The sequence below is a fragment of the Leptotrichia hongkongensis genome, assembly GCF_007990635.1.
GTDB classification, from domain to species: domain Bacteria; phylum Fusobacteriota; class Fusobacteriia; order Fusobacteriales; family Leptotrichiaceae; genus Leptotrichia; species Leptotrichia hongkongensis.
This window is the reverse complement of sequence record NZ_AP019846.1, coordinates 1557129-1614799: the sequence shown is the minus strand read 5'-3', so window position 1 is coordinate 1614799 and position 57671 is coordinate 1557129. Positions and strand designations below refer to the sequence as shown.

64 protein-coding genes (2 of these 64 cut by a window edge) are annotated in these 57671 nt (G+C 28.6%); 51 read left to right on the top strand and 13 right to left on the bottom strand.

Annotation, left to right across the window (positions count from 1 at the left end; genetic code table 11):
• The 6 genes from FVE75_RS07610 to FVE75_RS07580 form a co-directional block, all read left to right on the top strand.
• On the top strand, positions 1–881 hold the 3' portion of the coding sequence (locus FVE75_RS07610) for a Fic family protein (RefSeq protein WP_232052498.1). Its footprint begins 154 nt before the window's first position; only the last 881 of its 1035 coding nucleotides appear in the window; its start codon lies beyond the left edge, outside the window; its stop codon occupies positions 879–881.
• A gap of 26 nt (positions 882–907) precedes the next feature.
• On the top strand, positions 908–1618 hold the full coding sequence (locus FVE75_RS07605; RefSeq protein WP_232052497.1) for an MFS transporter: 711 nt from the start codon (positions 908–910) through the stop codon (positions 1616–1618).
• Positions 1619–2213: 595 nt separating this feature from the next.
• On the top strand, positions 2214–2402 hold the full coding sequence (locus FVE75_RS07595) for a hypothetical protein (protein WP_147005934.1): 189 nt from the start codon (positions 2214–2216) through the stop codon (positions 2400–2402).
• Positions 2403–2415: 13 nt separating this feature from the next.
• Positions 2416–3093 (top strand): hypothetical protein, encoded by a 678-nt coding sequence (locus FVE75_RS07590; protein WP_147005933.1) that lies wholly within the window; start codon positions 2416–2418, stop codon positions 3091–3093.
• 95 nt (positions 3094–3188) lie between these two features.
• The gene (locus FVE75_RS07585) at positions 3189–3419 is read left to right on the top strand and encodes a hypothetical protein (RefSeq protein WP_147005932.1); all 231 of its coding nucleotides are present in this window, start codon (positions 3189–3191) and stop codon (positions 3417–3419) included.
• The gene (locus FVE75_RS07580; protein ID WP_147005931.1) at positions 3409–3687 is read left to right on the top strand and encodes a hypothetical protein; all 279 of its coding nucleotides are present in this window, start codon (positions 3409–3411) and stop codon (positions 3685–3687) included. The genes FVE75_RS07585 and FVE75_RS07580 overlap by 11 nt, the downstream gene beginning before the upstream one ends.
• Positions 3688–4289: 602 nt before the next feature.
• On the opposite strand, the gene FVE75_RS07575 is transcribed toward FVE75_RS07580, so the two are convergent.
• From FVE75_RS07575 to FVE75_RS07565, 3 genes are read right to left on the bottom strand one after another with little or no spacing between them, the layout of a single operon-like run.
• The gene (locus tag FVE75_RS07575; RefSeq protein WP_147005930.1) at positions 4290–5306 is read right to left on the bottom strand and encodes an ATP-binding cassette domain-containing protein; all 1017 of its coding nucleotides are present in this window, start codon (positions 5304–5306) and stop codon (positions 4290–4292) included.
• A 34-nt stretch (positions 5307–5340) separates the two neighbouring features.
• Positions 5341–6033, bottom strand: a complete 693-nt coding sequence (locus FVE75_RS07570) for a GTP-binding protein (protein ID WP_006805894.1) — start codon at positions 6031–6033, stop codon at positions 5341–5343.
• A 30-nt stretch (positions 6034–6063) separates the two neighbouring features.
• Positions 6064–7290: an ABC transporter substrate-binding protein gene (locus FVE75_RS07565; protein ID WP_147005929.1), complete on the bottom strand. Its 1227-nt coding sequence runs from the start codon at positions 7288–7290 to the stop codon at positions 6064–6066.
• A 499-nt stretch (positions 7291–7789) separates the two neighbouring features.
• Here FVE75_RS07565 and FVE75_RS07560 point away from each other — a divergent pair, with 499 nt between their 5' ends.
• From FVE75_RS07560 to FVE75_RS07510, 12 genes are all read left to right on the top strand, one after another.
• On the top strand, positions 7790–8452 hold the full coding sequence (locus tag FVE75_RS07560) for a TraX family protein (protein WP_147005928.1): 663 nt from the start codon (positions 7790–7792) through the stop codon (positions 8450–8452).
• Between the two features lie 46 nt (positions 8453–8498).
• Positions 8499–9152 carry an endonuclease III gene (nth, locus tag FVE75_RS07555; protein WP_147005927.1) on the top strand — a complete coding sequence of 218 codons (654 nt, stop codon included), beginning with the start codon at positions 8499–8501 and terminating at the stop codon, positions 9150–9152.
• A 30-nt stretch (positions 9153–9182) separates the two neighbouring features.
• Complete coding sequence (locus tag FVE75_RS07550) at positions 9183–10640, top strand: D-alanyl-D-alanine carboxypeptidase family protein (RefSeq protein ID WP_147005926.1); 1458 nt, start codon at positions 9183–9185, stop codon at positions 10638–10640.
• A gap of 319 nt (positions 10641–10959) precedes the next feature.
• Positions 10960–11712 (top strand): 3-deoxy-manno-octulosonate cytidylyltransferase, encoded by a 753-nt coding sequence (gene kdsB / locus FVE75_RS07545; RefSeq protein WP_147005925.1) that lies wholly within the window; start codon positions 10960–10962, stop codon positions 11710–11712.
• 27 nt (positions 11713–11739) lie between these two features.
• Positions 11740–13182 (top strand): alpha-amylase, encoded by a 1443-nt coding sequence (locus FVE75_RS07540; RefSeq protein ID WP_147005924.1) that lies wholly within the window; start codon positions 11740–11742, stop codon positions 13180–13182.
• A gap of 104 nt (positions 13183–13286) precedes the next feature.
• On the top strand, positions 13287–13430 hold the full coding sequence (locus tag FVE75_RS10960; RefSeq protein WP_172618799.1) for a hypothetical protein: 144 nt from the start codon (positions 13287–13289) through the stop codon (positions 13428–13430).
• Between the two features lie 89 nt (positions 13431–13519).
• Entirely contained in the window at positions 13520–14662 is a 1143-nt protein-coding gene (gene proB, locus FVE75_RS07535) for a glutamate 5-kinase (protein ID WP_147005923.1), read from the top strand.
• 521 nt (positions 14663–15183) lie between these two features.
• Entirely contained in the window at positions 15184–15603 is a 420-nt protein-coding gene (locus FVE75_RS07530; protein ID WP_147005922.1) for a hypothetical protein, read from the top strand.
• 65 nt (positions 15604–15668) lie between these two features.
• Entirely contained in the window at positions 15669–16925 is a 1257-nt protein-coding gene (locus tag FVE75_RS07525) for a glutamate-5-semialdehyde dehydrogenase (protein ID WP_147005921.1), read from the top strand.
• A gap of 212 nt (positions 16926–17137) precedes the next feature.
• A complete protein-coding gene (locus tag FVE75_RS07520; RefSeq protein WP_026747755.1) occupies positions 17138–17389 on the top strand; it encodes a hypothetical protein in 252 nt (83 codons plus the stop codon).
• Between the two features lie 36 nt (positions 17390–17425).
• The gene (locus FVE75_RS07515) at positions 17426–18169 is read left to right on the top strand and encodes a hypothetical protein (protein WP_147005920.1); all 744 of its coding nucleotides are present in this window, start codon (positions 17426–17428) and stop codon (positions 18167–18169) included.
• Positions 18170–18207: 38 nt separating this feature from the next.
• Positions 18208–18660, top strand: coding sequence for a hypothetical protein (locus tag FVE75_RS07510; protein ID WP_147005919.1), 453 nt, complete (start codon positions 18208–18210; stop codon positions 18658–18660).
• A 399-nt stretch (positions 18661–19059) separates the two neighbouring features.
• Here the strand turns inward: FVE75_RS07510 and FVE75_RS07505 are convergent, their stop codons facing one another.
• Entirely contained in the window at positions 19060–19284 is a 225-nt protein-coding gene (locus FVE75_RS07505; RefSeq protein WP_147005918.1) for a heavy-metal-associated domain-containing protein, read from the bottom strand.
• Between the two features lie 324 nt (positions 19285–19608).
• Between FVE75_RS07505 and FVE75_RS07500 the strand changes: the two genes are divergently transcribed.
• The 14 genes from FVE75_RS07500 to FVE75_RS07435 all read left to right on the top strand — a co-directional run bounded on the left by FVE75_RS07500 (position 19609) and on the right by FVE75_RS07435 (position 29260).
• Positions 19609–20235, top strand: a complete 627-nt coding sequence (locus FVE75_RS07500; protein WP_147005917.1) for a class I SAM-dependent methyltransferase — start codon at positions 19609–19611, stop codon at positions 20233–20235.
• 184 nt (positions 20236–20419) lie between these two features.
• Entirely contained in the window at positions 20420–20638 is a 219-nt protein-coding gene (gene infA, locus FVE75_RS07495) for a translation initiation factor IF-1 (protein WP_006805851.1), read from the top strand.
• A 21-nt stretch (positions 20639–20659) separates the two neighbouring features.
• On the top strand, positions 20660–20773 hold the full coding sequence (gene rpmJ / locus FVE75_RS07490) for a 50S ribosomal protein L36 (RefSeq protein ID WP_015770204.1): 114 nt from the start codon (positions 20660–20662) through the stop codon (positions 20771–20773).
• A gap of 209 nt (positions 20774–20982) precedes the next feature.
• Positions 20983–21348, top strand: coding sequence for a 30S ribosomal protein S13 (gene rpsM / locus FVE75_RS07485; protein ID WP_021744138.1), 366 nt, complete (start codon positions 20983–20985; stop codon positions 21346–21348).
• Between the two features lie 30 nt (positions 21349–21378).
• Positions 21379–21768 (top strand): 30S ribosomal protein S11, encoded by a 390-nt coding sequence (gene rpsK / locus FVE75_RS07480; RefSeq protein WP_026747748.1) that lies wholly within the window; start codon positions 21379–21381, stop codon positions 21766–21768.
• A gap of 28 nt (positions 21769–21796) precedes the next feature.
• A complete protein-coding gene (gene rpsD / locus FVE75_RS07475) occupies positions 21797–22384 on the top strand; it encodes a 30S ribosomal protein S4 (protein WP_147005916.1) in 588 nt (195 codons plus the stop codon).
• 30 nt (positions 22385–22414) lie between these two features.
• On the top strand, positions 22415–23389 hold the full coding sequence (locus FVE75_RS07470; RefSeq protein ID WP_147005915.1) for a DNA-directed RNA polymerase subunit alpha: 975 nt from the start codon (positions 22415–22417) through the stop codon (positions 23387–23389).
• Between the two features lie 42 nt (positions 23390–23431).
• Positions 23432–23806 (top strand): 50S ribosomal protein L17, encoded by a 375-nt coding sequence (gene rplQ / locus FVE75_RS07465; protein WP_026747746.1) that lies wholly within the window; start codon positions 23432–23434, stop codon positions 23804–23806.
• A gap of 244 nt (positions 23807–24050) precedes the next feature.
• Positions 24051–25601 carry a subtype B tannase gene (locus FVE75_RS07460; protein ID WP_147006459.1) on the top strand — a complete coding sequence of 517 codons (1551 nt, stop codon included), beginning with the start codon at positions 24051–24053 and terminating at the stop codon, positions 25599–25601.
• Between the two features lies 1 nt (position 25602).
• Positions 25603–27360: a sensor histidine kinase gene (locus FVE75_RS07455; protein ID WP_147005914.1), complete on the top strand. Its 1758-nt coding sequence runs from the start codon at positions 25603–25605 to the stop codon at positions 27358–27360.
• 190 nt (positions 27361–27550) lie between these two features.
• Positions 27551–27967 carry a Fur family transcriptional regulator gene (locus FVE75_RS07450; protein WP_147005913.1) on the top strand — a complete coding sequence of 139 codons (417 nt, stop codon included), beginning with the start codon at positions 27551–27553 and terminating at the stop codon, positions 27965–27967.
• A 36-nt stretch (positions 27968–28003) separates the two neighbouring features.
• On the top strand, positions 28004–28501 hold the full coding sequence (locus FVE75_RS07445; protein ID WP_021744146.1) for a ferritin: 498 nt from the start codon (positions 28004–28006) through the stop codon (positions 28499–28501).
• Between the two features lie 36 nt (positions 28502–28537).
• Positions 28538–28753 carry a transcriptional repressor gene (locus FVE75_RS07440; RefSeq protein ID WP_332069807.1) on the top strand — a complete coding sequence of 72 codons (216 nt, stop codon included), beginning with the start codon at positions 28538–28540 and terminating at the stop codon, positions 28751–28753.
• A gap of 36 nt (positions 28754–28789) precedes the next feature.
• Positions 28790–29260 carry a ferritin gene (locus FVE75_RS07435; RefSeq protein ID WP_232052496.1) on the top strand — a complete coding sequence of 157 codons (471 nt, stop codon included), beginning with the start codon at positions 28790–28792 and terminating at the stop codon, positions 29258–29260.
• Between the two features lie 211 nt (positions 29261–29471).
• On the opposite strand, the gene nadR is transcribed toward FVE75_RS07435, so the two are convergent.
• The 6 genes from nadR to FVE75_RS07405 all read right to left on the bottom strand — a co-directional run bounded on the left by nadR (position 29472) and on the right by FVE75_RS07405 (position 34331).
• Entirely contained in the window at positions 29472–30584 is a 1113-nt protein-coding gene (gene nadR, locus FVE75_RS07430; protein ID WP_147005912.1) for a multifunctional transcriptional regulator/nicotinamide-nucleotide adenylyltransferase/ribosylnicotinamide kinase NadR, read from the bottom strand.
• A gap of 213 nt (positions 30585–30797) precedes the next feature.
• Positions 30798–31121 carry a transcription antitermination factor NusB gene (locus FVE75_RS07425; protein ID WP_408610446.1) on the bottom strand — a complete coding sequence of 108 codons (324 nt, stop codon included), beginning with the start codon at positions 31119–31121 and terminating at the stop codon, positions 30798–30800.
• Between the two features lie 175 nt (positions 31122–31296).
• Positions 31297–31869, bottom strand: coding sequence for an alkaline shock response membrane anchor protein AmaP (gene amaP / locus FVE75_RS07420; protein ID WP_232052495.1), 573 nt, complete (start codon positions 31867–31869; stop codon positions 31297–31299).
• Between the two features lie 154 nt (positions 31870–32023).
• Positions 32024–32419 (bottom strand): Asp23/Gls24 family envelope stress response protein, encoded by a 396-nt coding sequence (locus FVE75_RS07415; protein ID WP_147005911.1) that lies wholly within the window; start codon positions 32417–32419, stop codon positions 32024–32026.
• Between the two features lie 106 nt (positions 32420–32525).
• Complete coding sequence (accC, locus tag FVE75_RS07410) at positions 32526–33881, bottom strand: acetyl-CoA carboxylase biotin carboxylase subunit (protein WP_147005910.1); 1356 nt, start codon at positions 33879–33881, stop codon at positions 32526–32528.
• A gap of 45 nt (positions 33882–33926) precedes the next feature.
• On the bottom strand, positions 33927–34331 hold the full coding sequence (locus tag FVE75_RS07405; RefSeq protein WP_147005909.1) for an acetyl-CoA carboxylase biotin carboxyl carrier protein: 405 nt from the start codon (positions 34329–34331) through the stop codon (positions 33927–33929).
• 351 nt (positions 34332–34682) lie between these two features.
• Between FVE75_RS07405 and FVE75_RS11725 the strand changes: the two genes are divergently transcribed.
• The 4 genes from FVE75_RS11725 (at position 34683) to yihA (ending at position 37176) form a co-directional block, all read left to right on the top strand.
• Positions 34683–34781 carry a dephospho-CoA kinase gene (locus tag FVE75_RS11725; protein ID WP_269472151.1) on the top strand — a complete coding sequence of 33 codons (99 nt, stop codon included), beginning with the start codon at positions 34683–34685 and terminating at the stop codon, positions 34779–34781.
• A gap of 46 nt (positions 34782–34827) precedes the next feature.
• Positions 34828–35313 carry a dephospho-CoA kinase gene (gene coaE / locus FVE75_RS07400; protein WP_332069806.1) on the top strand — a complete coding sequence of 162 codons (486 nt, stop codon included), beginning with the start codon at positions 34828–34830 and terminating at the stop codon, positions 35311–35313.
• Positions 35314–35725: 412 nt separating this feature from the next.
• Positions 35726–36523: an LCP family protein gene (locus FVE75_RS07395; RefSeq protein WP_021742969.1), complete on the top strand. Its 798-nt coding sequence runs from the start codon at positions 35726–35728 to the stop codon at positions 36521–36523.
• 35 nt (positions 36524–36558) lie between these two features.
• Positions 36559–37176: a ribosome biogenesis GTP-binding protein YihA/YsxC gene (gene yihA, locus FVE75_RS07390; protein WP_147005908.1), complete on the top strand. Its 618-nt coding sequence runs from the start codon at positions 36559–36561 to the stop codon at positions 37174–37176.
• Between the two features lie 308 nt (positions 37177–37484).
• Here yihA and FVE75_RS07385 read toward each other — a convergent pair whose 3' ends face one another.
• Positions 37485–39005, bottom strand: coding sequence for a YifB family Mg chelatase-like AAA ATPase (locus FVE75_RS07385; protein WP_147005907.1), 1521 nt, complete (start codon positions 39003–39005; stop codon positions 37485–37487).
• Positions 39006–39156: 151 nt separating this feature from the next.
• Positions 39157–39594 carry a Dps family protein gene (locus FVE75_RS07380; protein WP_147005906.1) on the bottom strand — a complete coding sequence of 146 codons (438 nt, stop codon included), beginning with the start codon at positions 39592–39594 and terminating at the stop codon, positions 39157–39159.
• A 285-nt stretch (positions 39595–39879) separates the two neighbouring features.
• Between FVE75_RS07380 and FVE75_RS07375 the strand changes: the two genes are divergently transcribed.
• The 12 genes from FVE75_RS07375 (at position 39880) to queA (ending at position 54869) form a co-directional block, all read left to right on the top strand.
• Complete coding sequence (locus FVE75_RS07375; protein WP_147005905.1) at positions 39880–40731, top strand: patatin-like phospholipase family protein; 852 nt, start codon at positions 39880–39882, stop codon at positions 40729–40731.
• 129 nt (positions 40732–40860) lie between these two features.
• Positions 40861–42270 carry an alcohol acetyltransferase gene (locus FVE75_RS07370; RefSeq protein ID WP_147005904.1) on the top strand — a complete coding sequence of 470 codons (1410 nt, stop codon included), beginning with the start codon at positions 40861–40863 and terminating at the stop codon, positions 42268–42270.
• 102 nt (positions 42271–42372) lie between these two features.
• Positions 42373–43056, top strand: a complete 684-nt coding sequence (locus FVE75_RS07365) for a DUF6320 domain-containing protein (RefSeq protein ID WP_147005903.1) — start codon at positions 42373–42375, stop codon at positions 43054–43056.
• A 263-nt stretch (positions 43057–43319) separates the two neighbouring features.
• Positions 43320–43943 carry an MliC family protein gene (locus tag FVE75_RS07360; protein ID WP_147005902.1) on the top strand — a complete coding sequence of 208 codons (624 nt, stop codon included), beginning with the start codon at positions 43320–43322 and terminating at the stop codon, positions 43941–43943.
• A gap of 154 nt (positions 43944–44097) precedes the next feature.
• Positions 44098–46566, top strand: a complete 2469-nt coding sequence (locus tag FVE75_RS07355; protein WP_147005901.1) for an ATP-dependent DNA helicase — start codon at positions 44098–44100, stop codon at positions 46564–46566.
• A 57-nt stretch (positions 46567–46623) separates the two neighbouring features.
• The gene (locus FVE75_RS07350) at positions 46624–48678 is read left to right on the top strand and encodes an HD family phosphohydrolase (RefSeq protein WP_147005900.1); all 2055 of its coding nucleotides are present in this window, start codon (positions 46624–46626) and stop codon (positions 48676–48678) included.
• A gap of 21 nt (positions 48679–48699) precedes the next feature.
• Positions 48700–49161 carry an rRNA maturation RNase YbeY gene (gene ybeY / locus FVE75_RS07345; protein WP_408610427.1) on the top strand — a complete coding sequence of 154 codons (462 nt, stop codon included), beginning with the start codon at positions 48700–48702 and terminating at the stop codon, positions 49159–49161.
• Positions 49162–49345: 184 nt separating this feature from the next.
• The gene (locus FVE75_RS07340) at positions 49346–50161 is read left to right on the top strand and encodes a diacylglycerol kinase (protein ID WP_021743321.1); all 816 of its coding nucleotides are present in this window, start codon (positions 49346–49348) and stop codon (positions 50159–50161) included.
• A gap of 219 nt (positions 50162–50380) precedes the next feature.
• Positions 50381–51463: a peptide chain release factor 1 gene (gene prfA, locus FVE75_RS07335; protein WP_021743320.1), complete on the top strand. Its 1083-nt coding sequence runs from the start codon at positions 50381–50383 to the stop codon at positions 51461–51463.
• Entirely contained in the window at positions 51456–52598 is a 1143-nt protein-coding gene (gene prmC / locus FVE75_RS07330; RefSeq protein WP_147005898.1) for a peptide chain release factor N(5)-glutamine methyltransferase, read from the top strand. Before prfA ends, prmC begins: the two co-directional genes overlap by 8 nt.
• An 86-nt stretch (positions 52599–52684) precedes the next feature.
• Positions 52685–53761 carry a hypothetical protein gene (locus FVE75_RS07325; RefSeq protein WP_147005897.1) on the top strand — a complete coding sequence of 359 codons (1077 nt, stop codon included), beginning with the start codon at positions 52685–52687 and terminating at the stop codon, positions 53759–53761.
• Between the two features lie 85 nt (positions 53762–53846).
• Positions 53847–54869, top strand: coding sequence for a tRNA preQ1(34) S-adenosylmethionine ribosyltransferase-isomerase QueA (queA, locus tag FVE75_RS07320; protein WP_147005896.1), 1023 nt, complete (start codon positions 53847–53849; stop codon positions 54867–54869).
• Between the two features lie 76 nt (positions 54870–54945).
• Here the strand turns inward: queA and FVE75_RS07315 are convergent, their stop codons facing one another.
• Positions 54946–55446 (bottom strand): TlpA family protein disulfide reductase, encoded by a 501-nt coding sequence (locus FVE75_RS07315; RefSeq protein WP_147005895.1) that lies wholly within the window; start codon positions 55444–55446, stop codon positions 54946–54948.
• Positions 55447–55675: 229 nt separating this feature from the next.
• On the opposite strand from FVE75_RS07315, the gene FVE75_RS07310 reads away from it, so the two are divergent.
• The 3 genes from FVE75_RS07310 to FVE75_RS07300 form a co-directional block, all read left to right on the top strand.
• Entirely contained in the window at positions 55676–56686 is a 1011-nt protein-coding gene (locus tag FVE75_RS07310) for a YiiG family protein (protein ID WP_147005894.1), read from the top strand.
• A 108-nt stretch (positions 56687–56794) separates the two neighbouring features.
• A complete protein-coding gene (locus tag FVE75_RS07305) occupies positions 56795–57253 on the top strand; it encodes an OmpA family protein (RefSeq protein WP_147005893.1) in 459 nt (152 codons plus the stop codon).
• Positions 57254–57274: 21 nt separating this feature from the next.
• Positions 57275–57671: the 5' portion of an OmpA family protein gene (locus FVE75_RS07300; protein ID WP_147005892.1), read on the top strand. Its footprint extends 146 nt past the window's final position; only the first 397 of its 543 coding nucleotides appear in the window; its start codon is at positions 57275–57277; its stop codon lies off the right edge, out of view.

The following is a 57671-nucleotide window of genomic DNA, read 5'->3' as shown; positions in this document are numbered from 1 at the left end:
CGCTTGCTATTGAACATAATTCTCTCTCGCTGGAACAAGTTACAGCCATATTGGATGGAAAAAGAGTTTTAGGAAATCCTAATGAAATAAAAGAAGTAAAGAATGCCTATGAAGCGTATGAATTATTAACTAAGTTAAATCCATTTTCAGTAAAGGATTTATTGGATGCTCACAGATTGATGATGAATGGGCTGGTTAAGGAAAACGGTAAATTTCGTTCTCAAGGGGTTGGTATTTTTGCTGGAAGAAAAGTTGTACATATTGCTCCGTCAGCAGATTTAGTGCCTAAACATATAAGCAGTTTAATTTCATGGTATAAGACTTCTTCTGTACATCCATTGATTAAAAGTGCTGTTTTTCATTATGAATTTGAATTTATCCATCCATTTTCAGATGGAAATGGTCGTATTGGAAGAATGTGGCATACTTTACTGCTTGGAAAATGGAAAAAAATATTTTTTTGGCTTCCAATAGAGGAATTGATAAAAAAAGAACAGAAAGAATATTATGATACTCTTGCAATAGCTGATAAAGAAGGTGAGAGTACAATATTTGTAGAGTTCATGCTTAAAATTATAAACGATAGTTTAAAAGAAATTAAAACTTCTGAAAGAATAACCGACCAAGATAACGACCAAGTAATCGTACAAGATAGTCATCAGGATAAAAATCCAGTTGAAAAATTACTTAGTGTCCTTGGAGATAATGTTTTATCAGCAACAGAAATTATGAAAAAATTAAACTTAGTACATAGACCTACTTTCAGAAAAAATTATTTAAATCCTGCCTTAGAGGCAAAATTGATTGAAAGGACAATTCCTGACAAACCTAACAGTAAAAATCAGAAATACAGGAAATTGGAAAGAATTATTAAAAGATAAAAGGGATTGGAAAGGTGGTAAAAATAATGAATCTTATAGATAAAAATACCAAAGTTTACTATATAAGCACTTTTTTACTATTTTTAGCTTCCACAATGCCACATTCCATTCTGACTGTACTTTTTTTGAAAAAAGGTTTGTTAATATCTCAAATTGTATTAATGCAGTCGCTTTTTAATCTTTCTATGATTATTTTTGAAATTCCGAGCGGAGTAATGTCAGATTTGTATTCGCGAAAAAAAGTTTATATTTTATCATTACTTACATTGATTATAACGTTTTTTCTGATTATTTTTTTCAAAAGCCTGTTTTGGTTGTCAGTGGCATATATAATATATGGATTGGCAAATGCACTGGAAACAGGAACAATTGATGTGGCTTTAATAAATGATTTAAAAAATGATGAAACTGGATTGCAAAAATTTTTAAAATATCAAAAGCAAATTTCGACTTTTTCCTCCATTTTAGGTTCAGGAATAGGGTTTTTACTTTATTTTAAGATAGGTGTAAATATTTATTTTATTTCTATTACTTTGATACTTCTCAATATATTGCTAACAACTTTATTTTTTTCCGATGAGAATAAAAAAGCAAATGAAAATATAAACTTTCAAATTTTTAAAAGGCATATAATTGAGTGCATTTCTGAATTGAAGGGAAAAAGAATAATGAAGTATTATAGTAAAACTAGTTTAAAACAGAACTCAAAAATTATGACTATTTTACTCAAACCCTAAATTATATAATTTCTATCAGTTCAATTTTAAATGGGTTCGAGTATATTTTATATTTTTTGGAATTATACAAATTTTTATTCAAAGCCATTTTCAGTTATGGCAAAAATTTTTTTTAGACAAAGGAATTGGCGAAAAGAATTTTTTGTTATGTATGTACTGTTTCAAATAATTGTGACTATCGCATATAATACGAATATTTTAATGATAACTGCAAAAAGTTATATTTACTCCTAATTTTAATATTTTTATTGACAATAAATATAATAATTTTAAAAATAACCTTATATTTACAGGAATATATTTAATATTGTGTACAATTTTTTTATAATTAACTATTATTTTGAATTTCATTTTAACAAAATATTATCAAAAGAAAAAATAAGTGCAATAACTTCTATGAAGTCTTTTTTTTCAAGGATTTTCTCATTCGGAACATTATTTATTTCCAGTTTATTATTAAGAAAAATTAGTGTTGTTAATTTATTTGCGATAAATATTACAGTTGTTATTTTTGTGGTTATGTATTTAATTTTTAGAATTAATAAATCTGTTAAACAATCTTGAACAAAGAATAATATCAGGGTATAAAAATAATATGACTAAAACTATAGTAGAGCAATATGAAAAAAGAAAAAATGAATTATCTATTGGAACAAGACAAAATATTGTAATTGATGCTAGAGGACAAGGAATCACTTATTCACAAGAACAAGAAATAATCCAGAAAATAATTGAAAAATCTAATGGAACAATAAAAAAATCAGATATAACAATATGGAAATAGAAAGGAAGAAAAAATGGAAGAATTATCAACAAAAGAATATAATGAACTTTATAAGAAATACTTTAAAGAAATTTTTAATAAACCAATGAAAGATTTTGGATATAGAAAGAAAGGAACAGGACGATTTTGCAAATTAAATAAAATAGGATTATTTGAATATATAGGTTTTTTTAGATATTATCATGAATTAAGAATAGAGTATGCAATAATACCAATATATAGTTACATAATGAAAGATTCTATAGGAAATGGTGCAAAAACGGAATTTGTAGATTTGGACGGAGAAGAAAAGATGGAAAAAGGGATGAAAAGTATTTTAGAAGAAATAAAAAACAAAATAATCCCTTGGTTTAAAAAATATGAAGATTTAGATGCTTTTTTTGAAGAAATAGTAGGAAATGATAAATTATATATAGGAGCAGAAATTTATAGATATTTATTTAGAGCGGCTACTTTTGCAAAGTTTAAAAAATATTCAAAAATACAGGAAAATATTGATAAAGTAAGAGAAGAATATAATAAATATTCAAAGAGATATGACTTTTATAACGATATATTAAAAGAAGCAGTTACATTAGAAGAAAAATTAAAAGAAGGAGAAGAAAGCGTAGAAAAATATATTGAAGAAATGGAATATAAATCACTACTGGACTGGAAAATGGAGAAATTATTAAAAAATGAATCTAAATGAATTTGTGGAAATGAAAAATCATCCACTCCAAACTCTACTGAAGTTAAAATTATGATAAATCATGGTAAAGAAAATTTAAAAAGAGGTGTATACTAATGAACTATTTAAAAAAAATAATTATTTTTTTTCTGATTGGTATCAGTGTAAATTGTGAAGAAATAACTAGAATAAATAATAATGTAAGAGATGATAAAAATTGGTTAAGTATGGAAATAGAGAAAGATGAAAAAATAAAAATATTAAAAACAAAACAAAAATTATCTTTATGTCTTAAAAATATAATTTATCAAATTTTTGGTTTCAAATTGCTCCCTTTTGATAGATAAAGATAAAATAAAAGAATTTACTATAAAAGAAGATGAATTAAAAAATTATAGTGATGAAATTAAAAATTTAGTAAAACAATTAGATAAAAAAATGTATTTATCAAAGGGTATATCAGTTATTCCAATTAGAAATACTTATCTTCCTGAAACAACATTTTTTAATAAGATAATTGATTCAGAAGTAATAATATATTTATCAAAAGATTTTAATTATTATTTAGATTTGCATGAATATGAAAAAATGAAAAAAGATGGAAAAAATAGATGATTTTCAAGATAAATTAAAAAAATAGAAAAAGTAGCAGAATATATTTATTCTAAGAAAGAAGAATATAAAACTATAATTAATTTCAATTCTAATTTTAGTATTTATTCAGATTTAAGCGAATATTTAAATTTTTCTAAAGAAGTATATTTTGAAGATTGGTTTCTAGATACTTATTACTATTCTTTGAACGAGGATTTAATAAAATTGTATAATTTACTTGAAAATAATAAAAAATAGAAAAAGTTAATACAGAAAAATTTTAAATTAGAAATTGAAAGTGAGAGTTGAATTATAAAATTTCAAATAATCGTTGTTGTAAAAGACAGCGGTTATTTTTTGTTTTGAAATAGGATCATATTAGCCCTATAACAAAAAAATTTTGCATCAGGTACGATATTTTTTGTACCCGAAAACGATTTAACAAACGCTATGGCTTAATATTGTGTAATATGAACTTTATCTTCATTTTCAATCAATTTCTCAAATTCTCCAGTTGTTTCAGTTCTTTTTATTCTCTATTTAAAAAGGGAGAAAATAAACAAATTCTGAATATTTCTCCCTAATTTATTTTTATTATTAATTTTTAAAAACAAATTTCTTGATTAAAAATCATTTTTCAAAATTTCCCCTTTTCTTAAATCACTTCTCATTTTTTGAATAATATCATCCATTTCATCCAGTTTTTTCAAAATTTTCTTTTCCTCCGCACTTGTCGTAATAATTTTACTAATTCCACCATTTTTTATTATAATTCGTTTATCTGCTATTAGTGCCAATGTTGGGTCGTGTGTTGCCATTAATACGATTTTGTCAGATGAAACAAGTAATTCCAAGGCTTTTTTCCTGTCAATTCCTGCATTTTCAATTTCGTCAATTAGGACAATTGGAGATGAACTTAAAATAGCTGTGTCGGCAATCATTAAAGCACGGGATTGTCCACCACTTAGGGCTGTGATTGCAGTAGTTAAGTCAAATTGCTCTCCAGCCAGATTGTTTGCAGCGGTAATGATTTTTTCCACAGTTTCGTCAATATTTTCAATCATTCGGCTTTGAGCGTGCAGTTCTAGAAATTCCTTTACTGATAAATCCATAACGAAATTCATGTTTTGTGATAGTTGTGCAACTAGTTTGTTGTTTGAGGAATAACGCCATTTTTTGTCTGGAAGTTCACCGTTTATAAGGATTTGACGCTGTGTTGGAGTATCTTTCTGGGCAGTCCATTCGATGTCGGCAAGAAGTCTTGATTTTCCAGAGCCTGTAGGCCCTACAATGGAAATAATTTCTGATTTATGAATATCAAGCTGCTCAAATCCCTCTTTATTCCCAGATTTGTCTTGCCCAGCGACAATTGTAAGCATATCAATCGAATTTTCCTCTTCCATTCCCAAAAAAAGTTTCATCTGCTCAATGTAGTCAACAAGACTTTCCTCAATTTTTTCCACATCCAGTGCAAAGTCCTCAATTTTATCTTCTGCAAAAGTTACGATGAACTCGTGAAATGTCTTATCTTGAAAAGTTTCCACAGGTAAGTTATTTTCTGTAAAAAAGTTTTCTGCAAAGGGATATTTCTTGCTAAGTTCACTAATAGTCAATTTATTTATTAAATCGTTATTTTTCATATTTTTTCCTTTTTTATTATTTTTATCTATTTTTTTATTGCTGTAAATTCATTTTTCGGACATTACCCATCTGATATTTTTCACCGATTCTCTTTTCTCCTAAGCAGTAAGAGCAAAGTGCCGATGGCATTGGAAATCTAAGTTCCATTCCTTGCACGCTGTCTATCTCCAGCTCTTTTTCGTAAAGAAGTGTGCTTAATTCATACGCTCCCTGCCCAGTAAGCCCGTTAACGTGCATTGTTACAGCTTTTGGGTTTACAGAGTTCACACGTGAGGCAAAAACTTCACGTTCAGCTTGTGAAACAATATCTCCTTTTGTAATAATCACAATATCAGCGGCTTTTAATAATGGTCCAATCTTTTTAGGTGTATTAATTCCTGATAAATTGTCAATTACACAGACTCCCTTGATGTCCTTGATATATGGAGAACATCTGTTGCAAAGTCCTGCCGATTCTGTAATTAATATTGAAAGCCCAAGGCTGTTTCCCCATTGCACGACTTCCTCGATATTTGATACGAAGAAATGGTCTGGGCATAAAGCTCCTGAAATTCCTTTTTTTACTGGAATTCCTGCTTTTGCGTATAATTTGTCATCATCTGTGTAAAGGCAGTCGAATTTTACTACTCCAACTGACATTCCTTGTGATTTTAAGGCTTCTACTGTTTTTAGAATAACGCTTGTTTTTCCTGATGATGGTGGGCCTGAAAATATTATTAAATTCATAGTTATCTCTCCTTTTTTATTTTTTAAATTTTATTGTGCAAGGCTTTTTTGCACATCATTATTAAATTCATCTTCACATTCACGAATAATTTTTCCAATATCATGGCTATAGATGTAATCCCAGCCAATCCATTTAAAATTCTGATGTTCTTCTAAATGGTTATCCACATTTGGATTTGTTGACGGGAATTTTCCATTTGCAGAAAAAATTGTTCCAATTTCATTTGACATAAATAAGTCCATAAATGGCTTGATTTTATCTGCCTTAGATTTTTTTGTAATCATAAATATTGGGCTTAGCAAAGCTCCATCTTTTGGCCATACAGCCTCCAAATCTCCTGTTCCGTCAATCATTTGTGAAAAGAAGTATGGAATAATGCTGACAGCAGGGGCTTCTGGTGTTCGAGTTCTAGCTTTTACCATTTGAGCGGGGTGCAAGCTCTTTTTGTATGAACGTGCCAATTTATGTATCCCATCCATTCCGAAATCTTTGTAAAGATTTGCAAGAAGGGCATTAAACAAGTCTAAATCAGCCATTGGCAATGCAACTGAGTCTTCAAATTCGTCATTTAACAAGTCTGCCCAAGTTTCTGGTGCTTTTCTATCTCCTAAAGAAGTCTTGTTTATCAAAAATATTGCTGGTACGACTCCCATTATTGCATAACGCTTTTTAGGATCCCGCAAGTCAATAGTTTCGTTGCAGAAATCTTTATTCATATTTTCAAGGTATGTTTCAAAAATACCATTTTCCATATATTGCCCCATCAAATTTTTATCAAAAAACAGCTCAAATCCAGCTGAAAGCAATATATCCGAAACTTTGTCAGGATTACCTGTCTTAACTTTTTCTACAACCCAGTCAAGTCCTAAATTTGCTGATTTTAAGGTATATGAAATAGTATAATCATTTTTCTCGTTCTGTTCGTTTACCCAGTCTTTTATACCTTCTAAAAGTGGTATTCTGATAGGACAAGGCAGAACTCCTTCAATTATCAAGTCACTATTTTCATCAGCTTTGCTTTCATCCAGTGAAACATCAATATCTGCATCTTTTTGCAAAAATGTTTCCAGCTTTTCAACAAACAGTTCCTGATTAATTTTTTTTGACATAAGTGCCATTTTCAACTTAATATTTTTCCCCATAACCTCAAGCATCTGTTTATTTTTCAATTGCTCAAACCCATTAGCAATAAAAAAGTCAAGAGCTTCAGGATACTTGTCTATAATCTCATAAAGTGTATCGTCTAAACTAAACATTTCAATCTCCTCTTATAACATTAATATTTTTATTCAAAAAGAGCTGAATCTCAAAAAGTTGCAAGTGAATTTTGGCTCTAATTATAAAAATGTAAAGTTATGATTATAAAAATTATACCATAAAATAGGAATATAAAAGTGTAATATACATTACGAAAAGTATGGAAAATAAATATTCAATTACTTTTGAATGTAAAATAAATTAGTGCTATTTAATTTATTTATTTAAGGCAATTTATTTTTTATCAGCTTGACATTAAGGAAGTTTGAATATACTTTGTATTTTCCAAAAAAAGTCTTGAAATTAGATTCAAAAAATGATATGATTAAATGTAATAGATAATTTAAAAATTGTTTTAAATAAAGACTTTGTAGAGTTAAAAATAAATTTTTTTGAAGAATTTACGTTATTAATAATAAAAAAATAGAATAAAAAATGAATTTTAAAAAACGGCACATAATTTAATGAATAATTAATAATGTAGATGTAGGAGATAAGTTGAGTTTATTTATTTTAAAGATAATTGGCATAATAACAATGTTTTTGGATCATTATCATTATATAGTTGGAGGAAGTGAGATTTTGAATATTGTTGGAAGGATTGCTTTTCCAATATTTGCATTTACACTTAGTGAAGGATATACACATACTCGGAATTTAAAAAAATATCTGTTAAGGTTGTTTATTTTTGCTGTGGGTATTCAGCTTCCGTCGATTTTATTTAGTTATAATTATCCAATGAATGTATTTTTTACTTTATTTTTTGGGTTATTGGCCATTTATGTTTTTAATTTTAAAAGTATAAGAATAAAGCCCAAATTTTTGTGGCTTATTAAAATTAGCCTAATTGGTTTTGTTTTGTTTATTTCTCAAAAATATGAGTTCGATTATGGGATTTATGGAATTTTACTTATTATGAACTTTAATATTTTTAGAAATGATAAGTTTAAAATTTTAATGAATTTTCTAATATTAAATACTTTTAATAAGATTTTTCCAAATGTTTTTGGATTAACTGATACTCAGTTTTTTTCATTGATTTCATTAATATTTATTTTTATGTATAATGGAAAAAAAGGAAGAAGTATGAAGTATTTTTTTTATTTATTTTATCCAATACATTTTTTTATTTTGGAAATGGTAAAGAAAATTTCAATATGAGTTAATAAATATAATAATTAATTTTAGTACATTTTTGGAGAGAGAAATGACAAAAAAGGAAAGATTGAAAAAAATATTCCCGATATTAGAAGAAAAGTTTGGCAGCCCAAAGGCTGCACTAGAGTTTGAAACACCTTACCAGCTGATGATAGCAGTAATTTTATCGGCTCAATGTACTGACGCTCGTGTAAATATTGTTACAAAAGAGCTTTTCAAAGTAGTAAGAGAGCCGAAAGATATTAGAAAAATGGACTTAAAGACATTAGAAAAATATGTAAAATCAACAGGCTTCTATAAAAATAAAGCTAAAAATATAAAGTTAAATGCTGAAATGATGTTAGACAAGTATAATGATATAATTCCAAAGGAACTTGAAAAATTAATAGAACTGCCAGGTGTTGGAAGAAAAACTGCAAATGTTGTCCTTGGGGAGCTGTGGAATATTAGGGAAGGAATTGTTGTCGATACACATGTTAAAAGGCTCTCAAACCGTATAGGATTTGTGAAAAATGATAATCCTGAAATCATAGAAAGGGAACTTATGAAACTTGTTCCCAAAAGAGACTGGTTTGTATATTCGCATTACATGATTTTACATGGAAGAGATAAGTGCATTGCAAGAAAGCCGAAGTGTGATATATGCGAAATTAGAGAATATTGTAAGTATAATTTAGATAATTTAAAAAATAATAATAAATAATTTTATAATATGAATGGAGAAAGGAAAAGAATGGTTAAAAGGGTAAAAAGAGTTTTGATATTTGGAGTAATTGCATTATTTGCAGTTTTAGCCTATGCAGAAGGAGAGCAGGAAAACGGCGGGACAGTTTCTAAGGAAAGTAATCCTGTCATTAAGGAAGAAAAGAAAAATGTTTCGACTGATAATAAGTATGATGAGGTTGAAGAGGCAACAAAAAGAGGGAAAGAAAAGCATTTAGGACATAACAAAAAAAGAAAACACGAATATTTTAATGAAAACCTTTCAAATTCAAAGAAAAATAGTGATCAAGAAAAAGATAAAGAAACGGATGAAAATAAATCAGCAAAAAATGTTAAAAAGGCTGTTCAGAAGAAAAAAGTCGTAAAAGCTATAGAACATGAGCATGAAGGGGTTTCTCATTATTATGGCGAAGTAATAAAATTTATTGCAACTGAAGATGGAAAAATTTTAAAGGATAAAATGTCAAGAAAAAAACATCCGATAGCATCACTTACAAAAGTCATGAATATTTTGGTTACACTTGAACAAATTGATAGAGGAAATGCAAAACTTGATGATAAAGTTTGCTTTACTCCTGAAATAGTAAATATGGGTGGAAGTTGGCTAAATGCTAAAGCAGGAGATTGTTATACTTTAAAAGATTTACTTCGTGCAGAGATAATATATTCAGCCAATAATGCGGCATATTTAGTAGCATATCACATAGGAAAAGGGAACTTTGATAATTTTGTAAAATTGATGAATGATAAAGCAAAAGAACTTGGAATGAATGATACTCGTTATTATACTCCAGCTGGTCTTCCAACTTCAATGACAAAAAAGAATATGGATATTTCAACGGCTTATGACATGTATTTACTTGGAAAAAGAGCTATAAGAGATGAAAGATTACGTGCTTGGATGAAGGAATCAGAATTGGTGCTGCAAAATTCAGAAGGGGAAGATGTTGTTTATAATAATAGAAATCATCTTTTGGACAAGTTTGGAATTTATGGTCTGAAGACAGGATTTCATGCACAAGCTGGATACAATATGATAGTATCAAGTAAAATAGGAAATCTTGAAATTATTTCAGTCACATTGGGAAATAAGAGTGACGATGCTAGAACGGAAGATCAGAAGCAGGAATTTACACAGTTGGAAAAACGTATGATACCAGTTTACAAGGCAGGACAGGAAATTAATAAAAAGTTTAAGATAAAAAATGCTGAAGCAAAAGAAATAAAAGGTGTTTTAACAACAAATGTTTACCAGATTGATAATACAAATTATAAATTTGAAGTAAAAGATTTACAAGTCTCAGCTGAAAAAGAAGGAATTTCTAAAGGAGATGTAATAGGTAAACTTGAAGTTCTGTCAAATGATAACAAGGTTGTAGAAACTGTTGATATTGTGGCACAGAATGATTACAAGCAGTTGTCTTTATTTAGACGTATTTTGAGATTTATAACACTTGGACTTGCATAAAAAAATCGAGCTGTTTAGAAATTAAATGGCTCTTTTTTTATTTATCTGATATAAATATAATGTAATTTAGATGAAAATGTGGTAAAATACATTCAAGCTTATTTGAGATTTAATTCTATTTTTTATTTTAATAGTAAAAATAAAAAACCCTTGAATTAAAGCGTTTTTTAAAAGATTGTGCTGTTAATTTGTATAAATATAAAATTTATTGTTATTTTTTAAAAGAGCTTAATATAAAATAGTATAGTTTATAAGTTTTGTTTTAAAAGAGGATTATGGTTATTTTATAAAATTGTTGAAAAAGAGGAGAAAAATAGTTATGAAAATATTGGGAGTTATACCAGCAAGATATGCATCCAGCAGGTTTGAGGGAAAGCCACTTAAGGATATTTGCGGACATGCTATGATCGAATGGGTTTATAAAAGAGCAAAAAATGCTGATATTGATGAGATTGTTGTGGCTACTGATGATGAGAGAATTTTTGAGGCGGTGAAAAAATTTGGAGGGAATGTGGTTATGACAGCTCAAAATCATCAGAATGGAACTTCCAGAATAATAGAAGTTATTAATAAAAATGAATATCAAAATTACGATTTTATTATAAATATTCAAGGGGATGAGCCATTAATTGACATTGAATCGATTAATATTCTGGCAAATAATTATAGGGATGAAAAATCTGAAATTGTTACATTGAAGCAGGAAATGAAATCTCAAAATGAAATTGAAAATCCAAATAATGTAAAAGTTATTACAGACTTTGATGATAATGCCATTTATTTTAGCCGTTCAGTAATTCCTTATGAACGTGATAAGAATAATAGCCAAAATATTAAATATTTTAAACATGTTGGAATTTATGGATATACAGCGAAATTTTTAAATGAACTGAAAAATTTAAAGGAAGGTGTTTTGGAAAAGATAGAATCGCTTGAACAGCTTAGATTTATTGAAAATGGATACAAAATAAAAGTTTTAGAAACTAAGTCGCAGGTAATAGGAGTGGATACACAAGAGGATTTGAAAGAAGCTGTTAAATTTATAACTGAAAATGGAATAATATTAAAATAAATAAAATATTGTAAAAAGGAGGAAATTATGGAAAACGGAGTAATGATACAGTACTTTGAGTGGAATTTGCCGAATGATGGGAAACATTGGCAAAGATTAAAGGATGATGCAAAGCATCTAAGTGAAATAGGAGTAAGTGGAGTGTGGATTCCGCCAGCATATAAAGGAACTTCACAATTTGATGTGGGATATGGTGCCTATGATTTATGGGACTTAGGTGAATTTGACCAGAAAGGAACTGTCAGAACGAAATACGGGACAAAGCAGGAACTGATTGAAGCAATAGAAGAACTTCATAAATACAATATAAATGTATATTTGGACGCTGTTTTGAATCATAAGGGCGGAGCTGATGAAACAGAGAATTTTTTGGCGATAGAAGTTGATCCTGAAGACAGAACTGTAGAAATATCAGATCCTTTTGAAATAGAAGGATGGACAAAATTTACTTTTCCCGGAAGAAATGATAAATACTCTGCATTCAAGTGGAATTATAATCTTTTCGATGGAATAGATTTTGATAATAAAACTGGTAAAACTGCAATTTATAAAATTGTTGGCGAAAATAAGGACTGGGATGAAGGAGTTGACTCTGAACTTGGAAATTATGATTATTTGATGAATGCCGATATTGATTTTTCACATCCTGAAGTGCGTGAGGAAGTAATCCGATGGGGTAAATGGGTTGTAAATGAGTTAAAAATTGATGGATTCAGAATGGATGCCGTAAAACATATAAAAGATGAGTTTATAGCTGAATTTTTGACACAAGTAAGAGCAGCTTATGGCGAAGAATTTTATTCTGTTGGAGAATACTGGCGAAATGATTTGGAAAAGTTGAAGGAATATCTGAATAATGTTGGGTATAAGACTGATTTATTCGATGTTGGGCTTCATTTTAATATGTATGATGCATCTAAAAAGAAAAAGGATTATGATTTAAGAGAAATTTTTGAACATACAATAGTTGAAACAAATCCTATGGCAGCGGTAACATTTGTGGATAATCACGATTCTCAAAAAGGAAGTGCTTTAGAATCACAAGTGGAAGACTGGTTTATTCCTCATTCGTATGCTATAATATTATTATCAAAAGATGGCTATCCATGCTTGTTTTATGGTGATTACTACGGAGTGGGAGGAGAAAAAAGCCCGCACCAATGGATAATTGACAAACTTCTGGAAGTACGAAGAATACATGCTTATGGAGAACAAATAAATCATCTGGATAATCCAAATGTAATTGCAATTCAAAGAACAGGAAGAGATGAATGGACTGGATGTGTAGCCGTACTTTCAAATTCTGAAGAGGAAGAAGAAATACAGATTGAGTTTGGAAAAGAACGGGCAGGAGAAGTTTGGCACGAAGTTACAGGTAGTGGATATGAAGACATTACAATAGATGAAGAAGGAAATGCCGATTTTAAAGTTGAACCTGAAAAAATTTCTGTATGGATACGTAAAAGTTAAGATAAAAATATTGAAATTATCTATGGTTGTAAAGAAATAAATGTTAAAATAATATGAACCTTTCTAGGTTATTTTAAGAAAAACCAAAATTGGAGGTAAGAAAAATGAGAAAAATTAAAATCATAGGAGTAGTAATTGCATTGGTTATGAGCTTGAGTTCTTGTACCGCTGTAGCATTGGGAGCAGGAGCTGTTGCTGGAGGATATACTTGTTTAAATACCAATCTTTGTAATAAATTGAAAAAATAGTTAAGTAATCTTTAAGGGCATAGAATTTTATGCCCTTATGTTAAAAATTCAAAACACATAAAAATGTTAAACAGGAGAATAGTAAAAATATGAAAAATAGTAACACAAGAGAAAAAATTTTGGAAAATATACAGAGGATAGTTGTAAAAGTTGGAACGTCTACACTTACAACTGAAAATGGGCATCTAGATATTGAAAAAATAAAGAAAATTGTGCTGGAACTGAGTAATTTACAGGATAAAGGGTATGATGTAATACTTGTAACTTCTGGTGCAGTTGGAGCTGGAATGGGGCTGCTTAATATAAGTGAAAAGCCTAAAACTTTGGCGGAAAAGCAGATGCTGTCAGCAGTTGGACAAGTTTCACTTATGCAAATTTATCAAACATTATTTAAAGAACATAACAAAATAATTGGACAGCTTTTATTAACAAAAGAGGAATTTTCGAACAGAAAAAGATATTTGAACATGAGAAATGTCTGTAATGCTTTTCTAAAAAGAAAAATTATTCCGATTATAAATGAAAATGATGCAATTGTATCTAATGCTTTGAAAATTAAGGTTGGAGATAATGATACAATGTCAGCGCTTGTTTCTGGATTAATTGATGCTGATTTATTAATTATTTTATCAGATATTGACGGACTTTATAATAAAAATCCACGTAAATATGATGATGCTAATCTGATTAATATGGTTGGGGATATTAATGAGGACATAAAGCAGATGGCAGGAGCGGAAGGATCAAAATTTGGAACTGGTGGAATGATAACAAAAATTATTGCTGCAGAAATGGTAACCAAAATTGGAACAAGTCTTGTAATTGCTAGTGGTGATGATCCTCACAATATAACTAGAATCGTTGAAAAAGAAAATATAGGAACACTTTTTGTGAAAAAAAATAAAAAAATCAGCTTACGAAAATATTGGCTTGCATATGGGCCTAATAAGGAAGGTGTATTAACAATCGATAATGGTGCAAAAGCAGCATTAAAAAATGGAAATAGCCTATTACCTGTGGGAATAAAATCTATTGAAGGAAACTTTGATAAAGGGGCAGTCATTGAAATAGAAGATTTGGAAGGTAAAGTTGTTGCAACAGGAATTTCAAATTATTCATCAGAGGAAATTAACCTTATAAAAGGTGTAAAAAGTGAAAATATAGAAGAAATACTGGGTTATAAATACGATGATGCTATTATTCACATTGACAATGTAGTTATGAAAAAATAAAAATAATAAATTCAATTTTGTTGATTGAGAGAAATTTTATTTAAAAGTTTAGTACAAAAGTGTCTAAAAAATTAATAAAAGAGAAATAGGAACGATTTATGAATTACGAACAACCAAAAAAATAGTAGGAATCAAATTTTATCTTAAAATACTTACAATGGCAATTTTTTGGCTATTTAACCTTAGAAGCCTTGGCTCTAGATAATGAAGTTTATAACTGGAATGACTACGATATAAGCACAATAGCTGAAAGAATAAATATAATAGATAAAGATGGGAATAAAATATTGGATTTATCTGACAAAACACTAATTCATAATACGAATTTATGAGAAGCAATCATTAATATTTTCGGAGCGAATGAATAAAAAAATGGAAAGGAGGAAGTAAGTGAAGAGCGAAAATATTTTTAATAAAAATGAAAATAAATTATACACATTTCTTGGTGGATTTTTAGGCTTTATAATTGCAACTGTACTTTATTTTTTGCGGCTCAAAATAATATAAGACATATTGTAGTGATGTTTTTAGGTGTGGGAATTATAGAAATTGGAGTTATATTTGGAAATTTTTTTGGTAAAAAAAGAAAAGAAAAAGTTAAAGAAATTACTGACTCGAATGAAGGAGAAAAAATAAGAAAAGTAAAAAAAAATAAATTTAAGAATCTGTATGATGAATTAGAAATAACTATTTTTAGTGTAGTTATTATATATATTTTTTCATATTTGGCAATATATTTGTCAGAAGTGTTAAACTTAGCATCAATTTTTAAAAGGCAATATCTAGATAAAAAATTTTTTGATATTTTAATGGAAGTTATGACAAATATTTTTAATATTGACTGGGCTAGGCGATATTTAATAATTTACTGGATTTTTTTAACTATTTCTATGGTTATGTTTATGATAGCTATATTTAGAACGAGAAAAATAAAAAAATGAAGGATGGGAATAGAAAAGCTGGAAATCTTTTTTAGAAATTAGATAAATTAAGAAATGAGGGAGATATGAATTATATAGAAGAACTTGGAAAAAAAGCAAAAGCCGCTTCAAGGGAACTTTTGAAAATTGGAACAAAAACTAAAAATGATGTGTTGTTTGCAATTGCAGATGAATTGATAAATAAAAAAGAGGAAATAAAGGCTGCAAACAAAATAGATATGGAAAATGGTAAGAAAAATGGAATGGCATTTTCCTTGCTTGATAGAATGGAGCTTACAGACAGCAGAATAGAAGGAATGGCTCAAAGTCTACGTGAAATGGCTATGTTTCCAGATCCAATTGGAGAAGTTATTACAGGATGGAATCATAAAAATGGAATGAATATTGTAAAAAAAAGAGTTCCTCTTGGAGTAATCGGAATGATTTACGAATCTCGTCCAAATGTTACAGTAGATGCAGCAGGACTTGCAATAAAATCTTCAAATGCAATAATTTTACGTGGATCAGAAGATGCACTAAATTCGAATATTTATTTGAATAATTTATTAAATAGGGTTGCAGATGCTCACGGATTGCCCAAAAATACAGTTCAACTTGTAGAAAAGCCAGAAAGAGAACTTGTGATGGACTTAATCCGTGCAGACAAATATATTGATGTAATTATCCCGAGAGGAGGAAAAGGACTAAAAAGATTCATCATAGAAAACGCAACAATTCCAATGATAGAAACAGGTGCAGGAATCTGTCATATATTTGTAGACGAAACAGCCGATATAAAGCAGGCATTACCAATTATCGAAAATGCCAAAGTACAGCGTCCAAGTGTATGTAATGCCATCGAAACAACACTTGTTCACGAGAACATTGCAAAAGCAATCTTGCCAGAATTAACAGAAATGCTTTTAAAAGATGGTGTAGAGCTAAGGTACAGCAAAGAAGCATTAGAAATTGTTGGAAACAGAAAAGATGTAAAATTGGCAACAGAAGAAGATTTTGGGGCTGAATATCTAGATTTAATAATGTCACTAAAATTAGTTAAAAACATAGATGAAGCAATTGAATATATAAATAATCATGGAACGCACCATTCCGACTCAATCTTGACAAAATCTATAGAAAATGCTGAAAAATTCCTAAACGAAGTAGATTCAGCCAACGTTTACTTAAACGCTTCGACAAGATTTTCCGACGGAGGAGAATTTGGCTTTGGTGGAGAAATCGGAATTTCCACGCAAAAACTTCACGCTCGTGGGCCTATGGGAATAAGAGAGCTGACTACGACGAAATATGTGATTAGAGGAGAAGGGCAGATAAGGGAATAGTAAGAAAAATAATATAAATTTATGAAAAAGTCTGATAGAAAGAAATCTATTGGACTTTTTTGTTTTAAATAGATATATTTTTGTGAAAAATATTAAACATAATTAAAAAAAAAGACAAAATAAGGTTAATCTAAAGGTTTAATTATAGTATTCTTTGTTATACTGAATAAGTTATTTAGAATTATAAATATTAACAGATTGGAGGAAACTACATGAAAATAGTGAAAAAAAATACTGAAGAAAAACGAAGACATGAAATAGAAAATGAAATAAGAGAGCAAGTAAAAAAATTTTTTATAGCGATGATAATAATTATTATAGGTTTTGGTATTTATGTTTTGATAGATAAATCGGAACAGCCAACAGAAAGAATGGACATGAGAGAATGCATAAAAAAATTAAGAAGTGAAGGAGTTCCAGATGAAGTAATAAGTAGCAGTCAAGTGTGCATTCCAGAAAATTAAAATAGTTTGATATATAAATTAGGAGGATGATAAATTATGGGATTTATAATTGCGATTATTGCTATTCTTTTTTTTCCAGGACTATTTTTTTTGATAGTTTCATTTGGAATTTCAGGAATATTTGTTTTAATACCAGTAGTATGTCTATTAATGCTGTATTATCATTATTTTGCAGGTACAATACAAGATACAATAAAATTGTATTATGTATATTGTGTAGCTGTTAATAATTGGAAAATATCTAAATTAGTTAGTAATAAAAAAATAAAATTATATCTTGAAAATGAAAAAATAATACTTGAAAATTCTGAATGTAGTTATGTAATGGATAAATTAACTTATGTTAATAAAAAAGAAACAAGTAATGGAAATAGGTTGTTACAATTATATTTTCAAGATAAAGAAAGTTATAAAGTAGTAAAAGTAACTCTTGAAGTTTATGGAAATTCACTTAGTACAAAAATTTATAATAGATTAAAAACAATACAAAAAGATACTTCTTATGAAAAAATAGAAATATTAGAATTGATAAACCAATGTAAAAAAAGCAGTTTTCTATGTGTTGATAAATGTATAGAGACCTCTGGTATAATAAAAGATGTTAATGTTAATGGTGATGTTAGTTTAATAGCAAATGAATTTGAAAATTTTCAAGTAGTTTTTTTGTCAAAACAAAAAGAAAATACAAATTTATTAGTAGGAGAAGAATTAACAATAAAAGGAATAATAGATCAGATAGGTAAAAATAGTGTTCTTATTAGAGAAAATATTTTTATATAACATATAAAGTCGAAATTTTTAAGATTTAGGAGGAATTTATGAAAAAATATGATTTGAATTTAAAATTAGTACATTCAAACGAATTAAAATATATCAAAATTACATTTGAATCAAAAGGCAATAATGAGTGGAGAGTTGAAACTCAAAATATTAAAGGAAAGTTTGAAAAAAATTTTAATTTGGGAGATATATTTGATTTAAAAGATTACAAGGCTAAAGAAAATTTTTTAAATGAACTTTTTGAGTATATCCATTCAGATAATTATCCTGATTTTGATTATGAATATTTATACAATACTAAAAAATTATTGATAAAGTTTTTCGAGAGAATGTATCAGATTGAAAATAAAGAGTGTGAAAATTCGGACAGCTTAATAAAAGAATATAACGAAAATGAATTTAAAGAGTTAATGAAATCAATTCAAGAATATCAGCAGGAATCCATAGAAAAACTAAATGAGTTAGATAAAAAGTTTATACAAAATCTTTAAAATTTAAAAGATGATAAAGAATAGTGAAATTATTCAATATCATCTTTTTTGTAAAAATTTCGGTTTCATTAAAAAAATAAAAAATGAATATACAAATATAATAAAAAATGTTATAATTTTATCAATCCTTGAGAAAGGAGGTGTCATAGTTATGCGTACATTATTAATAAAAATCTTAGTTATAATTTTATTACAGATAGTAATAATTTTAATACAAGAGTTTTGGAAATAACTAAAAAAGAGAGCTTACTTTGGGGGTTAGCTCTCTTTTGATTTGTGTATAGTTATGCGTATTTTTATTACTTTACAAATCTATTATAACATTTTATAATAAAAAAATCAACTAAATTTAAAATAAAAATTTTTAATTTTTTGTAAATAAATTGTTAATAAAAAAGATTAAGAAATTTCTGTAACATCCTTCACTTTATAATGCCCAGCACTATTAATTACATCCGCTATCAGCAAATCGTCAACTTCTACGTTTAAAGTAACTTTTGCATTTTTATCAGAAAGGTTTACTTCTACACTTTCTACTTCTGGCAGTCCGTATAAAACATTTTCTACTTTTTTAGCACAGTTTTCACAGTGCATCCCTTCTATTTCAACAAGTTTTTTTATCATTTTAAAAACCTCCATAAAATTTTATTTTTATTAAGGCACAAAATTTAAAATTAATAGTTTTGTGTCAAATATATTATATAAAAAAAATTATAAGAATGCAAGAAGTTTTGTATATGCAATGATTTTGAAATAAAGTTGTTTTTGAAAAAATACTTGTAAGATAAAAAATGGGTATGTAACTGTGAAAAATATGTTATAATAGTAAAAGTGTTGAAAGATAGAAATAATTCTGATAATACAGCAGGGGAGTATTATGAATAATTGAAATTCAGTGATAAAATAAACATTAGAATAAAAAATAGAAAAGTTAGGAGGAAATTGATAATGAGCCATTATTTTTCAGAAAAGCAGGAAGTAAAGTCGGATAGAAAAATAATAAAATATGAAATGGAAAATAAAAAATTTGAGTTTGTAACAGATAATGGGGTATTTTCAAAGACGAAGGTAGATTTTGGAACGGATGTCATGCTGAAAGTGTTTTTAAGAGAAAATATGAACAAAAAAAATCAAAAGTTTGATATACTGGATATTGGCTGCGGATACGGAGTTGTATCAGTTGTTATAAAGTCTTTTTTTGAAAATGTTAGAACTGTTTCATCAGATGTGAATGAGCGGGCTTTGGAGCTTACAAGGGAAAATCTTTTGAAAAATGGAGTTGTAAAAGAGGAAAGTGATAATTTTGAAGTAAGAAAATCGTTTGCATTTGATGATGTTTCTGAAAAGTTTGATGTGATTTTATCTAATCCGCCAATTCGAGCTGGAAAGCAGACAATTTTTCAAATTTATGAACAAAGTTTTGAGCATTTAAATCAAGATGGTCAGTTTTATTGTGTGATTCAGACAAAACATGGAGCAAAAAGTACACAGAAAAAATTGGAAGAAATTTTTGGAAATTGTGAAACTCTGGAAATTAATGCTGGATATAGAATTTTTAGGAGTGTAAAAAATTAGAAAAATCCATAAAAATAACTGTAAAATAAAAAATAATTGACAAAATACGATAAATACTGTATTATGATAAGGTAAATAATCAAATGTATATTGTTTTTTTAATTTTTATAAAAATTAAATGTTAAAAAAACTGGACATTTAGTTATTTTTTTGTTATAATAGAAAGGATCCGAGGTGATTATTTATGGCAAAACAGGATGTTCTTGAGCTGGAAGGTGAAATAATCGAAGCATTACCAAATGCGATGTTTCAAGTAAGGCTTGAAAATGGACACGAAGTTTTAGGACATATCTCAGGAAAAATGAGAATGAACTATATAAAAATTTTGCCAGGAGATAAGGTTACGGTGGAAGTTTCTCCGTATGACTTGTCAAGAGGTAGAATTGTATATAGAAAAAAATAACAGTTGGAAGGAGGGTTTTTAGTGAAAGTAAAAGCTTCAGTAAAACCTATTTGTGACAAATGTAAAATTGTTAAACGTCACGGAAAAGTAAGAGTAATATGCGAAAACCCTAAACATAAACAAATACAAGGATAGTTTTAAAATATTTTTTATTTTAAAAAATAACAGATTAATAAACCTAAAAACATTTTTATTAAAATATATTGTAGATAAAAAACAAAAATACTATGGATATTTAAATAAAGATTGTAAAGGTATGTTTAGCTGTAGAGCTTATTCCTTATATTGTGTATGTGAGGGCATATTGAAGAAGATTAAAAATATCAAAACGAGGAGGAAAAAATTTGGCTAGAATAGCAGGAGTAGATATTCCAAGAAATAAAAGAGTAGAAGTTTCTTTAACTTATATTTTTGGAATTGGTAGAAGCACTTCAAACAAAATTTTAGGAGCAACTGGTATCGACAGAGATACTAAAGTAAAAGATTTGACAGAAGAACAAGTAGCAAAATTAAGAGCTGCTGTGGAAGAGTACAAAATTGAAGGAGAGTTAAGAAAAGAAATTAGACTTAACATCAAACGTCTACTTGATATCAAGAGTTACAGAGGATTAAGACATAGAAATGGATTACCTGTAAGAGGACAAAAAACAAAAACAAATGCAAGAACTAGAAAAGGGCCAGTTAGAATGGCAATTGCTAAGAAAAAATAATAACTATTAAGTTAAAGGAGGAAACCATAAGTGGCAAAAAAACCAGCAACTTCAAAAAAGAAAAAATTAAAAAACATTCCTAATGGAATAGCATATATACATTCTACTTTTAATAATACTGTTGTTACTATAACAGATTCAGAAGGAAAAGTAGTAATTTGGAAATCAGGAGGAACTTCTGGATTCAAAGGAACTAAAAAAGGGACTCCGTTCGCAGCACAAATCGCAGCTGAACAAGCAGCTCAAGTTGCAATTGAAAATGGTATGAAACAAATTGAAATCAAAATAAAAGGACCTGGATCTGGAAGAGAAGCTTCTATTAGATCAATACAGGCTACTGGATTAGAAGTAACAAGAATAGTTGATATAACTCCAGTACCTCATAATGGTGCAAGACCACCTAAAAAGAGAAGACCGTAATTTTATAAACTAAGGAGGAAAAAGATAAATGGCAAGAGATAGACAGCCTGTGTTAAAAAGATGTAGAAATCTTGGTTTAGATCCTATTGTTTTAGGGGTAAACAAAAAATCAAATAGAAATATTAGACCAAATGCAAATAGAAAATTAACTGAATATGGAACACAACAAAGAGAAAAACAAAAAGTAAAATTCGTTTATGGAGTAATGGAAAAACAATTCTATAAATTATATGAAGAAGCAACAAGAAAAGAAGGAGTAACAGGGGAACTTTTACTTCAATATCTTGAAAGAAGATTAGATAACGTAATCTATAGATTAGGATTTGGTGCTTCAAGAAGACAAGCAAGACAAATCGTAAGTCATGGACATATTTTAATTAATGGAAAAAGAGTAAACATTGCATCATACAGAGTAAAACAAGGTGATGTAATTACAGTTAAAGAAGATTCTAAAGAATTAGCTTTAATTAAAGAGTCTGTTGGGCAAAAAACAGTTCCAGGATGGTTATCACTTGAAGAAGGAGCTTTGACAGCTAAAGTGTTAGAAAATCCAGGAAGAGATGCAGTTGACTTTGAAGTTGACGAAGCGATGATTATCGAGTTCTACTCTAGATAATAATATTTTAATCGGAGGAGATGAATTAGCTTGTTAAATATTGAAAAAATAGCTAAAAATGTAAAATTAACTGAAGAAAAAGAAGATAATTATACAGCAAAGTACACATTAGAACCTCTGTATAGAGGATATGGGAATACTATTGGAAATGCACTTAGAAGAATATTGTTATCATCAATTCCAGGAACTGCAATAAAAGGAATTAAAATTGAAGGTGTGTTGAATGAATTTTCTACAATAGAAGGTGTAAAAGAAGCAGTTACAGATATTATTTTAAATGTGAAAGAAATAGTAGTTGAAGCTGATGAGCCAGGTGAAAAGAAAATGACACTTTCAGTAAAAGGACCAGCTGTAATTACAGCTGCAGATATTCATGTAGAACCTGGACTAAGAATTATAAATCCTGAGCAGGTTATTATGACTGTTACAACTGATAAACAGATTGACATAGAATTTCTTGTTGATTCTGGAGAAGGATTTGTAGTTTCTGATGAAATTAATACTGATGGATGGCCAATAGGATATTTAGCAGTTGATGCAATTTATACACCTATTAAGAGAGTAAATTATAGTGTTGAAGACACTATGGTTGGACGTGTTACAAACTATGACAAGTTAATTTTGGAAATTGCTACAGATGGAAGTATCGAAATTAAAGATGCTTTATCATATGCAGTAGAATTATTAACTTGGCATTTGGAACCATTTACAAATATTGGAAACAGTATGAGTAAATACAGAGATAGTGAGGATGAATTGGCAGAAGCTGATGCTGAAAATGAAAATAATATTGAAGATATGAAAATTGAAGAACTTGACTTTACAGTACGTTCTTATAATTGCTTGAAAAAAGCAGGAGTAAATACAATTTCAGACTTAACTTCAATGACATATAACGAATTATTGAAAATTAAAAATTTAGGAAAAAAATCGTTAAATGAAATTATCGATAAAATGAAAGAACTTGGTTATGATTTAGACGATAATACAAGTAGTGATGAATAATCATATAAAAATTTAGAATAAAATCTTAAACGAGGAGGGAAAATGAATCATAATAAATCATATAGAAAACTAGGTAGAAGAACTGATCATAGATTAGCTATGCTTAAAAATATGACAATTTCTTTAGTAGAACATGAGCAAATTGAAACAACAGTAACTCGTGCTAAAGAATTAAGAAAGTTTGCTGAAAAAGCAATTACTTTAGGGAAAAAATATAATAATTCAACTGATGCAGCAAGAAGAGTACATTTGAGAAGACAAGCTTTTGCATTTTTAAGAAATGAAGGAGCAGTTGCAAAAATCTTTAATGAAATTGCACCTAAATATGCTGAAAGAAATGGTGGTTATACAAGAATTATTAAAACTGCTGTTAGACGTGGTGATTCAGCTGAATTAGCGATTATTGAATTAGTATAATGATTATAATAGTTAAAAGGCATAGGTTTTTACTTATGTCCTTTTTTTATAGTAATTTTAATTAAAAAGATATTTTATTTATTTTCTAACAAGGGTTTCAAAACACTTGTTAAATAGATTTACAATAAATTTATTATTCTAATGCGAAATATTGTAAGATTAAAAAAATAAAATATAGTAAAATAAAAGGAAAATTCATGAAAAAAAATTAATTATATTAAGTTTATTGGTTTCAGCTCTTTCAATGGCTGCTGATAATAAAAAAGGATTAGTAGATTCTAGTAAAAATCATAAAAATGTTGAAGTGAATACGAATGAAGATAAAAAGCCACAAATGGGAGCACCTATGAATAAAAAAGTAATAACCGAAGATATGATAACAAATAAAGCAGAAAATGGTTATAATTTAAATTTTGATGTAAATAAGAATTATACGACGAAGACAGCTACTGTTAATGGGAAAACAGTTACTTATCGTGCTTATGAAAATATAGTTTATGTTGCAAAACCAATTGATATTGCTTATCAGACTATAAATATCTATATTCCAGAAGAATATTTTAAAAATAAGTCAGTTGGAAAATATAATGCGAAAAGTGCGCCGATATTTTTCCCAAATACAGTTGGAGGATATATGCCTGGAGCAGCTGGAATGCGTGGAAATGGAAGAGATGGAAAGCCAGATGCTTCACTAGTCGCATTATCAAATGGATATGTCGTGGCAAGTCCTGGAGCTAGAGGTAGAACTTTGGAAAAAGATGGGAAGTATACTGGAAAGGCACCTGCTGTAATTGTAGATTTGAAGGCAGCTGTTAGATATTTACGATATAATGATACTAGAATGCCAGGAAGAGCCGATAGAATTATTTCCAATGGGACAAGTGCTGGAGGAGCAGTTTCAGCTTTGCTTGGTGCAACTGGGAATAATAAGGATTATGAACCGTATCTAAAGGAAATTGGTGCATTGAATGCAAGAGATGATATTTACGCTGTGTCAGCTTATTGCCCAATAACTAACTTGGATAATGCGAATACAGCTTACGAATGGATGTTTAACGATGTAAAGACATATAAAAAGATAGAGATTTCAATGTTAGATTACAATGTGGAAAGAAAATACACTGAGGGTACGTTGACTGATGATGAAATTTCACGTTCAAATGATTTGAAGAAAATGTTTCCTGCCTATTTAAATAGTTTAAAATTAAAAGGTAAAAATGGGAAGCTTTTAACATTGAATGAAAATGGAAATGGGAGTTTTAAGGAGCAGATTAAGCAATATTACATTGATTCTGCAAATACTGCTTTGAAAAAAGGGACTGATTTATCGGAATTTGAATTTTTAACAATAAAAAATGAGAAAGTTGTAGATTTGGATTATGATAAATATGTGGCTTATATGGGTAGACAAAAAACGCCAGGGGCATTTGACAATGTAGATTTGTCAACAGGGGAAAATAACGAGTTTGGAGATGAAACTACGAACAATAAACATTTTACGGAATACATGTTGGAACACTCGACAGTAAATGGAACTATGGCTGATAAAAAAATCATAAAAATGATGAATCCAATGAACTACATTGCAAATTCGAAAGTAAAATACTGGAGAATAAGACATGGTGCGGTTGACAAGGATACCTCGCTTGCAATACCTGTGATACTTGCTATAAAACTCGAAAATCTTGGGAAAAAAGTTGATTTTGCATCGACTTGGGCAACTCCACATTCTGGAGATTATGATTTAGATGAGTTATTTAGCTGGATGGATAAGGTTGTAGCAGAAGGAAGATAGTGTGAAAATAGGAAATAAAAAATTTAAGGAGATAAAATTTAAAAACAAAATATTTATAAAGCTACTTTCATATTTCGGATTGTCGCTTTTGTTATTTTCTATTGTAATCGGAAGTATTTTTGGATATATTTATATTCAGAATACTGTTAGTTTACATAAGAAAGATTTGGTTGAAAGAGCTTATAAGATTTCAGAAACTTTGTCTAAAATATGGTTTGAGAATATAGATGAAAAAAATGTAGATAAAGATTTAGATGTAGAAAGAAAAAATGATGCTCCAGAAAAAAATAAAAATAAATTTTTAAAACCAAATAGGGAAGTTCCTAAAATTGTAGGAAATATAAATGGAAAGGCATTTGAAAATAATATTATTGAAGATATAAGAAAAGATGAGATTAAAAAAAGTTCAGAAGAAAAAAATTCTAAAAAATTATTAAATGAAAAACATTTTCATAGACATAGAATCGTGGATGAGAAGGACAATAATGTCAAAATATTTAGAAGTATGCGGATGATTGAGGATATTGCAATGGGAGAAGTCTGGATAGTGGATGCAAAAACAGGAAATATTGTGCAGGGAAGAAACGAGAAGGGACAATCTTTTTCATATCTGAAATTACCACCAAATGCAGAAGAAACTATTAAAAAAGCTATTTCTGGAGAAACAACTACGACAGAAAATTTTAATGATTACTTAAATGAAAATTCAATAACAGTAGCAGTTCCAATAAAAAATGGTGAAATGATTGAAGGAGTCGTACTGCTTCATTCTCCAGTAAAATATATGTCTTCAGCATTAAAAAGTGGTATTTATACACTTGTTTTTAGTATTTTAGCTGCACTAATCCTTGCGGGTATCAGTGCTGTTTGGCTTTCTATCAGCTTTACAAAGCCACTTAATAAGATTCGTAATACAACAACAAAATTGGCAAAGGGAAATTATGAAGTAACAACACAGGTAAATCAGAATGACGAAATTGGAGAACTTGCAAAAAGTATTGATAAACTGGCACTTCAACTAGATAAGAGTTCGAAAGAAAGTGAACGTTTTGAAAAAATGAGACAAAATTTTATTGCAAATATTTCTCACGAACTGCGAACTCCAATTACAGTGATTCGTGGTTCAATAGAAGCTATTTGTGATGGAATTATAAAGGATCCCGAACAGCTAAAGGATTATAATGAACAAATTTTATCAGATAGTATTCATTTACAAAGACTGGTTAATGACTTGATAGATTTGACGAAACTTCAAAACACAGATTTTTCTATTGATAAAAGCACAATAAATTTATTTGAAATTATAAATGATGCCGTTAGAAGCATGAAGAATATTTCAACTAAAAAAGGTGTGAAAATAAATTTTTCTCTAGAAAATGCAATTGAAGAAGACAGGTATCTTTTTGTTGGGGATTACCAGCGGATTCGACAAATGATAATAATTGTATTGGATAATGCAATAAAATTTTCTAATGAAAATCAGGAAGTTGATATTTTGCTAAAAAAAGAGAATAATAAATATGAGCTTAAAATATGTGACAGCGGAAGAGGAATTGATTCTAAAAATATTGGAAAAATTTTTAACCGCTATCATAAATCAAATACCGAGGAAAATAAAAATGGAATGGGGCTAGGACTTGCAATTGCAAAAGAAATTGCAATACGACATAATATTGAAATTATGGTAGAAAGTGAGCCATATATAAAAACAATCTTTACTTTTTTAATTCCTATAAATGAAAATTTAAAAATAACATAAATCTAGTGAAAAAATAAACTTTGATACTAAAAATAAATAAATTTATTGACAAAATTTAGAAAAAGATATAAAATTGTAATGGATACAAAGAAGTAAGTATAAATGTTAGTTGTCTTACTCAAACAATATATCTATTTTTATTATTTAATTGAAATTAAAATATAAATAACAAACAATATTAGGAGGAAGTATGCATATAGAAAACGTTGGTGACTATTTAAAGAAAAATGGAATAAAACCTTCAGTACAAAGAATGAAAATATTTCAATATCTACTAGATCATCATACACATCCAACAGTTGATGATATTTTTCAAAATTTATCTCCTGAAATGCCTACTTTATCAAAAACTACAGTATACAATACATTAAATATATTTGTCAGTAATAATATTATTCAAGAAATTATTATTGAAGAAAATGAAGTAAGATATGATGTAGTCACGGATAATCATGGACATTTCAAATGTAAATCTTGTGGAGAGATAATTGACTTTGATGTAAATTTATCAAAATTTGATTTATCAAAATTGGGAAATGTAGAAATTGATGAAATACATTTTTACATAAAAGGTACTTGTGAAAAATGTTTAGAAAAACATAATTAAAAATTTAAGATATAAAAAATATAGATTGGAGAGAAAATGAAATTAAATAAAGAATTAGAAGTTTTACTAAATAATCAAATAAACATGGAATTAGCAGCGGCTTACCAATATCAAGCTATGGCTGCATACTTTGATGAAAGAGCATTAGAAGGTTTTGCAAGCTGGATGGGAAATCAAGCAAAAGAGGAAATCGAACATTCAAAAAAGTTTTATGAGTATGTATTAAAAAGAAACGGTAAAATTGAATTTTTGGGATTAGATAAACCTAAAATGGACTTTACATCAGTAAGAGAAGTATTTGAAGCTGCTCTTGCACATGAAGAAGCTGTAACAGCCTCTATTGAGAATATTCACAAACTTGCAAGAGAACTAGGAGATTATGGTGCAGAAGTATTCTTGAATGAATTTGCTGAAGAGCAGGAAGAAGAAGAAGAACAAGCTCAAAAATTCCTTGATAAGATTATTTCACTTGATGTTGATAATAATAACGCTACGTTATATTTATTAGACAAGGAAATGGGAAAAAGAGACTAAATAAAGTAGTATATAATTTTGTAATTATATAATAATATTATTCAAGAAATTATTATTGAAGAAAATGAAGTAAGATATGATGTAGTCACGGATAATCATGGACATTTCAAATGTAAATCTTGTGGAGAGATAGTTGATTTTGATGTAAATTTATCAAAATTTGATTTATCAAAATTGGGAAATGTAGAAATTGATGAAATACATTTTTATATAAAAGGTACTTGTGAAAAATGTTTAGAAAAACATAATTAAAAATTTAAGATATAAAAAATATAGATTGGAGAGAAAATGAAATTAAATAAAGAATTAGAAGTTTTACTAAATAATCAAATAAACATGGAATTAGCAGCGGCTTACCAATATCAAGCTATGGCTGCATACTTTGATGAAAGAGCATTAGAAGGTTTTGCAAGCTGGATGGGAAATCAAGCAAAAGAGGAAATCGAACATTCAAAAAAGTTTTATGAGTATGTATTAAAAAGAAACGGTAAAATTGAATTTTTGGGATTAGATAAACCTAAAATGGACTTTACATCAGTAAGAGAAGTATTTGAAGCTGCTCTTGCACATGAAGAAGCTGTAACAGCCTCTATTGAGAATATTCACAAACTTGCAAGAGAACTAGGAGATTATGGTGCAGAAGTATTCTTGAATGAATTTGCTGAAGAGCAGGAAGAAGAAGAAGAACAAGCTCAAAATTCCTTGATAAGATTATTTCACTTGATGTTGATAATAATAACGCTACGTTATATTTATTAGATAAGGAAATGGGAAAAAGAGACTAAATAAAATATATAATTTTGTAATTATATAATATAAAGTGGTTTTTCAAAAATGGCTAAGTATGCACGATTTAAGGAGGGCACGATAAAAGTATTTAGCTGTTTTTTCAAAAACTTAAAATAAAAATTTGAGAAATAAAAACCTATTTACTAACTATTAAAATGGATTTTAGTAATAGGTTATTTTTTTATATAAAAGAATCTGCTATTTCCTGAAGCTGTGAATTATCAGCACCATCTAAATATGCCTTTATAATATGTTTACAAGCCAAGTATCTTTTTTCGTAGCTATTTGATTTTACTGTAATATATTGAATATGATATTCTTTATATAATTTCTTTAATAAATTTTGGAATTTTTCACGTCTGTCATTGTCGCCAATTGAACGAAGGCCATCATTTACCCAAGTAACATTATTTTCAAGTAAAATCGTCAAGTCAAATCTGTAATTTTGTACAAATTCACGAACTATTGGATTGTCCCGTTTTTCATAAGTTAGGCAAAAGGCCAGTGTTGCAATGTAATCTGTATCAATCAATGCAAATTTATTAGCATTTCTTGCAGCATATAAGACATTTGACTGATGCCCGAAAACGATTTTTTCGTAGTCAGAATATTGTAATGATTCTTCATCTCCACCTAATTTTTCAAAAACATATTCACGTCCATATTCCCAAGCAGAAGTTGTATTAAAAACATTTGCAAGTTTATCTATCATTACGCTTTTTCCACTACTTTCTCCTCCACAGATTGTAATAATGGGTATTAGATGTTCTCTTACTTCACGTGGCAAGTAGTTCCAATATTTACTAGGATTTTCACGTATTTGCTTGGAATTAACATTGTATTCTATATAATTTTTATCTATGGATCTAGTTTCTGAACCAAAATGCTTTAAATTGTACTCTTTGTCTTCATCACGATTGCTAATGAATATCACATCATTTTTCCAGTCTATTTCGTTTTCATTTTCCATTTTTTCTCTTTTTTCAATTTCATTTTTTAAGGTTATAGCCCATTCTTCCCAGTTATCACCTTGCTGAGAAAAGTTATTTTCATCCAATAAAAATGATGAAATATTTGGCTGATTTTTAAATGTCTGTTTTACAAAACGTAATCTGTCCTTTGGTGTGATTTCCTTCACAAAACGGGAGTTAGAAGTAAGAAGATCATCTGCATCATCAGAATATGAGATAATAACATATAATCTGTCTACAATTCCGCTGGCTCTTTGAATAAAGTTTACATGCCCAATGTGAAGTGGAAAAAACTTTCCAGTAATTATTCCTATTCTCTTCATTATCCTGTATTTCCTTTTCTAAATATTTTAAAATAAAAATCTATAATATAGTTTTTGTAAATTTTTATTGAGTTTAAAATTAAGAATATTTAACTTTTAGATTTATATAATTTTATAAGTTTAATAAAGCAAGAATATTTAAAAAACTTCCATATTTTAAATATAGAAGTCTTTCATAATTTAATATTTGTTTCTTTTAATTTATTCTTCCATTTATTTATACTTTTCTTCTTTAATATTTTTTATTAATTTCGCAAGAATTCCGTTTAAAAAGTCTTTTGTGTCATTATATGAATATTTTTTTGCAATTTCTAAAACTTCATTAATTGCGATTTCATATCCAACATTTTTTATCGTAATTTCATAGAAGGATACTTTTAATAAAACTTTTTCAATTGTTCCTAAACGTTCATACGTCCAGCCTTCTAATACATCCTTTATTCTTTCAATTAAAATACTCTCATTTGCAATTATTTCAGTAACATAACTTCTTAAAAAATCAATTTCCTCATCTTTTTTTAAGTTTTCTTCAGTAATTACATCATTTATTCTCTTTTCGATATCATTGTTAATTAGTTCATATTCAAAAGAAGTTTAAATATCTCTTCTCTAATTTTTCTTCGTGTCATTAATTTTCCTTTCCAGATGAAGAAGTTTTAATTTCTGTATTAGTTTGATTTTCTAATTTTGAGATAATGTTATTGTTATTTTTTTATATTTTCTTTTGATTAGTTGGAGAGTCAATAATTTTTTTTTCAACAATTGTTTCTCCTAAAACTTTTTTCAATTTTACTTTACTTTTTTTTACAGTAATTCCAGTTGAATGAAAAACATATTCAGATAATTTATTTTGAATTTCTGCAAGTTTTTCATTTAAGTTATCGACATTATAAGTATCTACAGTAGCTTCAATAACGACAGATTTTCCTTTTGGATATGATTTTACTTTTGAATTTTTAATGATTTCCTGTCCATTTAAGAAATCTTTTGATGTTTCATTTATTGTTTTTATGGAAACTTCTATTTCTCCATTTTTATTTTTAACTTTTCTATTTTGAGAATATTTTGTAAGTTTATTAATATAAGAAAGTAAAAATACTACTAAATAAATTATTGATAATAGTCCAACTAAGATTTTAAAATTTAAACTACTTAAATCTATAAAACTATCTAGTTGTCCTAAATAATCAGTCCTAAACAGAATATCTGATATACTTGAAAATACAATACCAACAAATCCAAGTATTACAGATAGTCTTGCTAAAAATCCTAATATTGCAATCATTAATATATACTGACAAAATACACTGCATTTTAACTTTGCGAGTTAGATGAAGTGTATCTGTCAGTTTCTCCTTTCCTAATTGAGTGAATATTCTCAAATATTATTAATAAAAATTTATATTTAAATTCAATAATATTTGAGTCTATTATGATTTTTATTCTTCAATTTCTGCAGTTTCTGTTACAGGAGCTTGAACATTCTCTTTTTTGTCTTCTTTTATAATTTTTTGAATATATACGTTTACTTCCTGAACTTTTAATCCTGTCATTTCAGTAATTGCTTTTACTACTTTTGTTTGGATTTCTCCAGCTAATGCAGGTAACTTGAATCCCATTTTTGCAACGATGTATAAATCTAATGTACATTCAGTTTCTCCAACTTCTACTTCAATTCCTTTTCCACCTGAAGATACATTTTGGAAAAATTTAACAATTTCGTTTTTAGAAGTTCCACCAACAAGGCTGTGTACTCCTTCAATTTCTGCTACTACTGATTCTGCAATAGTCGCTACTACTTCCTGAGATATATTTACATTTCCTAATTCGTTCATTTCTAATTCCTCCTATTTTTTATTTTTTATCAAATAGTAATCATATTATTTAATTAATAATATGATTTTTTTTGATTTCAAAAATTATTATCCAGTTTTTTATTAATTATTTACCAAGTGCATCCTTAAAATGTGTCTCAATAAAGTTTGTATAGATTGTTCCTTTTTTAAAGTCTTCATTATCAAGCACTTTTAAGTGAAATGGTATAGTTGTGTCAATACCTTCTATAATAAATTCCTTTAAGGCACGTTTCATTCTTGCAATAGCTTCTTCCCTATTTTTTCCTTTTACGATAAGTTTCGCTATCATTGAATCGTAGTAAGGCGGGATTTCATAATTCTGATAAGAATGAGAATCGATTCTTACTCCAATTCCACCTGATGGAATATATGTTTCTAGAACTCCTGAAGATGGAAGGAAACCATTTTCAGAGTCCTCTGCATTAATTCTGCATTCTATTACATGTCCATTAATATTTATATCTTTTTGAGAAAAACTTAATTTTTCTCCTGCGGCTACTCTTATTTGCTCTTTTATCAAATCTACACCAGTGATTTCTTCACTTACTGTATGCTCTACCTGAATTCTTGTATTCATTTCCATAAAATAGAAATTCATGTTTTTGTCAACAAGAAATTCCAATGTTCCAACACTGTCGTAACCAATTCCTTTTGTTAATTTTGCAGCGAATTTCCCCATTTTTTCACGTGTTTTTGCATCAATTCCTGCTGATGGAGATTCTTCTATTAATTTTTGGTGTCTTCTTTGGATAGAGCAGTCTCTTTCTCCAAGATGGACAACATTTCCAAATTTATCTCCAATAACTTGTATTTCAACGTGTCTTGGTTCTTCAACGTATTTTTCAATATAAACATCTGGATTTCCAAAAGCCGCTTTTGCCTCATTTTGTGCAGCAACAAAATTTTCTACAAGTTCTTTTTCATCATGGGCGATTCTCATTCCTTTTCCGCCGCCTCCTGCAGTTGCTTTTATCATAACAGGATAAGTTATCCATTGTGCAACTTTTTTGGCTTCTTCAACATTTGGAACAATTCCATCTGACCCTTTTGTTATTGGAACTTTGTGCTTGATAGCAGTTTCCCTTGCTGTTGCCTTGTCTCCCATCATACTGATTAGTTGAGGTTTTGGACCAATGAATACGATGTTGTTTTTATCACATATTTCAGCAAATCTTTGATTTTCTGCTAAAAATCCATATCCTGGGTGAATAGCCTCACTTCCTGTAATCTGTGCTGCTGAAATAATATTCGGTATTTTTAGATATGAGTCTGCACTACTGGCAGTTCCGATACAGACAGCTTCGTCGGCAAGTTTTACGTGAAGTGAATCTTTATCAGCTTCTGAATAAACTGCAACTGTGGCAATTCCTAACTCTCTTGCTGCCCTAATTATCCTAACAGCAATTTCTCCTCTATTTGCTATTAATATTTTTTTAAACATTAATATTCTATCCTCCTAAAAGATTTCTGTTTCATAAAAATAATTTTAATTAATTTCAATTTTAAATAGTTCTTTTGCAAAGTCAACTGGTGAGCCGTCTGCCACTAGCACTTCTTTTAAAATACCATCTACATTAGATTTTACATCATTATCAATTCCTATTGTATTTATTTTTGCAAGAACTTGTCCTTTTTTTACTAAAGTTCCAGGTTTTGAACTTACTAGCTTTATTCTTCCCACATTACTCGATTTGATAATTTCTTCTGCTGCTAATACAGCTGTAAGAGTTTCTTTTTCAACCTTTTCTGTTACAGGTGCTACATTATTTGCGATATTTGTAGTTTCAGAATTTGTTAATGTAAGTTTTACTTTTCCATATCTTACTTTTAGTTCTGCTATATCTTCTTTCTTTAGAACTTTCATCAATTCCTGAATATCTTTAAGTTCCATATTCCCTCCTTGTATCTTAATTTTATAAATCAAACTTTTAATCGCCAAATTTATCACAAAATTATACATATAATTTTATCATATTATAAGTATTTTTTCAATTTTTTCTTTTCTTAGTTCTGTTTTTATTATACCATATTTTCTTTTGAAATTTTATTATATAAAAAAAATTATTTTCTGTATTGATAAAATTAATATAATCTTGACTTATATTGTTTTATTTAGGGATTATATTGAATTTGAAAAATAAAAATTGTTGCAAATAAATGAAAAAAGGTATAAAATATATCCACACTTTTGTAAAATTGAATAAATTTTGAATTTAAACTGGATTTTTGTGGGAAGGAAAAAATGAAAAAAGTAGTTATTGGGCTTACAGGTGGAATTGGAACAGGAAAAAGTACAGTTAGTCAAATTTTAAAAGAAAAAAATTTCCAGTTATTGATTTAGACATAATTTCTCATGAAGTTATTAAATTTCCTAAGGTTGTGGAAAAATTGTAGAAAATTTTGGTAAAGAAGTCTTAGAATATAATAATACTGGAAATTGGATTGTTTCACGTGAAAAATTAGGAAGAGTTATTTTTGGAAATAGAGAAAAAAGACTTATTTTAAATTCTGTTATGCATCCAGAGATTTTACGTATTATGCGAGAAAAGATTCTGGAGTGTAAAAAAGAAAATAAAATTATTTTTGTGGAAATTCAGCTTCTTTTTGAAGTTCAATGGGAAAAGGAATTTGATTACATTTTGCTAGTAAGTGCAGAAAAAGAAACGCAGATTAAACGTATTTTATCTAGGGATAACCGTAGTAAAGAAGAGGCTTTGAGTATTATAAATTCACAAATGTCTTTGGATGAAAAAAAGAAAAGAAGTGACTATGTTATTGAAAATGACGGAAATATTCAGGATTTGGAAAAAAAAGTTGATGATTTTTTGAAAAAAATAGAATTTGAAAATATACTCAAACCTATTTTAAATTAAACTGCTAAAATTATATAAATTTAAGGTTTGAGTAAAATAGTCATAGCTTTTGTGTTTGGTTTTAAATAAGTTTTACTATAAAATTTAACTTTGAAATAATTTGTAAGAGTAAGCTTTATTATAAAGTTCTCTAATAAAGGATATAAACCCAATATTTTCAAATGATTTAATATATAATTTTTATTTTTTAAATAGAATTTAGTATCATAGGTTGTAGGATTTGCGGTAATGAGCAATCCTATGAAAATAAAATAGAAAAAAATTGAATGATTATGAATTAACTGTTGAAAAACCTTATTATAAAAATTTGTTCTAATTTTTAAACGAGGTTTAGTATTAAATAAATTTATTTTAAATATATTATTCAAAAATTTGTAAAAGTATAAATAATGTAAAATTAAGAGGTGAAAAAATGAAAAAAGTATTTATAATATTAGGAATATTTTTAGTGGTGCTTATAGGGTGGCTTTCTGTACCATTTAATATTCTTGTCATAGGAGTAGACGCGTATGCTAATCAGCCGACAGAAGGTTCTCGGAGCGATGGGCTAGTTGTTATAAGAGTTGTGCCTTATCTGGCACAGGTAAAAATGATTTCGATTCCGCGTGATACATATGCAGAGATTCCTTGTGAAAATTATAAGCAGGATAAAATTACACATTCACATCACTTTGGCGGTGTGCAATGTACAATTGACGCTGTGGAAAACTTTCTTGATACAAAAATTAATTATCATGTAAGATTTAGATTTGAAGATGTTATGAACTTAACTAATTTGATTGATGGAGTTGATGTTGTTTCAAATCACACTTTTAATCAGGACTATTTTGATCAAGAAGTATTTCATTTTAATCAAGGTCAAGTTTATAATTTAAGAGGGAGAATGGCACTTGCCTATACAAGACATAGAAAAAGTGATACAGCCTTTAAGCGTGATGAACGTCAAAGACAGGTTATTCAGGGAATTGTGAAAAAATTAGTTGCACCATCTGGATGGAAATATATTCCAGAAGTTTATGGATATGCAAAAGAAAAGATGGATGTTGCAGTAAATCCAATTAAAGGATTATCAGTATTACCAGCATTTTTACTAAACAAAAAAATTGAGCAGTATGAGATTACTGGAGATGGAAGAATGATTAATGGAATCTGGTACTTTATTCCTGAAGAAACTTCAGTGGAAAATGCAAAAGATGAGTTTAAAAATTAGAAAAATAGAAAATTATAGAAAAAAAGAGGTGAAGCATGGAAATAAGCAAGTCAGAATTTGTGAAATCAGCAGTTGTGGAAAAAGATTATCCGGAATTTAATAACACTGTGGAATTTTCTTTTATTGGAAGATCAAATGTGGGAAAATCTTCACTGATAAATTCACTTACAAAAAGAAAAAATTTGGCAAGAACTAGTAAAACGCCAGGAAGAACACAGTTAATCAATTATTTTTTGATAAATAGCAAAATTCATTTTGTGGATTTGCCAGGATATGGATTTGCTAAAGTGCCTGAGGCTGTGAAAAGAAATTGGGGAAAAACAATAGAAAGCTATCTTGTGTCAAATCGTGAAAAAGTAGTTTTTTTATTGCTGGATTTGCGTAGAGTTCCGTCAAATGAGGACATGGAAATGTTAAAATGGTTAGAACATTTTGAAATTGAATATTATATAATATTTACAAAAGCTGATAAATTGTCAAACAATGAAAAGTTTAAACAGCTAAAGGAAATCAGGAAAAAACTTGTATTTAAAAATGAAGATGTATTTTTTTATTCTTCATTAAAAAATACTGGAAGAAAAGAATTGCTTGATTTTATAGAAGAACGGATTAATGAGAAAAATAAGAAATTAAAGAGATATAAAAATGTGTAATTACTCAGTTTTATTTGAATAGTTACACATTTTTTATTTTCCTAAATTATAAAAATCAAATCTAATTTTTAAGTATCCCTCTTAAAAACTTTTGTAATTTTACAGAAAATAAATTTAATTTCATAAATTTTCTGATTTTATACTCGAACCCATTTAAAATTGAACTGATAGAAATTATATAATTTAGGGTTTGAGTAAAATAGTCATAATTTTTGAGTTCTGTTTTAAACTAGTTTTACTATGCTATTTTACAAGTATTAAGACTGCTTGTTATTAAAAAATTCTTTTTTTAATAAGTTTAGTGCTATTTATTTTCGTCGATAATTTAGTGCCTCCAATAAATGTTCCTTTTTTATGTTTTCTTCACCATCTAAATCTGCTATTGTTCTAGATATCTTCAAGATTTTATCAAACATTCTGACTGACAATTTTAAATTATCAATGGCAGATTTCATAATTTCTTCACTTTCTTCATCTATTTTGCAATATTTATTTAATTGTTTCTTATTCATATCTCTGTTTAGAGTATTTGAATTAAAACGTTGTTTTTGGACTTCACGAGCTTTTATAACTCTTTTTTGAATTTCTTTGGATTTTTCTGATAAAGATTCATCAAAAATTTCATCTTTTTTTAACTGATGCATTTCTACATATAAATCCATTCTGTCGAGAAGTGGACCTGAAAATTTTTTCTGATAACGTTTAATTTCTTTTAGACTGTCGTTACATAGTGGATTATCAGGGAAATATCCGCTGGGAGTAGGATTTGAAGCAGTTATTGTAATATTTTTTACTGGATAGGTTACACTTAGGTTTGCTCTTGAAATAACGATTTTTCCATCTTCCAGAGGCTGTCTTAACGTTTCCAATGTTTTTCCTTCAAACTCTCCAATTTCATCTAAAAATAATATCCCATTTAATGCCAGCGTGATTTCTCCGACTCTGTTTGCACCACCGACTAAAGCCACTTGTGTAGCTGAATAGTGTGGAGCTCTAAATGGACGGTTACGTATTATTGGTTCACTTTGGCTTAGCATTCCTGAAATACTGTAAATCTTTGTTGTTTCGATTATTTCTTCTTCGGTCATGTCAGGTAAAATTGTATTAAATCTTTTTGCAAGCATTGATTTACCTGAACCAGGATCGCCTATTAGAAATACATTGTGTCCACCAGCGGCTGCAATTTCTAAAGCCCTTTTTGCAAGTAGCTGCCCTTTTACATCTGAAAAATCAACAGTCTCATCTAAGTTTTTATCTTTTTCTGATTTTGAAGCATTCATCTCGACAGCTTTTTTACACAATGTTTTTATATCAATTTTTCCATCTAGAAAATCTAGTAATTCTGTAATTTCATCAACAGGAATAATTTCTACACCTGAAATTAATTTTGCTTCATTATAATTTTCCATTGGGACAACAACGCCTGTAAAATTTGTTTCTTTTGCTAAAATTGTGGCGTTTATTGCTCCATTTATTGATTTTATCTTTCCATTTAAGGAAATTTCTCCTAAAATTAGATATTTTTTTAATATGTCTATATTTGAAATATGCCCTGTATTTGCAAGTATGCCTAAAAATATGCTCAAGTCAAAATGACTGCCCTTTTTTCTGATATTTGCAGGTGACAAATTCACCAGGACACGTCTGACAGGAAATTCAAACCCCACATTTTTAAAACAGCTCCTAATACGCTCCTTGCTTTCAGAAATCGCCTGATCCCCCATTCCAACTATATTAAATACAGGCAGCCCTCTGGATAAATCAACCTCTACTTCTACAACATAAGTATCCACACCCATATAGCTGCAACTAAATAAACTTATTGCCATAACCCCACCTTTTTAATTTTTTATTAATAATTAATTATAACATTTTTTATATATTTTGTAAATAAAAAAGAGAAAATCTGTAAAAAGATTTTCTCTAGATATATGTAATAGGTAATTTTAATGACTTTGTAAAGATTTTTAATTATGATTATTATTTTAAGTATGCGTTTAACATCCATAAATCTTTTTCATATGTACTAATATATTCGTCAACTAATGCAGATGTTCCGTAATCATTTTCCTCATCAGCCGCTTCTTTTACTTCTTTCACTAATTTTAACATTGCTTCAAATTCTTTTTTTACATCAGCTACTGCTTCTGGAATAGAAATTTCTCTATTTTCAGCTTCCTTAATAGTTGTAACTGCTAAATAGTCTTTTAATGTTCCTAGAGGACGACCTCCTATTGATAAAATTCTTTCTGCAACGTCATCAATTTGTTCATTTATTGCATCATAATATTCTTCCAATTTTTCATGAACAGAAAAGAATCCAGCACCAACAATGTTCCAGTGGTAATTTTGAACCTTTCTGTAAAGTACGTTCAAGTTAGCTAAGTAAAGATTTAATTTTTCAACTGTTTTTGACATTTTTATCACTCCTTAATTTATAATATTTATATATTTGTAATAATTACAAATTTATTATACTAAAAAATAGTTAAGTTGTCAACACATTTTTTTCAATTTTAGTATAATACTTGCAAACCTACGTTTTAATTACACCTTGACAATTAATAGAAATCAATTTTTTCTAATAATTTATTTCAAAAATTTGAACAGTAAAAAATTAAATTATTAAAAAAGTAGAAAAATACAATCAAAGGGTGTATAATAGGAGAAAACAAAAAATTAATATTGAAAGGGATGAAATTAATGAAAGAAAAAACAGGGTTAGTATTAGAAGGTGGAGGACTTCGGGGGATATTTACGGCAGGAGTGCTGGATTTCTTTTTAGAAAAAAATATTGAATTTGATAGTTGCATAGGCGTATCTGCGGGAGCTTGCCATGCCTGCAGTTATTTAGCAAAACAGCATAAAAGAGCGTTTAATGTGTCGGTAGATTATCTGGATGATAAAAGATACTGCAGTTTATACAGCTTGATTACTACTGGAGATTTGTTTGGAGTAGACTTTGTTTATGATGAGATTCCGAATAAATTGAATCCAATTGACAATGAAGCGTTTATGAAAAATAAGACAAAATTTCAGGTAGTAATTACAAATTGTGAGACTGGAGAAGCGGAATATCCGGAAGTCAAAGACTTTGACAAGGACACTGTTTATGTAAGAGCTTCAAGCTCTTTGCCGTTGCTTGCCAGAATGGTTAATATTAATGGAAATGTTTATCTAGATGGCGGAGTTTCTGATTCAATACCAATTAAAAAGTCTATGGAAAATGGAAATACAAAAAATGTAGTTGTCTTGACACGTGATAAAAATTATAGAAAAAAACAAAGTGCATTGGGTAAAATTACTGGGATAAAATATAAAAAGTTTCCTAAATTTGTAGAACTTATGAATACAAGATATAGCCGATATAATGAAGTGCTTGACTATATTGATGAGCTAGAGGCAAAAGGAGAGATTTTTGTGATTCGTCCAGAAGTGGAACTGACACTTGGGAGAATTGAGAAAAATAAGAAGAAACTTTTGGAAGTGTATAGTATTGGCTATGAAACAGCGAAAAAAAATTATGAAAATTTGAAAAAATATTTGGAAGGGTAATAATTTTTTGATTATCTGAACTTGAGCATTTATAAATAAGAGTTGAATTTGTAAAAGGAAAGTTTTGAGCAAGCTTGTTTAAATAATGCTTTGGAAGTAAAAAAATAAATAAAACAGAAGAGGATAAAAGTGAAAAATGAAAAAATATGGTATGAGCTTGACGCTTTTGCAAAAACATATTCTTCAATAATTAGCGAAGGAAGAACAACCTGTTTTCGGCTTTCAGTATTGTTTTCTAAAAATATTGACTTGGAAATATTGCAAAATGTTGTAATTTCGCTTGAGAAGAAATATCCATTCTATAATTCGGAACTGAAAAAGGGAATTTTTTGGAATTATTTGCAGCAGAAAAAGACTCATTTTATAATTGAAGAGGAGAAAACTTATCCTTGTACGGATATACAGAAGGATAATCCGCTTAGGATCATTTATTTTAATAATAAATTGTCGATAGAAATAGCACATTTTTTGACCGATGGAAAAGGTGCGGCATTATTTTTTCAGGATTTGATTGAAGAATATTTGGAGAAAAGGTATTTTTTGGAAAATTTTGAAAAAGATAAAAAGAATAATTTAATTTACAAGACTGAAAAAAAGAAGGAAATAGAAATTGAAAAAATAAATAAAATAATTAATTTTGGGAAAAAGATAAATAAAAATGAAAAAGATTTTGAAAATAAAAAATCTGAAAAAAACTTTTTTGAAAAAACAAGAGAACTGCTGGGAAATGACAGTGGATTGAAAAATTCTCAAAAAAATGAGTATGTCGATCTTTATGAAAAGTATATGAGGAAAGTGAGTAAGGAAACTACTATAAAGTCAGCATTTCACTTGCCAATGAAAATACTGGAAAAGGGGCAGTACCATATTACAACTGGAGAAATTGATGTGGAAAGCCTGAAGGTGGAGAGTAAAAAATATGGGACTACTATTGGGAAATATCTTCTTTCAGTATATTTCAAAATTTTGCTGGATAGGTATTCACAAGCCAAAAATCCAATTGTGATAGGAGTGCCGGTTGATTTGCGAAAAATTTTTGAAGAAACTACATACAGAAATTTTTTTATAAACATAACTCCTAGCATGGATGCAAGTCTTGGTGCATATTCCCTCTCTGAAATCATAACTTATCTGGATAACTATTTTGCCTTAAAAATTACAAAAAAAGAATTTTACAAAAGTATATACAAGGCAATGAATCCAATACAAAATATAATAATAAAGTCTGTTCCATATTTGATAAAACGTATGTTTTTCCCATTTATATTTGATTATTACGGAGAACGGGGCTATACAACAGGATTTTCAAATTTAGGAATTTTTAAAGTTGATAAAAAGTATGAAAAGTATCTAAAGGGATTCCGATTTTTACCGCCACCAAGCAAAAGGTGCAAAATCAAGATGGGAGTTGTAAGTGACTTTAATAAGGTTTATGTAAATTTTGGAAATTTGACTGCAAATTATGATATTGAGAGGGATTTTTTTGTTTATTTAAGAAAGAGAGGAATAAAATCTAAGATTATTACTAATTATTTTTAGTGTTTAACAAATTAATACGAATAAAAATTATGTTTTAAAATGGATAGCGCAACTTTTGAGACTAGTTTTAAAGTAAAATTATTATAGAAAAAGAGGATAAATATGTATTGTATAAAATGTGGAGTAGAGCTGGAAGACGGTGCGAAAAGATGTCCATTGTGTGAAACGCCTGTTCCTGAGATAAAGGGTCTGGAAGAAAAGAAATTTGTAAAGGAATATCCGATGATTAATATAAATTTGTACGAAATGAAAATGAAGAAAGTTAAAAAGGCTATTTTTTTATCATTTTTTACAATATCAATAATTTCGATTCTGGAAGTTCTTTTTCAAAATTTGATAATGTATGGAAAATTGGAATGGGGTTATTATGCAATTCCGTCTATTTTAATATTTGATTTAGGATTGTTTGTTTTTTTGGATTTATATAGAATGAGAACAAATCTATTTTTATTGTTAAGTGGATTTACAAGTTATTTTTTATTGCTTGATTTTGGAGATAAAAAGTTGACTTGGAGTATAAAGCGTGGAATTCCTATTGTTATCGCTCTTTATCTTATTAGTCTTGTTTTTTCATATGTCTGGGATAAGCATAAGAGTGACAGATTAAAGATACTAAATTTTTTCATTTTTTTTGTTGGAATATTTCTTTTGATTTTGGAACTGATTATTAGTAAAAAGATGACTTGGAGCATATTTTCATCTATTCCGTTATTTATTTTGAGTATAATGTTAAGATATGCGTATAAGTCTTATAAAGAAGAGTTTAAACGTAGATTACACAGGTGATAGAGTTATTTTTTTTATAGGATTATTATATTAGAAATCTATTAAAAATATAATCGATTAAATATTGAAATCAAAGTAAAGTAAGGTATACTCATATTGAAATTTGAGAAGGGATTCAAAAATTTCAAAAAATGTAATTGTTATAGCCAGATTACTTTAAAATGGATACAGTTTGGGCTATTCTCAAACAGAATTTATATGTTTCATTTTTAGGAGTTTGAGCATATAATAAAAAATAAATTGAAGAAAAGAGAGTGAGTGTTATGAAATCAACAAAAAAAATGATTTTAACAGCTTTAGTTGGAGTTTTAGCTATTAGTTCTATTGGTTTTTCAGCCGCAGCAGCAAAATCTTCAAAAAAAGCATCAAATTTATCAAGAAAGTTTAGTTGCAGCAACAAAGAAGTAACAGTACAAAATCTTTCAACAGACAGAGTAAAATTGACAGATGCAAATGGAAAAGTTTACAATCTGAAATTAACAAAATCTGGTAGTGGAGAAGAGTACAAAGGTGGAGGAGTTTCAATTCACATAAAAGGAAATGATGCAGTCTTCACAAAAAATGGAAGCGATGAAAGCTGTTCTATGACAGCAAGTGACAGTTCAACTAGCAACAATCAAAGTTCTAGTAACAATTTGCTAAGAAAATTCAGCTGTGACGGTTATCAAGATATAACAGTTGAAAATGTTTCAACAGACAAAGTAAAAGTAGCTGATGGTTATGGTGGAATTCACACTTTAAATTCAGCATCATCTGGTAGTGGAGAAAGATATTCAAATGGAAATATCTCTATCCATATGAAAGGAAACGAAGCTGTTTACACAGAAAATGGAAAAGATAAAAGCTGTAGCCTTCAAAACTCTGGGCATGGTTCAATTGAAGAATAAGGTCTAAAAAATTAAAATTAACAATTAAAAACTAATTTAAAAAGCTGTTTATATAATTTTTAAAATTATATCAAATGGCTTTTTTCTATATTTTTAAAAAGAAAAGTTGAAAAAAAGCCTATTATATAGTAAAATCTTTACTATAGGAGGAAAGATGAAAGTTGCTGAATTTATTAATGCGAAAACGATAGAAAAAATGCGTCTGGAAATTAGTGAATCTGGTGGAAATGAAGTATTTTTTCGTGGGATTCCTAATGGAGAGGGGATAGTTTCTGAAGTCGAAGTTATTGCGAGAGGAAATTCCAGTTCTGTTGCTGCATTATTAAATATGATGAGAAAAAATGAAGTTATAATACATAATCATCCGTTTGGAGTGCTAATTCCTTCTGATGAAGATGTGAGTATTTCCAGCATGTATGGAGAAGTTGGGGGAGCTTCATACATTGTGAATAATGCTGTGGATGATATTTATGTGATTGTGCCTTTAAAAGAATTTATAAAGATAGATGTGGATGAATATTTTGGTGAAAATGGGGCTATTCATAAGAATTTTGGAAAATTTGAGGTACGGCGTGAGCAGTATGAAATGGCTAAGTTTATTGAAAATAGCATGAATGAGAATAAGAAACTTATAGTAGAGGCTGGTACTGGTACTGGAAAGACGATTGCCTATTTATTGCCAACATTGCTTTACGCTATTGAAAATAATCTAAAGGTAATTGTTTCCACAAATACCATCAATTTGCAGGAACAGCTTGTTAATAAGGACATTCCGCTTTTAAAAAAAATTATTAATGAAGATTTTAATTATCAGATTGTGAAAGGGCGTGGGAATTATCTTTGTAAGAGGAAACTTTATAATATAGATGTTACAGAGAAAGAAACAGATACGGAAGAGGAAAGAACTGAAAAAAATATTATAAGAAATCTTATTGACTGGGATAAAAATGTTACAAGGACAGGTGACAGGAATGAACTGAAATATGAGATTTCAAATAGTATATGGGAAAAAGTGAACAGTGAAGTGGATATGTGCAAAGGCGTAAAATGTCCGCATTATTCAAAATGCCATTTTTTTAAAGCTAGAAAAAATGTTGCAGATGCTACACTTCTTATTGTCAATCATCATATGTTTTTTGCTGATTTGGCAATTAGAAATCAGACAGGGTTTTATACAAATTATTCAATTTTGCCAAATTATGATATTGTTGTTTTTGATGAGGCTCACAATATAGAAGATACAGCTCGAAATTATTTTACTTTTGAAACGTCAAAAATATCATTTGGACGGCTTATGGGGAATATTTATAATAGACGTGTCGTAAATTCCAGCAATGGTGGGGCTATTGTAAGATTAATGACTTATCTGAACGAAAGTCTTTCAAGTGAAGAATATGAGAAAGTCGATGAATTGAAGGAAGATGCTATTGCAGAATTGAATATATTTTACGATAAGGGAATAGATATTTTTGATAAATTGATATATCTTTTTTCAGAAAATAATAACAACAGGGAAATCAAAATAAAAATTGATAAGCAGAAAATGCAAAGTAATATGGCTTTTCGTGAAGTTATGGAAATTAATAGCCAATTTAAGGAAAGTTATGGAAATTTAGTTATAAGAATTAATAAGTTTTTAAATACAGTGAGCAATTATAATTTGGAAGATAAAGAGGGGTTTTTATTTGAATTTTCAAGATATTATGAAAGATTGAAGCAATATTATAAGAAATTTGAGTTTATTCTGGAAGGGAAAGAAGAAGGGTATGTTTACTGGGCTAATGTTACTACAACTCGTCCAAATGTAAAATTATATGCTACTCCTTTCGATATTTCGGATGAACTGAACGATAATTTGTTTACAAAAATGGATAGGATGGTTTTTACTTCAGCGACACTTGCTGTTGACAATAAATTTGATTATTATAAAAAAAGTATTGGGCTTATGAAGGAAAATCGTAGGAAAATAGACGAAAGGATTGTAAAATCGCCATTTGATTACGAAAAACAAATGAAAGTTTATATTCCAGAAGATGCACTTGATCCAACAAATATCGAATTTTTAAGGGATTTGGAAGAATTTATTGAAGGTGTAATAAAAAATACGAAAGGGCATTGTTTTTTATTATTTACTTCATATAGTGCGTTGAACTTTTTATACAACCAGTTAAAATCACGTTTCTCAGAAAAGGAATATACGCTTATAAAGCAAAATGATTTTCCAAGGCACGAAATGATAGAAATATTTAAAAATTCTAAAAATCCAATATTATTTGGGACAGACAGTTTTTGGGAAGGTGTAGATGTACAGGGGGAACAGCTGCAATCAGTAATCATCACAAAACTGCCGTTTAAAGTGCCAAATGACCCTGTAACTGAAGCGATTATTGAAAACATTAGAAAAAATGGACAGAACCCGTTTAATGACTATCAAGTTCCGCAAGCTGTAATTAAGTTTAAGCAGGGAGTTGGGCGGCTTATTAGAAGCAAGACTGATAGCGGAAATATTATAATTCTAGATAACAGAATAATAAAAAAAATGTATGGAAAAAAATTTTTATCGGCTTTGCCAAGAAACAAGGTAGTTGAAAGTAAAAGTGAAATTTTAAAAAAGATGAAGTAATAGAGTATTGTAAAAGCAAAAAGGGAGTTTTATAAAATTTAGGAAAGGAAAGGGAAAATGAGAGTAAATATACTAGGGCGTGAATTTGTTTTTGAAGTAAAAGAAAAAAATAAAAAAGATAACGAATACCAATCTAATGTCAAGAATAAATTTATGTTCAGATTTATTATTTTAGTAGTTACATTCATGATTTTTGGAATAATTATAGAAATGTCAAGGCTGAATGTAAACTATGTTGTTGGAAGCATTGCAAAATCTGACATTGTGGCATACAAAAATGTATCGTATTTTGTAGATATTCTAGATGACAGTATTGAGGAAAAAATAATGAAGACAACACAGCCTGAATTTGATAAACTGAAAGATGTAAACAGAGAAACAGTAATTTCACTTAATAAATTTTTACGAGATGTACGGAATATGCAAGTATCTGATGATGCTGTTATTGAAAAATATATAAAAGAAAATAAATATACATTTAGCATAAAGGATATTCGAGAAATAGCAGCAAGAACAGAAAACGTTGAATATTCGGTAAATCTTACCGAAATTATATCTGAAATTTACAGCACAGGAATTTATAAAATGGAAAATCTGTCAAAAATAATACGAAAAAAAGATATAAAAGCAGATAATCTGGATATGAAAGTGCTGCAAAATTTTATAAAACCAAATCTAGTTATTAATGAAGAGGCTACAAAGAAAAAAATTGCAGATAATATGATGTCGTTAAGGGATAAGGAAATAAAAATTTATAAAGGAGACATTATTGTAAAAAAAGGAGAAACAATTGATTCGGATGCACTTTTAAAGCTTGAAAAATTAAATTTAGTAAGAAATGGAGATAAATTGAGGAAAATAGTCGGACTTGCTTCTACATTCTCGCTTCTTATGATATTAATTTACTATTTGCTTAGAAAAAATGTAAAAAAAATTGTAGAATCAAAGGCGTTCTATCCGACACTTATTACAATAGTATTTGTAAATGTTTTCTATATTTTATTTTTAAATAACGAGTTTTTTATTTATTTACTTCCATTCGCAATGCTTCCTATTATAACAACAATTTTGGGAAATAAAACGTATGCGATTATTTTGACATTTTCAAATATGGTTATCTTGTCAAGGGAAGAATCGTGGTTTTTGGTTACAATAGCAGTTTCACTGGTTGCAGTTTATAAGGCTGCAAATCTTGTGAGCAGAAGTGATATTGTAAAATTGAGTTTCTTTTTAGGAATATTTCAGGCATTGATGGCATTTAGCTATGGATTAGTAAATCAGTTAAGTTTTGGATTAATTATGTTAATGATAGTGTTTTCAGTATTTTCAGGGATTTTAACTGGAATGGTGTCGCTTGCGGTTCTGCCGTATTTTGAAGATTACTTTGAAATTCTGACGACAATGAAATTATTAGAATTAAGTGATTTTTCACATACCTTGCTTAGACAGCTTCTTATGAAAGCACCAGGAACATTTCATCATAGTATAATGGTTGGGGCTCTTGCGGAAGGGGCTGCTGAAAGCATAGGAGCAAATGCTACTTTTGCAAGAATTGCCTCATATTATCATGATATCGGGAAAATGAAGCGTCCAGAGTTTTTTGTGGAAAATCAGCGGGATGGAGTTAATCCTCATAATAAGATAAAACCATCATTAAGTGCATTAATACTGACTTCGCATACAAAAGATGGATATATTATGGGAAAAGAGAATAAACTGCCAAAGGAAATATTGGATGTAATACTACAGCATCACGGTACAACACTAACACAATATTTTTATTACAAGGCGCTAGAAAGTGGAGAAGAAGTTGTGGAAAGTAATTTTAGATACAGCGGGCCTAAGCCGAAAACAAAAGAATCAGGAATAATCCTTCTGGCAGATACGGTAGAAGCGGCAACAAGAACGCTTGAAAATAAAAGCAAGGAAGGAATCGAAAACTTTATCAGATATCTGGTAAAATCTAAAATTGAAGACAAGCAGTTAAGTGACTCCGACTTGACTTTGGGAGAGATAGAAACTGTAGTACAGTCATTTATAAATACCCTCCAAGGTGTTTATCATGAGAGAATAAAATATCCAAAAATGGATGAAAAAACTAAAAAAAATTAAAAATATAAAATGGAGAAAATTATGGTAGAAGTAGATATAACTTATGATATTGAAAAAATTGACAATTTTTTTGATGAGCCTAAAATAAATGAATTTGTGAGCTATATTCTAAAAAATGAATATAAAGAAGAATTTGACAAAAACGAATACTATCTTTCATTACTAATTACAACAAATGATAAAATTCAGAAAATAAACCGTGAGTATCGCCAAAAAGATACTCCAACTGATGTAATTTCCTTTGCCTATAATGAAACTGAAAACTTTGGAGCAGTAAATATGTTAGGTGACATTGTAATCTCAATTGAGCGTGTAAAAGAGCAGTCTAGCGAATATGGACATTCTGATGAGCGGGAATTTTATTATGTATTATGTCATGGAATGCTGCATTTACTGGGATATGATCATATTGAAGAAGAAGATAAAGTTGTTATGAGAAGAAGAGAAGAAGAAATTTTGAGCAAATTTAACTATAATAGATGATAATTTTATACAAAATCTAATTTAAATAAAGAATAAAAAATCAGTATTTCTAAATAGTTAAAATATTATTTTTTAATTTTAATAAGTCAACATAGTTTTTATTTATGGCAATAAACAATATTGCAAAAATAAAAAAATTAATGCTTAAATTAAAATTTATTGAAATTAGAAAGGAGTGAAGATTTTGGGAGAAAAAAATAAAAAAGAGAAAAAATCAATTTTTGGGCTATTTCATAAAAAAGACAGATACAATTGGGATATAAAAAAAGAGAGGGCAAGAGATAAAAGGCTTGTGGACAGTTTTAATTTTGCAATTGATGGTATGATTTCGGCATTGCAGAATGAAAAACATATGAAAGTACATATACTTGCTGCAATTGTTATTGTAATTTTAGCAATTCTTATAAATGCAAGCAAGGTAGAAATCCTTATAATTTCACTGTCAGTGTCATTTGTAATAATTACAGAACTTATAAATACAGCGGTTGAGGCACTTGTGGATTTAATTTCTCCTGAACGGCATCCTCTTGCAAAATTAGCTAAGGATGTTGCAGCTGGAGCGGTTTTAATTGCTGCGATTAATGCACTCTGTGTAGGTTATCTGCTATTTTATGATAAATTACTGGATATTTTTGATGGCACAAATAAATTGCATGTTATTGCAGGAAGAAAAGGGAATATCTCGATTTTAATATTAATTCTAGTTGCAATCCTTGTGATTGTTCTTAAATCGTTTTTTCAAAAGGGAACACCACTTGAAGGTGGAATGCCAAGTGGACATAGTGCAATAGCTTTTTCAGCATTTGGAATACTTTTATTTATGACTTCAGATGTAAGAATATTGATATTAGGCTTCTTTATGGCTGCATTAGTTGCACAGAGCAGGGTTAAGTCTGGAATTCACAGTATTAGAGAAGTACTGGCTGGAGGATTGCTTGGTTTTTCAGTTTCGTTTATTATATTGTTTGTAATGATGAAATTTGGAATTTTATATAATTAAAAATTGAAAAAAGTTAAAAAATGTGTTATAATAACTGTTGGTAAATATTATTATAATAAAGTAATTTTATAAAAATACCGCTTTAAATTTGGGTCTAAAACCTATAATTATAATTAGTTATATGGATTTTAGATTTCAATCAGTTTTATCAAATCTGATTTTTAAAAAGTTCAAATATAATATAAAAAATAGGAAAATTTAGGAGTTGAAAAATAAATTATGTTTCAAAAATTAGACGATGTTGTCTTAAAGCATAAAGAACTTACAGAAATGCTTATGGATCCTGAAGTTGTTTCAGACCCAAAGAAAATTATGGAGTATAATAAGGCTTTAAACAGCATTGATGAAGTTGTTCAAAAATATACATATTACAAAAATCGTAAAGAGGAAATGGAAAGCCTAAAAGAAGACTTGAAATCTGAAAAAGATTCAGAAATGAAAGAAATGATGCTTGAGGAAATTCATTCAATTGAAGAAGAAATTCCCCATCTTGAAGAAGAATTAAAAATTCTTTTACTTCCAAAAGATCCTAATGATGATAAAAATGTTATCATGGAAATCCGTGCTGGAGCGGGTGGAGATGAAGCAGCATTGTTTGCAGCCGATATTTTCAGAATGTTTACAAGATATGCAGAAAGAAACCGTTGGAAAACTGAAATCATTGATAAAAGTGAAATTGGTGTTGGTGGATTGAAGGAAGTAACATTCTTAATCAAAGGAAATGGAGCGTATTCAAGATTAAAATTTGAAAGTGGAGTTCATCGTGTACAAAGAGTTCCAGCTACTGAATCTTCAGGAAGAGTTCACACATCTACAATTACAGTTGCAGTACTGCCTGAAATAGACGATGTAAGTGAAGTTGAAATTAATCCAAGTGATTTGAAAATTGATACATACAGATCAAGTGGAGCTGGAGGACAGCACGTAAATACTACAGATTCTGCTGTAAGAATAACTCACTTGCCAACTGGACTTGTAGTAACTTCACAAGATGGACGTTCGCAAATAAAAAATAGAGAGGCTGCAATGAAAGTACTGGCTTCTAAGTTGTATGAAATGGAATATGAAAAACAAAGAAGTGCAGTTGAAAATGAAAGACGTTCACAAGTTGGAAGTGGAGATAGATCAGAAAAAATCAGAACATATAATTTTCCTCAAGGAAGAGTTACTGATCATAGAATTAAGTTGACACTTCATAGGCTAGATGGTGTTCTAGATGGAGATTTAGACGAAATGATAGATGCCTTAATTGCTTATGAACAGGCTGAATTGTTAAAAGAAGTTGGAAGTGGAAATGAATAATTTACTGGATATATTGAATAAATCGGTTAATTATTTAGAAAAAAAAGGTATAAAAAATGCCAGATTGACAGCAGAAAGTATCATTTCAGAAGTAATGGGAATGGAAAGAATTATGCTCTATGCTGAATTTGAGCGTATGTTATCAGAAGATGACTTAAAAAAAATTAGAGAAAAACTAAACGATATAACAAATAATGATAAAAAACTATCTGACAATAATGATTTTGAAAAAAATGAAAAATCTGAAAAGCAATTAAAATTACTACTTGATAAAAGCATTTCATATCTTGAAAAAAATAATATTGATGAAAGTAAGCTAATTGCGGAAATTATATTTTCACATGTTTTAAATATTGATAGAATGATGCTTTTTACAAAGTATAGAGATGAAATTGAAAATGAAAAAATCGAAAAAATCAGATATTTTATTCAAAAAATTGGGCGTGAAAAATTTCCAGTTCAGTATTTGCTAAATGAACAGGAATTTTATGGAAGAAAATTTTACGTTGACAAGGGAGTTTTAATTCCACGTCAGGATACAGAAGTTTTAGTTGAAAAAATGATTGATATTTTGAAAAATGATATTACAAAAAATCAAAATTCAAAAATTCATCCTAAAATACTTGATATTGGCGTTGGAAGTGGTATAATAGGAATAACTGCTGCATTAGAAGTAGAAAATTCTTATGTACTAGGTGTGGATATTTCTGAAAAAGCACTTAATACTGCTGAAAAAAACAAAGAACTTTTAAAAGTTTCAAATATAAAATTTTTAAAATCAGATTTATTTGAAAATATTGAATTTAATCAGTTTGATATGATAGTGTCAAATCCACCATATATTTCCCTTAATGAAATAGGTATTATGTCAGATGACGCTTTATTACACGAGCCGAGTGAAGCACTTTTTGCAGAAAATGACGGATTATATTTTTATTATGAGATTTGTCAGAAGGCATCTGATTATTTAGCTGATTTTGGTTATTTATTGTTTGAAATTGGCTATAAACAGGGAAAAAATGTTGCTGAAATTATGACAAGCTCAGGTTTTAAAAATATTGAAGTTATAAAAGATTTAGCTGGATTAGATAGAGTTGTCGTAGGACAGAAAATTATAAATAAAATTGAAAATTAACAAAAAATATTAAATAATTTTAGATTTTTAAATATTTTATTTTGAAAATTAAAAATTATCTAATAAAAAGGAATGGAGATGAATCAATGGTTAGCGATAGGAGAATTTTTAAAAAGACAGGAGCGTTATTGTTAGGATTAACATATTCAATAATATCATTTGGAAGTGAGAATATCAAAGAAGCAGTTTCGTCATCAGAAAGTGTCGAAAATGTAAATATGCCAAAATCTGAGCCAAAATTAGTTGCATCATCGAAAACAAATAATTCTCAGCTGGAAAAGTTAATTAAAAATCAGTACAACAATAAAAGTATTGACTTAAATGTAAATACAAGTTTGAGAAATATGCGTGATAGCGGAAGCTATGAGCGTCCAAATGTAAATACTTACACAGCAAATAGAAAAACTCAGCAAGGAACTCCAGATATGAAATTATCAAAAGAGCAATTACTGGCTGTAGCTGAAAGAATTTTTCAAAATGAAACAGGTGGAGTTAGAAATAATCTAGTAGACTGGAATGACGGAGAGAATTTCCCTTCACTTGGTATAGGACATTTTACTTGGTTTAAAGCAAGTGGTGGAAGAAGTGGGTTTGGAGATAGTTTACCTGATATGATTGCTTATTATAAACAACAAGGAATTCAATTGCCAAAATTACTTTCTGAATTTAGATACTCACCTTGGAACAGTAAGTCAGAATTAATGGCTAAAAAAGCTAATGGTGATAAGGATATTCAGGAATTGATAGCATTTTTTGATAACACAAGAGATATTCAGGTAATGTTTATTTATGAAAGATTAAAAGGTTCACTTGATAAAATGCTTGAAGCATCTTCAAACAAAGAAAATTTAAGAAATCAATTTGAAAGAATGGTAAATACTCCTAATGGACTTTATGCATTAATTGACTACGTAAACTTTAAGGGTGAAGGATTAAAAGGTGTTTCTTCATACAATAATATAGCTTGGGGATTAAGACAAGTACTTGAAAACATGAAAGGAACAGCAGTAGGACAAAGTGCATTAGTAGAATTTAGTAATTCTGCCAAAGATGTATTAGCAAGACGTGTAAGAAATGCTCCGAGAAATGAGAGAAGATGGCTACAAGGATGGTATAATAGAGTAGATACATACAAAACTTTTGAAATTGGAAGAGCATATTAACTGAATAATGATTATGGCAGGGAATTATTAAATTCCCTGTTTCCTTTAAAATAATAAAAATATAGAAATAGGAGAAATAAATCAAATGAAAATTTCAGATTTTGATTTTGAACTGCCTGAGGAACTGATAGCACAGCATGCTGTAAATCCTAGAGACCATTCAAAATTATTAGTGTTAAATAAAAAAGAAAAAACATTGGAACATAAAAAATTTTATAATATTATAGATTATTTGAAAAAAGATGATGTTCTTGTAATTAATCGTACGAAAGTTATTCCAGCAAGATTGTTTGGACATAAGGAAAATGGAGTTGTCTTAGAATGCTTTCTTTTAAAAAGATATGATATGTATACATGGGAAGTTTTGCTAAAGCCTGCTAAAAAGTTAAAAATTGGACAAAAGCTCATATTTTTGGAAGGAGTTTTGGAGGCGGAACTTTTAGAAATTAAAGAAGATGGGAATAGAGTTATAAAATTTGATTTTGAAGGCAGATTCGAGGAAATTTTGGACAAATTGGGAGAAATGCCGCTTCCGCCATATATTATGGAAAAACTGGAGGACAAAAATAGATATCAAACTGTCTACGCTAAGGAAGGTGAATCAGTAGCTGCTCCAACTGCAGGACTTCATTTTACAAATGAACTTTTGGAAAAAATTCGTAAAAAGGGAGTTATTATTACAGAAGTATTTCTAGATGTGGGACTTGGGACATTTCGTCCAGTACAGGTGGAAAATGTGCTAGATCATAAAATGCACAGTGAAAAATATCGAATACCCGAAGAAACCGCCAAAATTATCAATGAGGCGAAAAAAAATGGGAATCGTGTGATTGCAGTAGGAACAACATCGGTAAGAACATTGGAATCTTCTGTTGATGAGAATGGAGAATTAATAGCTTCCGAGGGAGATACAAATATCTTTATTTATGGAGATTATAAATTTAAAATTGTAGATGCAATAATTACAAATTTTCATTTGCCAAAATCTACATTAATTATGTTAATTTCAGCATTTGGTGGAAAAGAATTTGTTTTTGATGCGTATAAGAAGGCAGTTGAAGAAAAGTATAGATTTTATAGTTTTGGAGATTCAATGTTTATTTACTAAAAGTCATTTGTTTTGATTTTTTATATTTTTGGTAAAAAAAGGATTTAAAGTGTAAAAGCTCTAAATCCTTCTTGTTTTATTTAAGATAAAATGCTGATTTTATATTATCATACTTCATTGTTCCGCCTAAAAGATTTTCAATTGTTGAATTTTCAATTTTTATGTTGTATGGAATACTATTTATTTTGAAGCCTTTCATTATCGAATCATCAGCGTCAAAATAAACTGGGAAAGTAAATTTATTTTCCTCTACATATTTTTTAGTTGATGATAAGTTAGTTTTTCTTCTTGTGAATACAACTAATACATTTATGTTATCCTTGTTTTCATCATAAAATTTTTGGACATCTGGCAATTCCATACGACAATAAGGACACCATTCTGCTGCAAAAACTAATAATGTAGGTTTTTTATTATTGAATATTTTATTACTTTTTGTATACTTTCCATTAAAATCTCTTAATTCAAAACTAGGAATTTTAGCTCCAACTTCCATATTCACATCAAGAACCTTATCTTTTCCGTATCCTATTAAGAATACCATAAACATTGAAATAATAACTAATAATTTTTTCATTTTTTTCCCTTCTTTCTGTCAATAAATTTTATTATATTATATAATATTTTTTTGAATATGTAAAAAAAATTTTATTTGATTTTTTTGTAAAAAATATATTATTTTTATTTGACATTATTTATAAAAATTATTATAATTATACTAAAGAGATAAAATAAATTTTAAATAAAATTCAAAGAAGTTTAAAAATTATTTTTACAGTAAAATAGAGGAGGATTGAAAATATTATATGAAAAAAATTGGGATAATACTAATAATAATGCTGGTTATAGTATTTTTATCAACAAGAACGGGGAAAATAGAGAAAAAATCATTAAGTGGAGTTTCTAAGGAGCAGGCTGTATTAGAGAAGAATAAAGATAAATATAACAAGCATATACGTTTTTACAATAGAATTCTTAATATTGACAAGGGACTATTGTATTTGTTGAAGATGCTGGAAGAGGATAAGAAGTTTAAAAATATTCAAAATGAAGAAATTACAGCTGATATTGCAATTGATAAAAACTTTATTGATAAATTAAAAGAATTATCTGAAAGTAAAGAAAAAAAAGATGAATTGGATAAAAAAGCGATAGCTATGCTTCCAGTACTTGAAAAAATGTTGCCGATTACCGATGAAATGAGAACATATTATAAAAATAAGCAATATTTACAAGATAATTATGCGAAAGCGCAAGATTTACATACGCAATTACTTGCAACTTTGGATAAATATAATCAAGTTACAAAAAGTTATAAAGAAGTATTTGAAAAAAAATCAGATGAAATTAAAAAGCTGATGATAAAAGATTACGATAAGAGAAAGCAGTATATTACGTATAATCAATTTATGTTCATTGAGGAAGGCGACCAGATTATAAAGGAAATACATAAGCAAGGACTTGATGCAAGCGACTTTACTGCAAAAGGGAATGCAAAAAAATTCAAAAAATTAGAAGAAAAAATGGATAAAGCCTTCATAAAATTTGAAAAATCTATAAAAAATACAAAACAGCTTGAAAAAGAAGGATATAATCCTGGAGATCATAGTGAATTTATTCAGAAAGCAAATAAATTTAAGCAATCTGTAAATGTATTTATCCAAAGAATAGAGAAAAAGGAAAAAGCTTCACATTCGTCTGTAAGTGACAGTTTCTTTGCACAGACTGAGGAAGGGACACCAGAAAATGTACTTGCAAACTTCAATGAAGTAATAAAGGAACACAACAAATTATTAGCCAAAAAAACTAAAAAATAATAATTAAAATTAATTTATGAAAGAAAGATTTGATTTTATCAGATTTTTCTTTTTTTTTACAAAAATATGGTATAATTCTAGTGAAAAAAGTGTTAAGGAGTGATAATAATGAAAAAAGCAGTTATATTTTTAGTAATGGCAGTTGGAATAAATGCAATGGCACATTTAGGAGGGCCTTGTTCTGTAAGTGAGAAAAAATGTGTTATAAGAGGATTCAAGGTAGATGGAAATATTCTGAATGAATCAGAAGCTTCTAGTATTAGGGAGATTGTTGATATATTGAATAAATATGGCAAATCTGGAACAATTGATATTATAGGACATACAGATTCTACAGGTTCACAAAAACATAATTTAAAATTATCAGAAACAAGGGCAAAAAACTTTGCAAGATTAATGAGAGAATTTGGACTGGATAAAAGATTTTCCTTTGGAAAAATAAAAGGTGAAGGAGAAAATTCGCCTGTAGATACAGATGACAGAGTTGAAGGCAGATACAATAACCGAAGGGTTGAAATTCTTTTGAATAATGTAGAATTTGAAACTCAAGAAAATAAGCAAAATTAGAATTTTAAAGGAAAAAAGATTATGAAAAAATTAATTATACTTTTGATGATAGTAATAGGTATGAGTGTGCAGGCAGAGGAAATTAGAAAAAAAGAAGAAAAAATTAATACGGAAAATACTAATTATATTCCAGAACCTCCGATGTTAACTCAGATAATTTGCGGTTTTCCACCTTGTGATTTGACATATGGAAAATGTGTAGTTCGTGGATTTAAGGTGGATGGAGAAAAAATGAATGAATCTGAAAGTTATGATTTGAAATACATTGCAAATATGCTTAATACCCATATAGAAAAAGGTTCTCTTGAAATTATAGGGTATACAGATTCAACTGGTTCAAAAAAACATAATCGAAAATTATCTTTGGAAAGGGCAGTAAATGCAGCTAAATTATTGCGGGAATATGGATTAGATAAAA

What these genes read in the sequence shown, in the direction of transcription:
- FVE75_RS07605 (WP_232052497.1), top strand. Translation starts at nt 908, where the DNA reads ATGAATCTTATAGATAAAAATACCAAAGTTTACTATATAAGCACTTTT.
- FVE75_RS07595 (WP_147005934.1), top strand. Translation starts at nt 2,214, where the DNA reads ATGACTAAAACTATAGTAGAGCAATATGAAAAAAGAAAAAATGAATTA.
- FVE75_RS07590 (WP_147005933.1), top strand. Translation starts at nt 2,416, where the DNA reads ATGGAAGAATTATCAACAAAAGAATATAATGAACTTTATAAGAAATAC.
- FVE75_RS07585 (WP_147005932.1), top strand. Translation starts at nt 3,189, where the DNA reads ATGAACTATTTAAAAAAAATAATTATTTTTTTTCTGATTGGTATCAGT.
- FVE75_RS07575 (WP_147005930.1), bottom strand. Translation starts at nt 5,306, where the DNA reads ATGAAAAATAACGATTTAATAAATAAATTGACTATTAGTGAACTTAGC.
- FVE75_RS07570 (WP_006805894.1), bottom strand. Translation starts at nt 6,033, where the DNA reads ATGAATTTAATAATATTTTCAGGCCCACCATCATCAGGAAAAACAAGC.
- FVE75_RS07565 (WP_147005929.1), bottom strand. Translation starts at nt 7,290, where the DNA reads ATGTTTAGTTTAGACGATACACTTTATGAGATTATAGACAAGTATCCT.
- nth (WP_147005927.1), top strand. Translation starts at nt 8,499, where the DNA reads ATGACAAAAAAGGAAAGATTGAAAAAAATATTCCCGATATTAGAAGAA.
- FVE75_RS07550 (WP_147005926.1), top strand. Translation starts at nt 9,183, where the DNA reads ATGGTTAAAAGGGTAAAAAGAGTTTTGATATTTGGAGTAATTGCATTA.
- kdsB (WP_147005925.1), top strand. Translation starts at nt 10,960, where the DNA reads ATGAAAATATTGGGAGTTATACCAGCAAGATATGCATCCAGCAGGTTT.
- FVE75_RS07540 (WP_147005924.1), top strand. Translation starts at nt 11,740, where the DNA reads ATGGAAAACGGAGTAATGATACAGTACTTTGAGTGGAATTTGCCGAAT.
- FVE75_RS10960 (WP_172618799.1), top strand. Translation starts at nt 13,287, where the DNA reads ATGAGAAAAATTAAAATCATAGGAGTAGTAATTGCATTGGTTATGAGC.
- proB (WP_147005923.1), top strand. Translation starts at nt 13,520, where the DNA reads ATGAAAAATAGTAACACAAGAGAAAAAATTTTGGAAAATATACAGAGG.
- FVE75_RS07530 (WP_147005922.1), top strand. Translation starts at nt 15,184, where the DNA reads ATGTTTTTAGGTGTGGGAATTATAGAAATTGGAGTTATATTTGGAAAT.
- FVE75_RS07525 (WP_147005921.1), top strand. Translation starts at nt 15,669, where the DNA reads ATGAATTATATAGAAGAACTTGGAAAAAAAGCAAAAGCCGCTTCAAGG.
- FVE75_RS07520 (WP_026747755.1), top strand. Translation starts at nt 17,138, where the DNA reads ATGAAAATAGTGAAAAAAAATACTGAAGAAAAACGAAGACATGAAATA.
- FVE75_RS07515 (WP_147005920.1), top strand. Translation starts at nt 17,426, where the DNA reads ATGGGATTTATAATTGCGATTATTGCTATTCTTTTTTTTCCAGGACTA.
- FVE75_RS07510 (WP_147005919.1), top strand. Translation starts at nt 18,208, where the DNA reads ATGAAAAAATATGATTTGAATTTAAAATTAGTACATTCAAACGAATTA.
- FVE75_RS07505 (WP_147005918.1), bottom strand. Translation starts at nt 19,284, where the DNA reads ATGATAAAAAAACTTGTTGAAATAGAAGGGATGCACTGTGAAAACTGT.
- FVE75_RS07500 (WP_147005917.1), top strand. Translation starts at nt 19,609, where the DNA reads ATGAGCCATTATTTTTCAGAAAAGCAGGAAGTAAAGTCGGATAGAAAA.
- infA (WP_006805851.1), top strand. Translation starts at nt 20,420, where the DNA reads ATGGCAAAACAGGATGTTCTTGAGCTGGAAGGTGAAATAATCGAAGCA.
- rpsD (WP_147005916.1), top strand. Translation starts at nt 21,797, where the DNA reads ATGGCAAGAGATAGACAGCCTGTGTTAAAAAGATGTAGAAATCTTGGT.
- rplQ (WP_026747746.1), top strand. Translation starts at nt 23,432, where the DNA reads ATGAATCATAATAAATCATATAGAAAACTAGGTAGAAGAACTGATCAT.
- FVE75_RS07460 (WP_147006459.1), top strand. Translation starts at nt 24,051, where the DNA reads ATGGCTGCTGATAATAAAAAAGGATTAGTAGATTCTAGTAAAAATCAT.
- FVE75_RS07450 (WP_147005913.1), top strand. Translation starts at nt 27,551, where the DNA reads ATGCATATAGAAAACGTTGGTGACTATTTAAAGAAAAATGGAATAAAA.
- FVE75_RS07445 (WP_021744146.1), top strand. Translation starts at nt 28,004, where the DNA reads ATGAAATTAAATAAAGAATTAGAAGTTTTACTAAATAATCAAATAAAC.
- FVE75_RS07435 (WP_232052496.1), top strand. Translation starts at nt 28,790, where the DNA reads ATGAAATTAAATAAAGAATTAGAAGTTTTACTAAATAATCAAATAAAC.
- nadR (WP_147005912.1), bottom strand. Translation starts at nt 30,584, where the DNA reads ATGAAGAGAATAGGAATAATTACTGGAAAGTTTTTTCCACTTCACATT.
- amaP (WP_232052495.1), bottom strand. Translation starts at nt 31,869, where the DNA reads ATGATTGCAATATTAGGATTTTTAGCAAGACTATCTGTAATACTTGGA.
- FVE75_RS07415 (WP_147005911.1), bottom strand. Translation starts at nt 32,419, where the DNA reads ATGAACGAATTAGGAAATGTAAATATATCTCAGGAAGTAGTAGCGACT.
- accC (WP_147005910.1), bottom strand. Translation starts at nt 33,881, where the DNA reads ATGTTTAAAAAAATATTAATAGCAAATAGAGGAGAAATTGCTGTTAGG.
- FVE75_RS07405 (WP_147005909.1), bottom strand. Translation starts at nt 34,331, where the DNA reads ATGGAACTTAAAGATATTCAGGAATTGATGAAAGTTCTAAAGAAAGAA.
- FVE75_RS11725 (WP_269472151.1), top strand. Translation starts at nt 34,683, where the DNA reads ATGAAAAAAGTAGTTATTGGGCTTACAGGTGGAATTGGAACAGGAAAA.
- FVE75_RS07395 (WP_021742969.1), top strand. Translation starts at nt 35,726, where the DNA reads ATGAAAAAAGTATTTATAATATTAGGAATATTTTTAGTGGTGCTTATA.
- yihA (WP_147005908.1), top strand. Translation starts at nt 36,559, where the DNA reads ATGGAAATAAGCAAGTCAGAATTTGTGAAATCAGCAGTTGTGGAAAAA.
- FVE75_RS07385 (WP_147005907.1), bottom strand. Translation starts at nt 39,005, where the DNA reads ATGGCAATAAGTTTATTTAGTTGCAGCTATATGGGTGTGGATACTTAT.
- FVE75_RS07380 (WP_147005906.1), bottom strand. Translation starts at nt 39,594, where the DNA reads ATGTCAAAAACAGTTGAAAAATTAAATCTTTACTTAGCTAACTTGAAC.
- FVE75_RS07375 (WP_147005905.1), top strand. Translation starts at nt 39,880, where the DNA reads ATGAAAGAAAAAACAGGGTTAGTATTAGAAGGTGGAGGACTTCGGGGG.
- FVE75_RS07365 (WP_147005903.1), top strand. Translation starts at nt 42,373, where the DNA reads ATGTATTGTATAAAATGTGGAGTAGAGCTGGAAGACGGTGCGAAAAGA.
- FVE75_RS07360 (WP_147005902.1), top strand. Translation starts at nt 43,320, where the DNA reads ATGAAATCAACAAAAAAAATGATTTTAACAGCTTTAGTTGGAGTTTTA.
- FVE75_RS07355 (WP_147005901.1), top strand. Translation starts at nt 44,098, where the DNA reads ATGAAAGTTGCTGAATTTATTAATGCGAAAACGATAGAAAAAATGCGT.
- FVE75_RS07350 (WP_147005900.1), top strand. Translation starts at nt 46,624, where the DNA reads ATGAGAGTAAATATACTAGGGCGTGAATTTGTTTTTGAAGTAAAAGAA.
- ybeY (WP_408610427.1), top strand. Translation starts at nt 48,700, where the DNA reads ATGGTAGAAGTAGATATAACTTATGATATTGAAAAAATTGACAATTTT.
- prfA (WP_021743320.1), top strand. Translation starts at nt 50,381, where the DNA reads ATGTTTCAAAAATTAGACGATGTTGTCTTAAAGCATAAAGAACTTACA.
- prmC (WP_147005898.1), top strand. Translation starts at nt 51,456, where the DNA reads ATGAATAATTTACTGGATATATTGAATAAATCGGTTAATTATTTAGAA.
- FVE75_RS07325 (WP_147005897.1), top strand. Translation starts at nt 52,685, where the DNA reads ATGGTTAGCGATAGGAGAATTTTTAAAAAGACAGGAGCGTTATTGTTA.
- queA (WP_147005896.1), top strand. Translation starts at nt 53,847, where the DNA reads ATGAAAATTTCAGATTTTGATTTTGAACTGCCTGAGGAACTGATAGCA.
- FVE75_RS07315 (WP_147005895.1), bottom strand. Translation starts at nt 55,446, where the DNA reads ATGAAAAAATTATTAGTTATTATTTCAATGTTTATGGTATTCTTAATA.
- FVE75_RS07310 (WP_147005894.1), top strand. Translation starts at nt 55,676, where the DNA reads ATGAAAAAAATTGGGATAATACTAATAATAATGCTGGTTATAGTATTT.
- FVE75_RS07305 (WP_147005893.1), top strand. Translation starts at nt 56,795, where the DNA reads ATGAAAAAAGCAGTTATATTTTTAGTAATGGCAGTTGGAATAAATGCA.